Annotated in this window: 52 protein-coding genes (2 of these 52 running past the window's edge); 36 read left to right on the top strand and 16 right to left on the bottom strand. The window is 63.8% G+C overall.

Going from position 1 to position 57,423, the window contains the following annotated elements:
• The 4 genes in view from BLS48_RS11680 to BLS48_RS11665 are tightly spaced (at most 7 nt apart) and all read right to left on the bottom strand, a layout consistent with a single transcriptional unit that may run on beyond the window.
• Positions 1-700: the 5' portion of a hypothetical protein gene (locus BLS48_RS11680; RefSeq protein ID WP_167365051.1), read on the bottom strand. It extends 140 nt beyond the left edge of the window; 700 of the gene's 840 nt are visible here — the first part of the coding sequence; its start codon is at positions 698-700; the stop codon falls past the left edge of the window.
• Positions 681-2,084, bottom strand: a complete 1,404-nt coding sequence (gene fliI / locus BLS48_RS11675) for a flagellar protein export ATPase FliI (RefSeq protein WP_091577766.1) — start codon at positions 2,082-2,084, stop codon at positions 681-683. Before fliI ends, BLS48_RS11680 begins: the two co-directional genes overlap by 20 nt.
• 3 nt (positions 2,085-2,087) lie before the next feature.
• Positions 2,088-2,810: a flagellar basal-body rod protein FlgF gene (flgF, locus tag BLS48_RS11670; protein ID WP_091577764.1), complete on the bottom strand. Its 723-nt coding sequence runs from the start codon at positions 2,808-2,810 to the stop codon at positions 2,088-2,090.
• A 7-nt stretch (positions 2,811-2,817) separates the two neighbouring features.
• Positions 2,818-3,939: a DUF1217 domain-containing protein gene (locus tag BLS48_RS11665; protein ID WP_091577763.1), complete on the bottom strand. Its 1,122-nt coding sequence runs from the start codon at positions 3,937-3,939 to the stop codon at positions 2,818-2,820.
• A gap of 148 nt (positions 3,940-4,087) precedes the next feature.
• On the opposite strand from BLS48_RS11665, the gene motA reads away from it, so the two are divergent.
• The 6 genes from motA to BLS48_RS11635 are packed head-to-tail and all read left to right on the top strand — an operon-like array spanning position 4,088 to position 8,922.
• Complete coding sequence (gene motA / locus BLS48_RS11660; protein WP_091577761.1) at positions 4,088-4,963, top strand: flagellar motor stator protein MotA; 876 nt, start codon at positions 4,088-4,090, stop codon at positions 4,961-4,963.
• Between the two features lie 32 nt (positions 4,964-4,995).
• The gene (locus BLS48_RS11655; protein WP_091577760.1) at positions 4,996-5,943 is read left to right on the top strand and encodes a FliM/FliN family flagellar motor switch protein; all 948 of its coding nucleotides are present in this window, start codon (positions 4,996-4,998) and stop codon (positions 5,941-5,943) included.
• 16 nt (positions 5,944-5,959) lie between these two features.
• The gene (fliN, locus tag BLS48_RS11650) at positions 5,960-6,346 is read left to right on the top strand and encodes a flagellar motor switch protein FliN (RefSeq protein WP_091577758.1); all 387 of its coding nucleotides are present in this window, start codon (positions 5,960-5,962) and stop codon (positions 6,344-6,346) included.
• Positions 6,347-6,385: 39 nt separating this feature from the next.
• Entirely contained in the window at positions 6,386-7,396 is a 1,011-nt protein-coding gene (locus tag BLS48_RS11645) for a flagellar motor switch protein FliG (RefSeq protein WP_091578051.1), read from the top strand.
• A 9-nt stretch (positions 7,397-7,405) separates the two neighbouring features.
• Positions 7,406-8,488 (top strand): flagellar biosynthesis protein FlhB, encoded by a 1,083-nt coding sequence (gene flhB / locus BLS48_RS11640; protein ID WP_091577757.1) that lies wholly within the window; start codon positions 7,406-7,408, stop codon positions 8,486-8,488.
• A complete protein-coding gene (locus BLS48_RS11635) occupies positions 8,485-8,922 on the top strand; it encodes a hypothetical protein (RefSeq protein WP_091577755.1) in 438 nt (145 codons plus the stop codon). Before flhB ends, BLS48_RS11635 begins: the two co-directional genes overlap by 4 nt.
• Positions 8,923-8,966: 44 nt before the next feature.
• Here BLS48_RS11635 and BLS48_RS11630 read toward each other — a convergent pair whose 3' ends face one another.
• Positions 8,967-9,737, bottom strand: coding sequence for a helix-turn-helix transcriptional regulator (locus BLS48_RS11630; RefSeq protein WP_091577754.1), 771 nt, complete (start codon positions 9,735-9,737; stop codon positions 8,967-8,969).
• The gene (locus tag BLS48_RS11625; RefSeq protein ID WP_091577752.1) at positions 9,734-10,444 is read right to left on the bottom strand and encodes a helix-turn-helix transcriptional regulator; all 711 of its coding nucleotides are present in this window, start codon (positions 10,442-10,444) and stop codon (positions 9,734-9,736) included. The genes BLS48_RS11630 and BLS48_RS11625 overlap by 4 nt, the downstream gene beginning before the upstream one ends.
• Before the next feature lie 524 nt (positions 10,445-10,968).
• Here BLS48_RS11625 and BLS48_RS11620 point away from each other — a divergent pair.
• The gene (locus BLS48_RS11620) at positions 10,969-12,162 is read left to right on the top strand and encodes a TMEM43 family protein (protein ID WP_091577751.1); all 1,194 of its coding nucleotides are present in this window, start codon (positions 10,969-10,971) and stop codon (positions 12,160-12,162) included.
• A gap of 36 nt (positions 12,163-12,198) precedes the next feature.
• Here BLS48_RS11620 and BLS48_RS11615 read toward each other — a convergent pair whose 3' ends face one another.
• Both BLS48_RS11615 and BLS48_RS11610 read right to left on the bottom strand, forming a co-directional pair.
• Complete coding sequence (locus BLS48_RS11615; RefSeq protein ID WP_091577749.1) at positions 12,199-13,230, bottom strand: histone deacetylase family protein; 1,032 nt, start codon at positions 13,228-13,230, stop codon at positions 12,199-12,201.
• Positions 13,231-13,253: 23 nt separating this feature from the next.
• A complete protein-coding gene (locus BLS48_RS11610) occupies positions 13,254-14,012 on the bottom strand; it encodes a TetR/AcrR family transcriptional regulator (protein WP_244529564.1) in 759 nt (252 codons plus the stop codon).
• 154 nt (positions 14,013-14,166) lie between these two features.
• Between BLS48_RS11610 and BLS48_RS11605 the strand changes: the two genes are divergently transcribed.
• The 8 genes from BLS48_RS11605 to BLS48_RS11570 all read left to right on the top strand — a co-directional run bounded on the left by BLS48_RS11605 (position 14,167) and on the right by BLS48_RS11570 (position 24,802).
• Complete coding sequence (locus BLS48_RS11605; RefSeq protein WP_091577746.1) at positions 14,167-15,840, top strand: amidohydrolase; 1,674 nt, start codon at positions 14,167-14,169, stop codon at positions 15,838-15,840.
• Between the two features lie 141 nt (positions 15,841-15,981).
• A complete protein-coding gene (locus BLS48_RS11600; RefSeq protein ID WP_091577744.1) occupies positions 15,982-17,082 on the top strand; it encodes an ABC transporter ATP-binding protein in 1,101 nt (366 codons plus the stop codon).
• A complete protein-coding gene (locus tag BLS48_RS11595; protein WP_091577742.1) occupies positions 17,082-18,011 on the top strand; it encodes an ABC transporter permease in 930 nt (309 codons plus the stop codon). Before BLS48_RS11600 ends, BLS48_RS11595 begins: the two co-directional genes overlap by 1 nt.
• Positions 18,004-18,816: an ABC transporter permease gene (locus BLS48_RS11590; RefSeq protein WP_091577741.1), complete on the top strand. Its 813-nt coding sequence runs from the start codon at positions 18,004-18,006 to the stop codon at positions 18,814-18,816. The genes BLS48_RS11595 and BLS48_RS11590 overlap by 8 nt, the downstream gene beginning before the upstream one ends.
• Positions 18,817-18,843: 27 nt before the next feature.
• Positions 18,844-19,872: an extracellular solute-binding protein gene (locus BLS48_RS11585; protein ID WP_167365050.1), complete on the top strand. Its 1,029-nt coding sequence runs from the start codon at positions 18,844-18,846 to the stop codon at positions 19,870-19,872.
• A 67-nt stretch (positions 19,873-19,939) separates the two neighbouring features.
• Positions 19,940-21,136, top strand: a complete 1,197-nt coding sequence (locus tag BLS48_RS11580; RefSeq protein ID WP_091577738.1) for a serine hydrolase domain-containing protein — start codon at positions 19,940-19,942, stop codon at positions 21,134-21,136.
• Positions 21,137-21,168: 32 nt separating this feature from the next.
• Entirely contained in the window at positions 21,169-22,350 is a 1,182-nt protein-coding gene (locus tag BLS48_RS11575) for a serine hydrolase domain-containing protein (protein ID WP_091578050.1), read from the top strand.
• Positions 22,351-22,477: 127 nt separating this feature from the next.
• Complete coding sequence (locus tag BLS48_RS11570) at positions 22,478-24,802, top strand: Tex family protein (protein ID WP_091578048.1); 2,325 nt, start codon at positions 22,478-22,480, stop codon at positions 24,800-24,802.
• Here the strand turns inward: BLS48_RS11570 and BLS48_RS11565 are convergent, their stop codons facing one another.
• Positions 24,803-25,714 (bottom strand): LysR family transcriptional regulator, encoded by a 912-nt coding sequence (locus BLS48_RS11565; RefSeq protein WP_091578046.1) that lies wholly within the window; start codon positions 25,712-25,714, stop codon positions 24,803-24,805.
• 156 nt (positions 25,715-25,870) lie between these two features.
• Here BLS48_RS11565 and BLS48_RS11560 point away from each other — a divergent pair, with 156 nt between their 5' ends.
• The 11 genes from BLS48_RS11560 (at position 25,871) to amaB (ending at position 41,299) form a co-directional block, all read left to right on the top strand.
• Complete coding sequence (locus BLS48_RS11560) at positions 25,871-27,067, top strand: acyl-CoA dehydrogenase (protein WP_091577736.1); 1,197 nt, start codon at positions 25,871-25,873, stop codon at positions 27,065-27,067.
• A 250-nt stretch (positions 27,068-27,317) separates the two neighbouring features.
• Complete coding sequence (locus BLS48_RS11555) at positions 27,318-30,677, top strand: transglutaminase family protein (protein ID WP_091577734.1); 3,360 nt, start codon at positions 27,318-27,320, stop codon at positions 30,675-30,677.
• Positions 30,678-30,683: 6 nt separating this feature from the next.
• Positions 30,684-33,095 carry a circularly permuted type 2 ATP-grasp protein gene (locus BLS48_RS11550; protein ID WP_091577733.1) on the top strand — a complete coding sequence of 804 codons (2,412 nt, stop codon included), beginning with the start codon at positions 30,684-30,686 and terminating at the stop codon, positions 33,093-33,095.
• Positions 33,096-33,098: 3 nt separating this feature from the next.
• A complete protein-coding gene (locus tag BLS48_RS11545) occupies positions 33,099-33,983 on the top strand; it encodes a transglutaminase family protein (protein ID WP_091577731.1) in 885 nt (294 codons plus the stop codon).
• A gap of 152 nt (positions 33,984-34,135) precedes the next feature.
• On the top strand, positions 34,136-35,071 hold the full coding sequence (locus tag BLS48_RS11540) for a glycosyltransferase family A protein (protein ID WP_091577729.1): 936 nt from the start codon (positions 34,136-34,138) through the stop codon (positions 35,069-35,071).
• Positions 35,071-35,949 carry a glycosyltransferase family 2 protein gene (locus tag BLS48_RS11535; protein ID WP_091577727.1) on the top strand — a complete coding sequence of 293 codons (879 nt, stop codon included), beginning with the start codon at positions 35,071-35,073 and terminating at the stop codon, positions 35,947-35,949. Before BLS48_RS11540 ends, BLS48_RS11535 begins: the two co-directional genes overlap by 1 nt.
• A 56-nt stretch (positions 35,950-36,005) precedes the next feature.
• The gene (locus BLS48_RS11530; protein WP_143019413.1) at positions 36,006-36,689 is read left to right on the top strand and encodes a glycosyltransferase family protein; all 684 of its coding nucleotides are present in this window, start codon (positions 36,006-36,008) and stop codon (positions 36,687-36,689) included.
• Positions 36,690-36,759: 70 nt separating this feature from the next.
• Positions 36,760-37,851 carry a DNA topoisomerase IB gene (locus BLS48_RS11525; RefSeq protein ID WP_091577724.1) on the top strand — a complete coding sequence of 364 codons (1,092 nt, stop codon included), beginning with the start codon at positions 36,760-36,762 and terminating at the stop codon, positions 37,849-37,851.
• Between the two features lie 106 nt (positions 37,852-37,957).
• Positions 37,958-38,332, top strand: a complete 375-nt coding sequence (locus BLS48_RS11520) for a YciI family protein (RefSeq protein ID WP_091577722.1) — start codon at positions 37,958-37,960, stop codon at positions 38,330-38,332.
• The gene (locus BLS48_RS11515; protein ID WP_091577721.1) at positions 38,329-39,603 is read left to right on the top strand and encodes an RNA polymerase sigma factor; all 1,275 of its coding nucleotides are present in this window, start codon (positions 38,329-38,331) and stop codon (positions 39,601-39,603) included. Before BLS48_RS11520 ends, BLS48_RS11515 begins: the two co-directional genes overlap by 4 nt.
• A gap of 181 nt (positions 39,604-39,784) precedes the next feature.
• Complete coding sequence (amaB, locus tag BLS48_RS11510; RefSeq protein ID WP_091577719.1) at positions 39,785-41,299, top strand: L-piperidine-6-carboxylate dehydrogenase; 1,515 nt, start codon at positions 39,785-39,787, stop codon at positions 41,297-41,299.
• An 89-nt stretch (positions 41,300-41,388) separates the two neighbouring features.
• On the opposite strand, the gene BLS48_RS35640 is transcribed toward amaB, so the two are convergent.
• Positions 41,389-41,550, bottom strand: a complete 162-nt coding sequence (locus BLS48_RS35640) for a hypothetical protein (RefSeq protein WP_167365049.1) — start codon at positions 41,548-41,550, stop codon at positions 41,389-41,391.
• Positions 41,551-41,622: 72 nt separating this feature from the next.
• Positions 41,623-42,525, bottom strand: coding sequence for a hypothetical protein (locus BLS48_RS11505; protein WP_167365048.1), 903 nt, complete (start codon positions 42,523-42,525; stop codon positions 41,623-41,625).
• Between the two features lie 286 nt (positions 42,526-42,811).
• On the opposite strand from BLS48_RS11505, the gene BLS48_RS35635 reads away from it, so the two are divergent.
• Positions 42,812-42,973, top strand: a complete 162-nt coding sequence (locus BLS48_RS35635; RefSeq protein WP_167365047.1) for a hypothetical protein — start codon at positions 42,812-42,814, stop codon at positions 42,971-42,973.
• A gap of 106 nt (positions 42,974-43,079) precedes the next feature.
• On the opposite strand, the gene BLS48_RS11500 is transcribed toward BLS48_RS35635, so the two are convergent.
• Positions 43,080-43,838 carry an SDR family NAD(P)-dependent oxidoreductase gene (locus tag BLS48_RS11500; protein ID WP_091577716.1) on the bottom strand — a complete coding sequence of 253 codons (759 nt, stop codon included), beginning with the start codon at positions 43,836-43,838 and terminating at the stop codon, positions 43,080-43,082.
• 156 nt (positions 43,839-43,994) lie between these two features.
• Here BLS48_RS11500 and BLS48_RS11495 point away from each other — a divergent pair, with 156 nt between their 5' ends.
• The 9 genes from BLS48_RS11495 (at position 43,995) to BLS48_RS11455 (ending at position 53,167) form a co-directional block, all read left to right on the top strand.
• Positions 43,995-45,404, top strand: coding sequence for an aldehyde dehydrogenase family protein (locus BLS48_RS11495; protein WP_091578044.1), 1,410 nt, complete (start codon positions 43,995-43,997; stop codon positions 45,402-45,404).
• Entirely contained in the window at positions 45,382-46,224 is an 843-nt protein-coding gene (locus tag BLS48_RS11490) for an N-formylglutamate amidohydrolase (RefSeq protein ID WP_167365046.1), read from the top strand. Before BLS48_RS11495 ends, BLS48_RS11490 begins: the two co-directional genes overlap by 23 nt.
• A 71-nt stretch (positions 46,225-46,295) precedes the next feature.
• The gene (locus BLS48_RS11485; RefSeq protein WP_091577713.1) at positions 46,296-46,880 is read left to right on the top strand and encodes a helix-turn-helix domain-containing protein; all 585 of its coding nucleotides are present in this window, start codon (positions 46,296-46,298) and stop codon (positions 46,878-46,880) included.
• 165 nt (positions 46,881-47,045) lie between these two features.
• Positions 47,046-47,771 carry an ABC transporter ATP-binding protein gene (locus tag BLS48_RS11480; protein ID WP_091577711.1) on the top strand — a complete coding sequence of 242 codons (726 nt, stop codon included), beginning with the start codon at positions 47,046-47,048 and terminating at the stop codon, positions 47,769-47,771.
• A gap of 43 nt (positions 47,772-47,814) precedes the next feature.
• Positions 47,815-48,969 carry an ABC transporter substrate-binding protein gene (locus BLS48_RS11475; RefSeq protein ID WP_167365045.1) on the top strand — a complete coding sequence of 385 codons (1,155 nt, stop codon included), beginning with the start codon at positions 47,815-47,817 and terminating at the stop codon, positions 48,967-48,969.
• A 52-nt stretch (positions 48,970-49,021) separates the two neighbouring features.
• Complete coding sequence (locus BLS48_RS11470; RefSeq protein WP_091577708.1) at positions 49,022-49,726, top strand: ABC transporter ATP-binding protein; 705 nt, start codon at positions 49,022-49,024, stop codon at positions 49,724-49,726.
• Between the two features lie 8 nt (positions 49,727-49,734).
• Positions 49,735-50,634 (top strand): branched-chain amino acid ABC transporter permease, encoded by a 900-nt coding sequence (locus tag BLS48_RS11465; protein WP_091577707.1) that lies wholly within the window; start codon positions 49,735-49,737, stop codon positions 50,632-50,634.
• A 2-nt stretch (positions 50,635-50,636) separates the two neighbouring features.
• Entirely contained in the window at positions 50,637-51,737 is a 1,101-nt protein-coding gene (locus tag BLS48_RS11460) for a branched-chain amino acid ABC transporter permease (RefSeq protein WP_244529563.1), read from the top strand.
• A 35-nt stretch (positions 51,738-51,772) separates the two neighbouring features.
• Positions 51,773-53,167: a glutamine synthetase family protein gene (locus BLS48_RS11455; protein WP_091578041.1), complete on the top strand. Its 1,395-nt coding sequence runs from the start codon at positions 51,773-51,775 to the stop codon at positions 53,165-53,167.
• A 69-nt stretch (positions 53,168-53,236) separates the two neighbouring features.
• Here BLS48_RS11455 and BLS48_RS11450 read toward each other — a convergent pair whose 3' ends face one another.
• The 4 genes from BLS48_RS11450 to BLS48_RS11435 form a co-directional block, all read right to left on the bottom strand.
• On the bottom strand, positions 53,237-53,584 hold the full coding sequence (locus BLS48_RS11450; RefSeq protein ID WP_091577705.1) for a hypothetical protein: 348 nt from the start codon (positions 53,582-53,584) through the stop codon (positions 53,237-53,239).
• Positions 53,585-53,707: 123 nt separating this feature from the next.
• The gene (locus BLS48_RS11445) at positions 53,708-54,508 is read right to left on the bottom strand and encodes an endonuclease/exonuclease/phosphatase family protein (RefSeq protein ID WP_091577704.1); all 801 of its coding nucleotides are present in this window, start codon (positions 54,506-54,508) and stop codon (positions 53,708-53,710) included.
• Between the two features lie 129 nt (positions 54,509-54,637).
• Positions 54,638-56,101 (bottom strand): phospholipase D-like domain-containing protein, encoded by a 1,464-nt coding sequence (locus BLS48_RS11440; RefSeq protein ID WP_091577702.1) that lies wholly within the window; start codon positions 56,099-56,101, stop codon positions 54,638-54,640.
• Between the two features lie 199 nt (positions 56,102-56,300).
• Positions 56,301-57,423, bottom strand: partial view of a GMC family oxidoreductase gene (locus BLS48_RS11435; RefSeq protein ID WP_167365044.1) — the 3' portion only. It continues 425 nt past the right edge of the window; 1,123 of the gene's 1,548 nt are visible here — the last part of the coding sequence; its start codon lies off the right edge, out of view — the gene reads right to left on this strand; its stop codon occupies positions 56,301-56,303.

The following is a 57,423-nucleotide window of genomic DNA, read 5'->3' as shown; positions in this document are numbered from 1 at the left end:
TCATGGCGCGGCCATTGGCGACATGAACCATGCGGAATTTCGTGGCGTCGGCCGGAAAGGGCTGCTCGGCGGGCGCGGGATTGGGGTCGTCCTGCACCGTTCCGGTGGCGAGCAGATCCAGATTGGCGGCCGGAACGTCCTTTGCCGTCAGCGGCGCGCTGCGTTCGGCGACCACGCCGCCGCCAGCCCGTCCCGAATTGGTGCCGGTGCCGCCGAACTTGATCGCCTGGACGCCAAACTGTTCCTGGTTGAAGAAGATATACCAGGGAAACAGGGCGCAGATCAGCCCGAGCGTGATGCCGAGCGCGGCGACGACGAAGTCGCTGCGCCGGCTGGACTCTTTCTTCAGCCTGGGAAACTGCGCCTTTGGTGGTTGCGGCCATTCGGTGAGCGGGAACAGGCCGTCGATCAGCGAGTCGCGGCTGGCCTGCGTCATCTCTGCAGCCTCTGCCTGTGGAACCCTGGGCAGCGCAGGCTCGGCCGCCCTGGCCAGGACAGGCTCAGCCTTGGCGGCCCTGGGCAGGGCTGGCTTGACAGCTCTGGCCAGAACAGCCTCGGCTTTGGCAGCTATGGCGCGGGCAGCCCTTGCCTTGACAACTCGCGCTTCGTCGGCCCTGGCTTCCTCCGCCGCCCTGGCCTCGTCGATCATTTCGCGCAGGATGCGCTCCGTGTACTGGCGTTCAGTCTCCTGCATCGGCATTCATCTTGCTCTTGAGGTGACGGGCGAGATCGGAGAACGGATCGGCGGATGGGCGGTCCTTCGGCGATTGCGCGAGCGCCTCGTAGATCAGCGGTACCTGACGCACCGCGATATCGAGCTCGGCGTCGACGCCGCCCTGATAGGCGCCCAGCAAGCGGATGTCGCGCGTGTCCTCGAACCGGGAGATCATCGACTTCAGCCGTGTCACCAGCGCGCGCTGTTCGGCGCTCCAGGCCTTGCCGGCCAGTCGCGATATGGACGACAGCGGATTGACCGGGGGATAGCGGCCCTGTTCGGCGATCGCGCGGTCGAGCACGACATGGCCGTCGAGGATGCCGCGCACGGAGTCGGCGACCGGGTCGTTGTGGTCGTCGCCGTCGACCAGCACGGAAATGATGGCGGTGATCGATCCCTTGCCTTCGGCGCCGGGCCCGGCGCGCTCGAGCAGCTTGGGCAGTTCGGTGAAGACCGACGCGGGATAGCCACGGGCGACCGGAGGCTCGCCGGTTCCCGTCGCCACTTCGCGCAAGGCGTGGGCGAAGCGGGTGATCGAGTCCAGCACCAGGAGCACACGTTGTCCCTGGTCGCGAAAATGCTCGGCGACGCGCATGGCGGTGTCCGGCGCGCGCCGGCGCATCATGGCGCTCTCGTCGCTGGTGGCGACGACGGCGACGGTCTTGGCCATGCTGTCACCGATAGTGTCCTCGAGGAATTCACGGACTTCGCGGCCGCGTTCGCCGATCAGCGCGACGACGACGGTGTCGAATGCGTCGGCGCCGGCGAGCATGGCAAGCAGCGTCGACTTGCCGACGCCGGAGCCGGCAAAGACGCCGAGGCGCTGGCCGAAGCAGAGAGGGGTGAAGATGTCGATGACCTTGACGCCGGTCATGAAGGCGGTGCCGACGCGCTGCCGCGCCATGGCGCCGGGCGTCGTCAGGGCGGCGCTTGACGCATCGTCTCCCCTGATCAGCGGCGGGCCGCCGTCGATCGCCCTGGTGAGCGCGTCGATGGTGCGGCCGCGCCACGAGGCATGCGGCGCCACCGCGAGCGGACCGCGGCGGAACACGGCATCACCGATACCGGCATCGGCGCTGCGTTCGAAAGGCGCGACAACGATTTCCTCACGGCTGATCTTGACGATTTCGCCGCGGCGCGTGCCGGCCTGGCCGCGCTGCTCGACGATGTCGCCCAGCCTGGCGAAGTCGGAAAGGCCACGAACCTTGTAGTGCGTGGGCGTGACTTCGGCGACGCGGCCGCCGCGCTTGAGCAGCGCCTCGGTGTCGACGAAACGCCGCCATACCCTTTCCAGGGCGGCAAGCCGGTCTTCCGGCGCCGGCTGGAGCTGTCGTTCGGGTGCGCGTATGGATGGCAGGTCGAGCGACATGGTTTACTTCGAGCCGAGCGTCTTGATCGCCTCGTCGGTGGAAGAGTCGGTCTGCCGCATCAGGGCGGCGGTGTTTTCGAAGGCGCGCTGAACCATGATCAGCCGGGTGATCTCCAACACCGGATTGACATTGGACTCTTCGAGAAATCCCTGGGCGATCCCGACATCGGAACGATCGGTGACCGGCTCTGGCGTGCGCGCCGGAACGATGCCGGAATTGCCGTAGCGGACGAAATTCTCGCCCGGATCGAAATTATAGAGGCCGATGGAGCCGACGAGCTGATCGTTTTGGCGCAACGAACCGTCGGCGCCGGCCTTGGGCGGCCCGTTGCGTGGGTCGAGCTGGATCGGCGCGCCGCCGGCATCGAGCACCGGATGGCCCTCGATCGACATCAGCTCGCCATTCTCGTTCATCGAAAAGCGCCCGTCGCGGGTCATGACGGTGCCGACCGGTGTGTCGATGGCGAACCAGGCATCGCCCTGGACGGCGAAATCGAACGGATTTCCGGTCTCGGTCAAGGCACCGTGGGCGCCAGAAAGATAGGTCTTGCCCGGGGACGCGAAGGATACCGATTTCGACCCGCTGCCGGAGACGACGTCCTCGAATTTCACACCGGTGGCGCGAAAGCCGATCGTCGAGGCGTTGGCGACGTTGTCGGCGATCGTATCGAGGCGGCGCTCGAGCGCGATCTGCGAGGAAAGGGCGACGTACAGGCTGTCCCGCATGATGGTCTCAGAACCTCAGCTTCTGCATGGCCATCATAAGGTCGGTGGAGATGCCCACCGTGAGCGGCTGGGCAAACAGCACGCTGACCGAGGTGACGACCGACGAGGTCGGGTTGTTGATCTCCCACATGCTGGTGAAGCGGGTCAGGAACTTGCCGAGTTTCTCCGGGTCGGAGAAATCCGAGATGTCGAGTTTCTGTTCGAACAGCTGCACCTGCTTGTCGATGTTGGCGGTAGCGAAGGAATCGGGGAGACCGAGCGCTGTGCGCACGACGCTTGCAAGGGCGGTGTCGGCAAGCACGTCGTACCAGCTGGTGATGGTTGGCGCCTTGCGATCGAAATAGAGCGCCAGCCGCACGCCCTGGTTGGTGTTGCCGGCATCCTCTTCGAGGGTCTGGCGCATGTACTTGTCGACGGTCGGCTGCTGCGCGGGATTGTAAGTGGTGGCGTTCTCGCCATAGGCCTGGAAATTGAAGGCGGAGGCGAATGCCGCGTAAGCCGGATTCGTCTGCTTGTTGGCGACGCTGTCTGGATCGCTCACGCCACCTTGCAGGACCTGCTTGATGAGGTCCTTGTCCTCCGTTGCCGAATCGAGGCCGAACGCGGCCAGCGCATAGGTGTAAAGCCGGCTGTTGCCCATCAGATCATCGATGGACTTCACCTTGGTGATGTTGGCGAGATAGTATGTCGTCTCGCCCTTCACATAGTCGGAATTCGGATCGACGCCGGCGATTTCCGCCTGCGCGGCATAGTTCTTCGTCACCAGCTGCTGCGCCTTGTTGTAGATGGTCGCATCGGCGCCTTTGGCGGCGAAGTTGAAGGCGCTGACAAACTCGGCATAGCGCTTGTCGGTGAGCTTGTTGGCGAAGCTGCTGGAATCGGAAACGCCTTCCTTGAGCGCCTTGACCATGAAGGCCTTGGCGTAGTCCATGTCCTCCAGCCCAAAGGCCTTCATCGCATATTTGAACAACCGGTCGTTGTTGACGAAATCGTCGATCGATTTCACCTTGGTGATGTTGTCCAGATAATATTTGGTATCGCGGTCGACCACGGGCTGCTGCTCGATCCTGTCGATCGACTTGCTGATGTCCTTGGTGATGAGCTGGTAGCTGGTAAAGGTATTGAGCAAGAACGCGCCTCCGGCCGAAGCTTATGCCAGCACAATAGCCCCACTTCCTTGCGCGAAACTGAATCGTCTCCGACACGCTTCGATTCAAGCCTCACACAAGGCACAGGGGCTATCCGTTGCTCCTGATGTGAAATGCGAAGGACCTGCCGTGGGCATTCTGATTGGACTGGTGGTTACGCTCGGCTGCGTCCTTGGCGGCTTCATGGCCATGGGTGGCCATCTGCATGTGCTGGTCCAGCCGTGGGAAGCCGTAGTCATCTGCGGCGCGGCATTGGGCACCTTCCTGGTCGCCAATCCGATGAAGACGGTCAAGGATACCGGCAGGGGCATCATAGAGGCGTTCAAGCAAGCGGTGCCGAAGGAACAGGACTATCTGGAAACGCTCGGCGTGCTGCACAGCCTGATGCGCGAACTGCGCTCGAAGTCGCGCAGCGAGGTCGAGGCGCATATCGACAATCCCGAGGAGTCGGCGATCTTCCAGGCCTTTCCGACCGTGCTCAAGAACCACGACCTGATGGCCTTCATCTGCGACTACTGCCGCATCATCATCATCGGCAATGCCCGCTCGCATGAGATAGAGGCGCTGATGGACGAGGAAATCCAGACCATCAAGTCCGACAAGATGAAGGCCTATCACGCTCTGGTGGCGGTCGGCGACGGCTTGCCGGCGCTCGGCATCGTCGCCGCCGTGCTTGGCGTGGTGAAGGCGATGGGGGCGCTCGACCAATCGCCGGAAATCCTCGGTGGCCTGATCGGCGCGGCCCTGGTCGGCACCTTCCTCGGCATCTTCCTGTCCTACGCGGTGGTCGGGCCTGTCGCCACCAAGATCAAGACGGTGCGCGAGAAGAAGAACCGCCTCTACATCATCGTCAAGCAGACGCTGCTGGCCTACATGAACGGCGCGCTGCCGCAGGTGGCGATCGAGTTCGGCCGCAAGACCATATCGTCCTATGAGCGGCCGACCATCGACGCCGTCGAGCAGAGCACGATGAACACCGGCTCCGCCGAGAAGAAGGCCGCCTGAACGATGTGCGACAGATTGGTCCAAGCCCTGCCATGACCAGTCCCGGAAGCCCAGCGGAAGCCCGCTCGCTGATCATCGAGCGTCTGATCGGCGACAGTGGCGAGGCCGCTCAGGTCATCGGTACCGGCCGGGCCATGGCCGAGCGCGCCGCGCCGCTGCTGCAGAAGAGCCTGACCAGTGAGCTTGGCGTCCCGGTCACCGTCGATCTCAGGGCCGTCGAGGTCAGCCGCGTCTCGGAGGCGCGCTCGCGTGCTGGCGACACGTTTGCCATGACAATCGTCGCATCGTCCACCTCCTCCGACGCCATGACCCTGGTGATCGATGCTCCCGCGATCGCGATCATGGTCTGCACGCTGTTCGGCGGCGACCCGGACCTGCCGGTGTCGCCGATCGAGCGCGATCTGTCGCAGATCGAGGTCGATGTCTCGACTATGGTGTTCCAGCAGGTCGCGCAGGCGCTCAACGGATCGGGACGGCGCTCGCTTGACCTGCCCCTGCCCGTGCCGCGGGCGATGTCGGGCACCGAGGCGAAACGGCACGTGTTGCGCGACGGCGCGGCAGTGCGCATCGTCCTTGGCATTTCGACACCGGCCGAAACCGGCACCGTCACGGTGACGATGCCGCAGCGTATCGTGTTGGCCAGCCGCGACGGCGCTGCCGGGGCCAGCGAGGGCGATCTTGGCGCCATCTGGCGCGCGCGCTTTTCGGAAGAGGTGATGCGCTCCACCGTCGCGCTCGAGGCGACCATGCCTCTGGCCCGGCTGACACTCGGCGACCTCGCCGATTTCGAAATTGGCCAGGTTATCGAATTCGAGGAAACCGCGCAGTCGCGGGCGCGCCTCGGCGCCCGCGGCCAGACGCTGTTCGTATGCGAGTTCGGCAAACTGGGGCAGAATTACACCGTTCGAATCCGGCATCCCTATGATGCCGGGCAGGACTTCATCGATGGGCTGATGCCGGCTGCCGCCGGGCGTGCCTGAGCATTGGAGACGACGCATGGCCATGACCAAGGTGGAAGCCGACCTCGACCAGCCGGACGAGCAGCTCGACCGTGCCATCGAAGAGTTGCGCGGTGTCCTGCATGAAGAGGAGAGGCGCCCCGATGCGGCGTTCAGGGCCGCCTCCGGCGCCAATTCGAACGTCATCATGAACATCCCCGTCGATGTCCAGATCATCCTCGGCAGCACCGAGATGCCGGTGTCCGATTTGATGGCGCTGCAGAAGGGGTCGACGGTGGCGCTCAATCGCCGTATCGGCGAACCTGTCGACGTCGTGGTCAACGGTCGCAAGATCGCCCGCGGCGAGATCACCGTGCTGGAAAGCGATCCGTCGCGCTTCGGCATCAGGCTGACCGAAATCATCGCCGGCTCGAAGGGCGCCTAGCATGGGTTGCGGGGCTTGCCGGTGGCGGAGGCGAGAGGCATGACGACGGCAGCGACGCTGACGCGCGCGCAGAAGGCGGCCGCCATACTGGTGGCGATGGGCAAACCGTCGGCCAGCCGCCTGTTGAAATTCTTCAAGCAGGAAGAATTGAAGGCGCTGATCGAGGGCGCCCGCCTGCTGCGGACGATCCCGCAAAGCGATCTCGAGCGCATCGTCGCCGAATTCGAGGCCGAATTCACCGAAGGGGCGGGATTGCTCGATTCGGCCGACAGGATGGACACCATCCTGAATGAATCGCTCTCGCCCGAAGAGATGAGCGCCATCATGGGCGACAAGCGGTTCGAGGTCGCGCCGGAAGGTCCGCCGCCGATCTGGCCCGAACTCGAGAAGCTCGAGCCGGCACGGCTCGGCGCCTTCCTGGCTGGCGAACATCCGCAGACCGCGGCCATGGTGCTGTCGAAGCTGGCGCCGCAGACGGCGGCGAGCGTTCTGTTGACAATGACGAAGCCGATGCGCGGCGAAATCATCAAGCGCATGGTGACGATGGCGAATGTTCCGGATGCCGCCAGCAGGATCGTCGAAGACCGCTTGCGCTCCAGCGTGCTGACGGAAACCTCGACCAAGGACACATCGGCCGGACAGGCCCGCGTCGCCAGCGTGCTCAACGAACTGGACAAGCCGCTGCTCGAGGAGGTCATGCAGGATCTCGAAGCCGCCGGCACGCCCGATCTCGACGGCGTCAGGGCGCGCCTCTTCGCCTTCGACGACCTGCCGCTGCTGACACAGAAAGCGCGGGTGCTATTGTTCGACGGGCTGTCTACCGAACTGGTCACGCTGGCCTTGCGCGGCGCTTCGGCCGCACTCGCCGAGGCGGTGCTGTCGGCGATCGGCGCGCGGTCGCGGCGCATGATCGAGTCCGAACTCGGGCAGGGCTCGGAAGGGATTCCGCTTGCCGACATCACGGCGGCCCGCAAGACGATCGTGACGACGACGATCCGGCTGTCGCGCGAAGGCGCGTTCGAGCTGCCCTCGACCCAGAACGCCGCCTAAGACCGCGGCATGGCTGACGCGGTCGACAAGGATTCGAAAACCGAAGAGGCGACGGAAAAGAAGATCCGCGACACCATCGAACAGGGCAAGCTGCCCCATTCGCGGGAAACGGCGCTCCTGGCATCCTTTGTCGCGATCCTGGTGTTCACCGTCTTCTACGCCAAGGACGCCATTATCGATCTCGGCATGTTCCTGTCGATGTTCCTGGAGAAGCCGGAAGCCTGGCCGATGGACACCGAGACCGACGTCATCGCGCTCTACAAGATCGTCCTCCTCGAAGTGGGCCGCGCTGTCGTCAGCCTGCTGGTGCTGCTGACCGTTGCAGGTCTCGGCGCTTCGGTGTTCCAGAACATGCCGCAATTCGTCGGCGAGCGGGTGCGGCCGCAACTCTCGCGTATTTCGATCGCCAAGGGCTGGAGCAGGCTGTTCGGCATTCAGGGCTGGGTCGAGTTCCTGAAGGCGCTTGGCAAGGTCGGCTTCGCCATTGCCGTGCTCGCCTTCACGCTGTCGGAAGACCATCGCAAGCTGCTCGCCGGGATGATCACCAATCCCGTCGCCTTCGGCCTTGTCATCCGCGGCATCGCCGTCGACATCCTGGTGGCGATCGTCTTCGTCATGGGGCTGATCGCGGCGGTCGATATCGTCTGGTCGCGCTTCCACTGGAAGCAGGACCTGCGCATGAGCAAGCAGGAGGTCAAGGACGAGTTCAAGCAGTCGGAGGGCGACCCGATCGTCAAGTCGCGGCTGCGTTCGCTGGCGCGCGACCGCGCGCGCAAGCGGATGATGACGGCGGTGCCGCGCGCGACGCTGATCATCGCCAACCCGACGCACTTCTCGATCGCGCTGAAATATGTGCGCGACGAGGACGCGGCACCGCTGGTGCTGGCCAAGGGGCAGGATCTGGTGGCGCTCAAGATTCGCGAGATCGCCCGCGAACACAACATCCCGATCTTCGAGGACGTGGCGCTCGCCCGCTCCATGTACAAGCAAGTTTCGGTCGATAATGTGATCCCGTCGCAATTCTACCAGGCCGTCGCCGAACTGGTGCGGATCGTCTACTCCAAAAAGGCTGAGCGCAGACAGACTTCATGAATCGCCAACCGCACGCAAATTCCCGCGAGATCATCGTCGCCGACGCCATCGAACAGGTGGTGGGTGAACTCAGGCTGATCGATGTCGCCGACTACATCGCCTTCATCCGGCTCGAGCATTTCGCTTGCCTGTCGGATCTGGTCGATTCAGCGGCGGAGCTGTTTTTCATGCCGGGCACGCTGAGGCTCGGTCATGGCGGCGAGGCGCATGTCGACTGGAGCGGCAGTCCGCGCATCGTGCTCGATCTGGAGCTGAGGCCGCCCGGTGTCACGGTCTATTTCCAGCTGACGCTGAGCGAGCGCGGCACCTCCGTGGCCGTCAACTATGTTTCGTTCGAGAAGCCGGGCGAGAACCCCGAGCACAACACGGCCCTGCTGGAGGCGGTGATCGAACAGGCGCGTATTCGCAAGGTCGAACCCCTGGCTTTTCGCTGAGAAGCGATCGATTCCCGGCGACCGCCGATCGTCCTCGAACTGCCCTATTCGATCAAGCCCAGCCGCAGCGCCTTGGCCACGGCCTGGTTGCGGTTGACGGCGTTGAGCTTCTGGGTCGACTGGGTCAGGTACTGGTTGGCGGTGTGCACCGACAGCTTCAGGAGGCGCGCGATCTCCTCGCTGGTGTTGCCGTTGGCGGTCAGCTTCAGGCATTCGAGCTCGCGCTTGGAGATCGAGCGCGTCCGACTTGCGTCGCTTGGACGGATGCGGGCGACAGCGGCGAACAATGAAAAGCAGCGGGCATGGATTTCGTAGAGCGCGTCCTGCGCCAAGATGATCTCCGAACCGAGGAAAACGACAAGTCCGCATTGCCCGCGGTCGGCGTGGACGGGGAATGCGATGCCGCTGGTGCCTGGCGCCAGCGGCGCCATCTGCTCGGTCCAGGCAAGATTGCGGAACGTTTCCGCCGCGGCGGCCACGCCGTCGTCGGTCCACCAGCGCGGCTCCGTCGAGATGCGGGTGTGGCGCACGATCTCCTCGCCATTGGCGCCTGAAATGAATTTCGTCGCCACCCCAACGCCGGGATAGTCGGAATCGAGGCAAGGGACGAGCCGTGCCCGCTCCGGTGACGGGCTGACGAAGAACAGGCCGAAGGCCGCCGCGTTGATGTCGACGGCGATCCAGCGGCAGCGGCGCACGGCATCGGGAATGGTGACGGCGTGGTGGGTTTCGGAACCGAGCGAAAAGGCGCCGAACGGGTTGCGCTGCTCGTTGAAAAGGGCTTCGGCAGCCTCCTTGATGTCGGCGTGTTTCAAATGATGCCGCTCCTGATCGCCGTGGCGATGGCCATCGCGCGGTTGCTGGCCGCGAATTTCTGGATGGCGTGGGTGATGTAACTGTTGACGGTGTTGGAAGAGACGCCAAGGATGACGGCGACCTCGTCGGTGGTCTTGCCCTCGGAGACCCAGAACAGGCATTCGCGCTCGCGATCCGACAGCGGATCCTGCATGGCGGCGGCGGCGATCAGTTGCGGGATGTTCGAGAGCGCGTAGCAGCACTTCAACTGGGCCTTCATCAGCGCCGGCGGGTCGATGCTGCCGGCGGTCGCCGCCGAGAACAAGGCGAACAGGCGTTGACGGCCGACATTGAGGCGCAGCGAATAGATTTCGGCATGGCCAAGGACGTCGAGAAGGCGGGCCTCCTCGCCGGTGACCAGCCCGCCGGCGTCTGGTGCCTGGGCCGCCACCAGCGGCTTCGGACGGATGCCTGGCGCGACGGTGAGCGCCCCTTGTGCAAGGCCGGCGATCAGCCGTTTGCCGATCAGTTCGATGGCGTCGAAAATCCAGTTGGACGAGACGATGCGCGCGTCGTTGCGGTCCTGGTCGTGGACGATGGCGACCAGCATGTAGCTGTCGGCGCCGATCTCGGCGGTCAGTTGCATGAAAAAGCTGGTCAGATCACCGCGCGACGCCAGGCGCGAGCCCAATGTGTCGGATTGAAGTTGCGCGGCGGGACTGCTCATTCTTGTTGCTTTTGGCCGGAATCGTTTCTGCTGTCCGGATGCTGGAAGCCAGCCGCCGAACCCGAATACGCATCACTTTGACGAAGACACACACGTGGCGCAGAGTTGCGCCAACCAGATCCGAATCCATTCAGGGAACGCGAAGACGTCCGCGTCTGGCGCCGGAAAACTCCGGAACGTGAGACTTTGGGTGGTCGCCGCGCCCCCCGAGGACCGGCTGATTCGGGTCTAATCTATCCGCAGATGAATCCGACATCAAATGCGATTTGACAAAATTGAATCGCGTCGACTCGCATGCGACTCAGAGCCCCATTTTCCGGGCCTTCGATAGAAGACCGGGACACGAAAAGCCGGCGCTGGCTGCAAGACAGCCATATCGGCGGCCGATCGATTCCGGTAGGCTCGGAAGCGATTGAAGAGGTGGGCGCCTCTTGCCGCCGTGCCCGCGGGCGACAGGACCGGCGCGATCGTGGCGCGACGGTGGCGCGCAGAGCAGGGGCAATCTTTTGGTTTCGGGGGAAACGATGAGCGATTCATTTCGGGAAGTTACATCCGTCTCGTGGATCGGGCGGATCAAGCGCGCGGTCGGTGGGGTCATCTTCGGCCTGCTGCTGACCGTGCTGATGGTGATCGGGCTGTTCTGGAACGAGGGCCGCGCGGTGCAGACGGCGCGCTCGCTGGCCGAAGGCGCTGGCGCCGTGGTCTCGGCCAGCGCCGACAGCGTCGACGCCGCCAATGATGGCAAGCTGGTGCATGTCAGCGGGCCGGTGACGGCGGACAGCGGCCTGTCCGATCCGGATTTCGGCATCGCGGCACAAGGCCTGCGCCTGTCGCGCAGCGTCGAGATGTATCAGTGGAAGGAGGAATCCAAATCGGAGACCACCACGAAGCTGGGCGGCGGCGAAGAGACGGTGACGACCTACAGCTATTCGAAGGTGTGGGACGACAGCCAGATCAATTCGTCGGATTTCAAGAGGCCGGACGGCCACGAGAATCCGCCGATGGCGATCCACGGCCGCACCTTCCAGATTCCACAGGGCAAGCTCGTCGCCTTTGATCTCGACACGCCGGTGCTCGATCGCATCGAGGGCGACAAGGAGTATTCGTTGTCGCCTGACAAGTCGGCCGCGATAAAGGCCGCCTATACCGGCACCAAGCCGCTCAGCGTCGTCGACGGCAAGATCTATCTCGGGGCCGACACGACAAGGCCGGCGCTGGGCGACTATCGCATCGGCTATGAACTGGCGCCGCTCGGCGTGGTCAGCATCGTCGCGCGCCAGGCCGGCAGCCGGTTCGAGCCTTACCAGACGGAGGCCGGCGATACGTTGCTGATGGTCGACACCGGCGCCGTGCCGGCCGACAAGATGTTCGCCGAGGCGGTCAGTGCAAACACGCTGATCACGTGGCTGCTGCGCGCCGCCGGCCTGCTGCTGCTGACCATCGGCTTTGCCCTATTCCTCAGCCCGATCGGCGTGATCCTCGACGTCATCCCGTTCCTTGGCAGCATGGCGCGGATGGGAACCGGCATCATCGCCTTCTTCCTGTCGATCCTGGTTGGCACGACGACGATTGCGATTGCCTGGTTCTGGTATCGGCCGTTCCTGGCGGCGGGTATCCTGGCAGCCGGCGTGGTTGCTGCGGCGGCGGTCTACTATCTCGGCCGCTCACGCATGCCACCCGCGCCGATGGCCACACCGAGCACTGGTGCTGCCGCCTAGTTGGAAACGAGGGGGCGCTTGCGCCCCCGTTGCTTCCTACTTGTCCTCGAAACCGGTCAGCACGCCGACTGCGTTGATGCCGATCTCCTCGACGGCATAGCCGCCTTCCATGACGAACAGCGTCGGCAGGCCAAGTTTGGCGATGCGGCGGCCGATCTTGGGATAGTCCAATGTCTTCAGCTTGAACTGGCTGATCGGATCCTTTTCGAAGGTGTCGACACCCAGCGAAACGACGACGATGTCCGGCGCATAGGCAGCAAGCTTGACGCAGGCGTCCTCCAGCGAGGCGTTCCAGGCGTCCCAATCGGTGCCGAACGGCATCGGATAATTGATGTTGAAGCCTTCGCCCGCACCGGCGCCGCGTTCGTCGGCATGGCCGAGGAAGAACGGATACTCTGTCATCGGGTCGCCATGCAGGTTGATGACCTGCACGTCGGCGCGGTCATAGAAGATTTCCTGCGTGCCGTTGCCATGGTGGTAGTCGACATCGAGGATGGAGACACGGGTTGCGCCCTGGTCGCGGAACCATTGCGCGGCGACGGCGGCGTTGTTGATGTAGCAATAGCCACCCATGAAGCCCGCACCGGCGTGATGGCCGGGTGGACGGCAGAGCGCGAAGGCGGAGGTTTCGCCACCCTTGACCAGGCCAGCGGCGGTGAGCGCCACGTCATAGGACGACTTGATCGCGGTCCAGGTGCCTTGGACGAACGTGGCGCCGCCATCGAAGGAATAATAGCCGAGCAGGGCATCGATGCGCTTTGGCGGCACGTCGCCGCGCAGGCCGCGCGTCGGCCAGGTGAAGGGCATCGCCGAGCCCTTGAAGCCGGCTTCCGTCCATTGCGGCCAGACCGTCGGCAGGAAGTCGATGTAGTCGGCCCTGTGGACACGCCTGGCGGCGGCGAGATCATGCTCGAGCGGCAGGATGATCGGACCGAGTTTCTCGCTTTCGACCCGCGCCTTGATGAATTCGGCCCGCGAGGGTTTTTCGAACCCCGGCACGATGGCTGACGTGACCAGTTCCATCTGCCCGGCATGGCCGGCATGAAGCGGCGAATAGACAGTCTTCATAAAATTCCTCTCGAAGTGCGAAATTAGTCAAGATTGAGATAGGGGCTCACCAGGGCGAGCCACATGGTTTCCACGTCGTCCTCGATGAGGTCGAACGTCTTGCGATCTTTTTTCAGCCCCACAAGCCGGCAGACGTGTCCGACCTCCATCATCACCACGCCGAGCCGGCTGGCGATCTTGTCTTCAAGAGCCGGGTTCACATGCCGCAGCCATGCGGCGTAGAGGGCGATGATCTGGTCGTCATATTCGTTCTGGATCGGCCTAAGGTCGGCGTTGCCTGAAATAGCCTCGATCACCGGCATCAGGGTGGCGTTCTCGAGATAGAGCCTGGACGTGTCGATGAAGAGCTTGCGCACTTCCCGCCGGAACTCTTCGCGGTTGGTGGGCGGGGCGACCTTGATGCGCTTCGCGATCACCTCGGGAAAGGATGACAGCCAGCGCCGGGCGAGGTCCAGAAGAATGGCTTCCTTGTTGGGAAAGTATTGGTAGACCGAACCGACCGACAAGCCTGCGCGCTGCGCAATGGCGAGCGTCGTCGGCGTCCTGGTTCCTTGCTCCCGCGTCAAGATCAGCGCCGCGTCGAGAATCCTGTCGACCACCTTGCTCGATCGTTGTTGCCGCGGCTGCTTGCGTGGTTCGAGCGCTATCCTGGTTTTGCGGTCGAGACTGCGCTTCACTGCTTGATGTCCTCGTTCCCCGCCCGGTCTCAACACAGGTGGAGGGGGCTGCCCACAATACATTCTAAATTCCGCATGTTGACAAACGCGAATAATCAGTCGCATTCTTTATCCACGCTGTCCCTAGGGATAACAAGGGGAATTTCGAAGGCAGCGGACTGGCATCGTTTTTTGTTCCATGGCGCCGCTCCGGTGGAGTGGCAGGTCGTCGAGCGCAGGATTGCCGGTCTCAGTCAGTCGTCAAAAGCGCGGAGTCGCGATGTCTGTCACGGGTGCGGGTCGTAATGCGGATCTGATCGTCATCAATGGTCGTGTGCTGACCATGGACGATGGCAATCCCGTAGCCGAGGCCGTTGCCGTCAAGGACGGCGCCATCGTCGCCATCGGCAGCAGCGCCTCCATCGAAGCGCTCAAGGGGCCGGGCACCAAGGTCATCGACGCCGAGGGCGGTTCGGTGATCCCGGGCTTCATCGAAGCCCACATGCATCTTTTCGGCGGTGCCGCGGAACTCGACAATCTGCATCTGGCAGGGGTGCATGGCTTCGATGCCTTGCGCGATGCGATCCGTGCCTTCGCGGCGGAGCGGCCGAACGTCAAGCTGCTGCTGGGCGCCGGCGTCGACTATGCGATCCTGCCCGAGCCGGTCACGCGCCACCATCTCGACCAAATCATCCCCGATCGCCCGTTCGCCATGTCGGCCTCCGACCACCATACGATGTGGGCGAACACCAAGGCGCTGGAGCAGGCGGGCCTCCTGCACGGCAGGGAATTGGGACCGGGCAACGAGATCGTGATGGGTGCCGATGGCCTCGCGGCGGGCGAATTGCGCGAGGGCGAGGCTTTCGGCCCGATCCTGGAGCACTTCGGGCAGAACCGCACACGGCTCGGTCTTACGGGTGGCGAGCCGGAACCCTATCCGTCCGCCGAGGAGCTTGCCGCCGACCGGGATCTGATGCATCGCGGCCTCGAATGGTGCGCCAGGCATGGCATCACATCGATCCAGAACATGGATGGCAACCTCTACCAGCTTGAACTGCTTGCCGGCCTGGAGGCGGAAGGGCGGCTCATATGCCGTACAAAAATCCCGTTCCATTTCAAGAACTTCATGAAGTTGGACATACTTGAAAAAGCGTCGAGTATGGCCACGACCTACAACTCCGAATGGCTGTCCTCGGGCATGGTCAAGGTGTTTTATGACGGCGTGCTCGATTCCTGGACCGCCGTGATGGTCGACGACTATGCCGACCGTCCCGGCTGGCGCGGCGAGCCATTGTTCACGCCCGAGCATTTCGCCGAGGTGGCGGTGGAGGCCGACCGCAGAGGCCTGCAGATCGCCGTTCATTCGATCGGTGACGGCGCAGTCCGCGCAGTGCTCGACGGTTATCAGGCGGCGCAAAAGGCCAATGGCAAGCGTGACAGCCGTCACCGCGTCGAGCATATCGAGGTCACCACCCCGACGGATGTGCCGCGGTTCGCGGAGCTTGGCGTCATCGCTTCGATGCAACCGCCGCATCCACCCGGCGCCATGAACTTTCCGCTGGAGCCGACGATTTCGCGCATCGGCCGCGACAGGTGGCCGCTGAGCTATGCCTGGCGCACGCTCAAGGATGCTGGGGCCCGCGTCGTGTTCGCTTCCGACTGGCCGGTCTCGCCGGTTGATCCGATCCTGGGCATCCAAGCGGCGGTGATGCGCAAACCTTGGGCAGAGGGCCTGCCGGACCAGAGTTTCTCGCTGCATGAAGCGCTTGCCGGTTATACGGTCGAGGGCGCCTACAGCGAGTTCATGGAACACCGCAAAGGCGTACTGAAGCCGGGTTATCTGGCTGATCTCGTCGTTTTGTCGGCCGATATCGAGAGGACTGCTCCGGAAGCGTTGCATACCGTGCGGCCGGTGACGACCATCTGTGGCGGCAAAATCACCTACCAAGCCTGAATGTGGCATGGGGCTTGCCCTCCAAGACTGCTAACTGAACTGTGAGTCAATGCCGGGCTTGCCAACATACCGGCCTTGTGGTCACATCCAACAGGGGAAGAGCTCCGCCAGCAAGAGCGGGGTCAACAGTGAGGCGTAATCGTGCCGGACAAACCGGGTCGGAATGCGATTGAAGTAGTAAACGTCAGCAAAATTTTCGGATCAGGTGAGGGGCAGGTTGCCGCCCTCGACACGGTCTCGGTATCTATCCGCGAGAACGAGTTCTTCACGCTGCTCGGGCCCTCCGGTTGCGGAAAGACAACGCTCCTGAGGCTGATAGCCGGCTTCGATTTTCCGAGCGCCGGCGAAATCCTGCTCTACGGTGAGGACATCGCACCGCTGCCGCCGTTCAAGCGTCCGGTCAACACCGTCTTCCAGTCCTATGCGCTGTTCCCGCACATGACGGTGGCCGATAACATCGGCTTCGGCCTGGAAATGCTGGGCAAGCCGAAGGACGAGATCCAGGCGCGCGTCGCCCAGATGCTGAAACTGGTCAAGATGGAGGCGCTGAGCAACCGCCGCACCAGCCAGATCTCCGGCGGCCAGCAGCAGCGAGTGGCGTTGGCCCGGGCGCTCGCACCACAGCCGAAGGTCCTGCTGCTCGACGAGCCGCTCTCCGCACTCGACTACAAGCTGCGCAAGGAAATGCAGATCGAGTTGAAGCGGCTGCAGCACGAAACCGGCATCACCTTCATCTTCGTTACCCACGACCAGGAAGAAGCCCTGACCATGTCGGACCGCATCGCGGTCATGTCGGCCGGCAAGATCCTCCAGGTAGGCTCGCCACGCGACATCTACGACCGCCCGGCCGAGCGGTTCGTCGCCGACTTCATCGGCGAGACCAATTTCCTCAAGGGGACCGTGGTGTCGAAGAAATCCGGTGTCGCCACCGTCAAGCTCGCTTCCGACGCGATCGTGGCGGCAGGGTTCCCGGAAGACTTCGATCCCTCCGATGCGGTGACGGTCGTGGTTCGGCCGGAGCATGCGGATCTGATCGCCGACGCGTCCAAAGGCACGGTCGCCGGAACTTTGGCGAACGTCGTCTATTTCGGCACCGATACCCACTATCACGTGAAGCTTGATAGCGGTGACAACTTCATCGTGCGCCAGCAGAACAGCCGGTCCGGTGCGGTGACATTCGAACCCGGCGCCAAGGTCGGTATCGTGTTCGAGGACGACGGCGCCCGGATTTTGAGGGACTGATGGCAAACGTTGTTTCCCGGGCCGCGTTGTTCGAAGCCAAAGCGGAGCGGGCCGCGAGCCGCCGCAATCGCCTGCTGGCTACGCCGGCGCTGGTCATCATCGGTATTTTCGGCGTGTTGCCGCTGCTGATTATCCTAGTCTATTCGTTTCTCGAGGCCGCGCCCTATGGTGGCGTCCAGTGGAAGTTTTCGACGGACGCCTATCTTAACTTCCTGTTCCAGCAGGACATTTTCGACGACACGCTGCAGTTTACGCCGGATTTCCTGATCATCTATCTGCGCTCGTTTCTGTTCGCAGTGGTGACGACGGTCATCTGCCTGCTGCTTGGTTTTCCAACCGCCTATTTCATGGCGACGCGGACACCGGCACAGCGCAACTGGTGGGTGCTGCTGATCACCATTCCGTTCTGGTCGAACCTTCTGGTGCGTACGCTGGCCATCATGTTCATCATTCGCGACGAAGGCCTCATCAACAATCTTTTGATGGGGCTTGGCGTGATCGAGAAGCCGATCACAATGCTCTACACCAATTTCGCCATCCAACTCGGCCTGCTGTATTCATTCCTGCCATTCATGATCCTGCCGCTCTATGCCAGCCTGGAGAAGCTTGATTTCCGGCTGGTCGAGGCCGCCAACGACCTCTATGCGACACGCCGGCAAGCTCTTTGGCGGGTGATCATTCCGCTGTCGCTGCCGGGCATCATCGCGGGCTGTCTGCTGGTCTTTATTCCCGCCCTCGGCGCCTATGTGACGCCGCTTATCCTTGGCGGCGGCATCCACCTGATGATCGGCGATCTCATCGCCCAGCAGTTCGGTTCCGGGCGCAACTGGCCGCTCGGCTGTGCGCAAGCGCTGATCCTGATGGCTGCTGTGCTGGTCGCGCTCTATTTCTACGTTCGCAACACGTCGGGGAAAGTCCAGCATGGCTGATCCCCGCAACGTCGATATCAAGGACCAGCCGGGCTTCCGCACCATCGCCATCATATGCGTTGGCGTGCTCTATGTGCCGATCCTGATCCTGATGCTCTTTTCGTTCAACACCGGTTCGCTCGTCACCCATTGGGAGGGTGTCGGCCTGACCTGGTATGGCAGCGCATTGCTCAATGAGGAATTCCACAACGCCGCCAAGAACACACTGATTATCTCGACGACCGCGACCGTGGTTTCAACCATATGCGCGACGCTGGCGGCGATCGGCATGACCCGGGTGAAACCATGGCGCGGCCTTCCGGCCGCCTTCATGGTCATCAACCTGCCGCTGATGGTCCCCGAGATCATCACGGCGGTGGCGACCTTGTCCTTCTTTGCCTTGATCGCCGGCGCCTTCGGGCTGAATTTCGGCATTGGCAATCTGATCCTTGCCCACACCGTGTTTTGCATTCCTTTCGCCTATATGCCGATCCGGGCGCGCCTGGAGGACATGGATCTGACGCTCGAATCCGCCGCGGCCGATCTTTATGCCACACCCTGGCATGCCTTCCGGCGCATAACATTGCCGTTGCTTGTCCCCGGCATTCTGTCTGGCGCCGCACTCGCCTTCATCGTGTCTTTCGACGATTTCACCATCACGCAGCTCGTCGCGGGGCCCGGGCAGACGACGCTGCCTCTCTATATCTGGAACCAGATCAGGCGGCCGATGACGCCGGAGATCAATGCCATCTCCACCATCCTTCTTCTGGTTTCGATCCTCTTCGTCTCGGTATCGTTCCTCATCGCGCGCCGACGCGCCAAGTGAATTAATGGGAAGGCAAAGGAGAAAAAAATGTCTAGGAAACTGATGGCCGCCGTTTCGACGGCAGCGCTTTTATGGGCAGTGCCTGCGCTCGCCGATGGCGAGCTGCACATCTACAATTGGGGTGACTATACCAATCCCAAGCTGATCGAAAAATTCGAAAAGCAGTACAACGTCAAGGTCACGCTGGACGACTACGACTCCAACGAAACCATGCTGTCGAAAGTGCGCGCCGGCAATTCCGGCTATGACATCGTGGTGCCATCGGACTACACCGTGAAGATCATGATCGACGAGGGTCTGCTCGAAAAGACCGAGCCCGCCGCGATGCCGAACGGCAAGAACATCGACCCGCGTTTCCTCGACATCTATTGGGACAGCGGCCGCCACTACACCGCGCCATGGCAGTTCGGCACTACGACGTTCGAAGTCAACACCGACAAGTACAAGGGCAACATCGACACGCTGGCGATCCTGTTCAACCCGCCGGACGAGTTGAAGGGCCAGATCAACATGCTCGACGATGTCAACACCGTCATGCATGCGGCGGAGCGCTATGCCGGCGTGCCGCGCTGTGGCGCCAACAAGGCCGACCTGAAGAAAGTCAACGACATCCTGACGGCCGCCAAGCCGTCATGGAAGACCTTCAGTTACGACACGATCACCAAGATCACCTCCGGAGACGTCATCGTAACGCAAGCGTGGAACGGCGCGACCTATCGAGCGCGCCAGAAAATCCCGGCAATCAAATATGCTTATCCGAAGGAAGGCATCGAAGGCTGGATGGACAATGTGGCGGTGCTGAAGGGCGCCAAGAACCTCGACAATGCCAAGCTGTTCCAGGATTTCATCATGGCTCCCGAAAACGCTGCGCTGATCTCGGAATTCGCAGGCTACGACAATGGTATTGCCGGCAGCCACAAGTTCCTGCCGGCTGATTTCGCCGCGTCGCCTGAAATCAACCCCCCGGCCGGTGCCCCGGCGGCGGAGTTCGTTCCGCCCTGTCCGCCGGATGTGGTGGAAATTTACAACAAGATCTGGACCAATTTGCGCAAATAGGTTCGGTCTAAAGTCCAGCGGAAGGGAGGCTTCGGCCTCCCTTCTTTGCGCTTACGGGGAGGGTTCCATGAGATCTTACCGCAATTCCGATCCGCGGCCGCCGATCATGCAGGGCTCGCCGCCCGTCATGGTGCCGCCGAAGCTCGATTGGGACCGGCCGCCCTGGAACCGCTGGGCGTTCCAGCATATCCGCGAAATCCTGCCGACCGCCGAAGTCTGGCGTGGCAATGGCCATCGCCACCGTTTGGAACGCGCCGAGGTCGATCTCGACCGGCTGGCGGTCGAGGACACCGAGGGCGCGCCAACAACGCTCGCCGGGCTGCTCGACGAGACCTACACCGACGGCTTCCTGGTGCTCAAGGACGGCAAGGTCGCCTATGAGCGTTATTTCAACGGCATGGGCGAGCGCACGCTGCACCTGTCGCAGTCGATGGCGAAGTCCGTCACCGGCTCGGTGTTCGGCATATTGGTCGGCCGCGGCCTGATCGATCCGGCCAAGCCGGTGACGACATATCTGCCGGAACTGGCGGAAACAGGCTGGGCCGGCGCCAGCGTCCAGCACGTGCTCGACATGACGAGCGGGGTGCGTTTCTCCGAGGAGTATACCGACCGCTATTCCGACATCGGTCAGGTCGATGTCGCCACCGGGTGGAAGCCGGTGCCGCCGGGCAGCGATCCGGCCTTCCGCTGGCCCTCACACATGTTCGAGCTGATCCTGGGCTTGAAGGAAACGATCCGCCCGCATGGGGCCGCGTTCGAGTACCGCTCGATCGAGACCGATGTGCTCGCCTTCATCATGGAACGGGTGACAGACAAGCGTCTGCCGCAGCTGGTTTCGGAAGAACTCTGGCAGAAGCTCGGCACCGATGAAAGCGCCTGCTTCACCGTCGACAGCGCCGGCTATGCGGTGGCCGATGGCGGCTTCAACGCGACGCTGCGCGACTATGGCCGCTTTGGCCAGCTGATCCTCGACAATGGCGGCGGCATCGTGCCGGCCGACTGGATCGAGGCGACGCGCAATGGCAAGCACGGGCCGGACTTCAGCCCCAGCCTGCCGGAAGGCAGCTATCGCAACCAGTTCTGGATCGAGGATCCGCGCTCGCGCGCGCTGATGTGCCGGGGCGTGTTCGGACAGATGATCCATATCGACTGGAACACCGGAATGGTCGTGGTGAAGCTTTCGACCTATCCGGATTTCAGCAATATCGCCTATTCCGTGGCGACGCTGAAGGCCGTGCACGCCATCGCCGCCGCTCTGAGCTGAATCCCAAAAGAAACGACATGGAAAGAAATGCCATGACCGGCAAGACCGCGTTCGAAATCCGCTATGGCTTCCGCCGCAACGAGGTGCTGCTCGCCAACTGGCGCGAAAACCCGTTCAACCGCTGGTCGTTCCAGAATCTGGGGGAGCTGGTGCCGACCGCGCGCGTGGCGGCAGCGCCGGGCGTTGTCGAGGCACCGGTGCGGGACATGGGTGGCCTGCTTGGCGACAAGGTCACGGTGGCAGGCGCTCCCGAGACGGTGGCCGAGTTCCTCGTACGATCGAGCACCGATGCGCTGACGGTGATGAAGGGCGGCAAGATCGTCGGCGACTGGTTCGCGCCGCACATGGATTTCGGCGCACGCCACATCATCTTTTCGATCAGCAAATCGCTGACCGCCATTGTCGCCGGCATACTGGAGAGCGAGGGGGTGTTCGACCCGGAAGCCCCGGTGACGGTCTACATCCCTGAAGCCGCCGGCTCCGCCTATGGCGATGCGAGCGTGCGGCATGTGCTCGACATGAGCGTCAGCCTCGATTTCGAGGAAGCCTATCTGGACCCGGAAAGCGCCTTTGCCCGCTATCGTCGCGCTACGCTGTGGAACCCAGGCGGTGGCACGGAAAGCCTGCGCGAATTCATCCTGACGCTGCAGCGGCTGGCCGAGCCGCATGGCCAAACCTTCCGCTACCGCTCGCCCAATTCCGACCTGCTCGGCATCCTGCTCGAGCGGGCGTCCGGCCAGCGCTTCAGCGACCTGATGCGCGAGAAGCTGTGGCTGCCGCTCGGCGCCATCAGCGAAGCCTCGATCGGCGTCGACATGGAAGGCACGGCGCGCACCGCCGGCGGCATTTCGGTGACGCCGCGCGATCTGGCCCGTGTCGGCGAAATGATGCGGCAAGGCGGCATGGCCAATGGCCAGCGCATCGTGCCGGAGGCCTGGGTGCGCGACACGACCAGCACCGGCGGCAATTCGGAAGCCTGGCAGCGCGGCACGATGGCGCTGCTGTTTCCCAAGGGCCGATATCGCAACAAATGGTACCAGATCGGTGCCGAGAACGGCGCCTATTGCGGCATCGGTATCCATGGCCAATGGCTCTATGTCGATCCGAAGGCCGAAGTGGTGATCGCCAAGATGTCGTCGCAGCCGGAGCCAGTCGACGATCCGCTCGATGTCGAGATCGTCGCGTTCTTCGAGGCGCTGGGCCGCATGATCTGATCCTCCCCAAGCCGCCAAATCAGCCCGCGCTTTCCTGTGGACCGCCGGGCTGATGGAAACGCGGCGGTTGGCGGACTGAAAGTCTGCGCCTATGGTCGCCGCTCTTTTCGACGAGAGCAGGAACGACATGGCATCCGACATCAAGCGCATCGCAGCCGTCATCGCGGCCGAGATCGCAGCCCGGCCCGAACAGGCGGCCGCGGCGATCGACCTGCTCGACGAGGGCGCGACGGTGCCGTTCGTGGCGCGTTACCGCAAGGAGGTGACCGGCGGGCTGGACGATACGCAGCTGCGGCTGCTTTCCGAGCGTCTTGTCTATCTGCGCGAACTCGACGCGCGCCGCGACACCATCCTCGGTTCCATCCGCGAGCAGGGCAAGCTGACCGAGGAGCTTGAAGGCAAGATCACCGCCGCCACCACCAAGGCGGAACTGGAAGACATCTATCTGCCCTACAAGCCGAAGCGGCGCACCAAGGCCGAGATCGCCAGGGAGCGTGGGCTGGGACCACTGGCGGAGGCCATCCTCGCGAACCGCGCGTTGGTGCCTGCCGAGCTGGCGCTCGCCTATGTCACCGAAGAGGTCGCCGATGCCAAGGCGGCGCTCGAGGGTGCGCGTGATATCCTGTCGGAGCAATTCGCCGAGAATGCTGACCTAGTCGGTAAATTGCGGACCTACATGAAGGAACGCGCCTTCATGCGCGCCAGGGTGGTCGACGGCAAGCAGGAGGCCGGCGCGAAGTTTTCCGACTATTTCGATCATGTCGAGCGCTGGGCAAATGTGCCGAGCCACCGGGCGCTGGCGATGCTGCGCGGTCGCAACGAGGAAGTGCTGTCGCTCGACATCGAGGTCGATGCCGATGACACCTCGCCGGTGAAGCCGGTCGAGCGGATGATCGCCAATGCCTACGCCATCGGTGGCAGCCTGCCGGGCGATCGCTGGTTGATGGAGGTCGCCGGTTGGACCTGGCGCATCAAACTGTCGCTGCACCTGACGCTCGACCTGATGCGCGACCTGCGCGAGCGGGCCGAGGAAGAAGCGATCCACGTCTTTGCCCGCAACCTCAAGGATCTGCTGCTCGCCGCGCCCGCTGGTTCGCGTGCCACGATGGGCCTGGATCCCGGCATCCGCACAGGCGTCAAGGTCGCTGTGGTGGACGGTACCGGCAAGGTGCTGACAACGACGACGGTCTATCCGTTTCCGCCGAAGAACGATGTGCGCGGCACGCAGGCGGAACTCGCCAAGCTCATTCACCTGCACAAGGTCGAGTTGATTTCGATCGGCAACGGCACCGGCAGCCGCGAGACGGAAAAGCTGGTGGCGGACATGCTGTCCGACATGCCGTCGGATTCAGGGCCGAAGCCGCTCAAGGTGATCGTCAGCGAAGCCGGCGCCTCGGTCTATTCGGCATCGGCAACGGCGGCGGCGGAATTCCCCGGCCTCGACGTGTCGCTGCGTGGCGCGGTGTCGATCGCGCGGCGGCTGCAGGATCCGCTGGCCGAGCTGGTCAAGATCGAGCCCAAGTCGATCGGCGTCGGCCAGTACCAGCATGATGTCGACCAGTACCGGCTTGGCCGTTCGCTGGAAGCGGTGGTCGAGGACGCGGTCAACGCCGTCGGCGTCGATCTCAACACCGCCTCGGCGCCGCTGTTGGCGCGGGTTTCGGGCCTCGGCACATCACTTGCGGAAGCCATCGTCGCGCATCGCGATGCGACCGGTCCCTTCGCCAGCCGGAAGGACCTGCTCAAGGTGCCGCGCCTTGGACCGCGCGCGTTCGAACAATCCGCCGGCTTCCTGCGCATTGCCAATGGTGCGGAGCCGCTCGACGCCTCGTCGGTGCATCCGGAGGCCTATGGCGTGGCCAAGAAGATCGTTGCCGCCTGCGGGCGCGATGTCCGCTCATTGATGGGCGATAGTGCAGCGCTGAAGGCGCTCGACCCGCGCGTCTTCGTCGACGAGCGTTTCGGCCTGCCGACTGTGCGCGACATCCTGGCGGAGCTGGAAAAGCCTGGCCGCGATCCGCGACCCGGCTTCAAGACCGCGACATTCGCCGACGGCATCGACGACATCAAGGATTTGAAGCCCGGCATGCTGCTGGAAGGCACCGTCACCAATGTCGCCGCCTTCGGCGCCTTCGTCGATATTGGCGTGCACCAGGACGGACTGGTGCACGTCTCGCAACTGGCCGACCGTTTCATCAAGGACGCGCATGAGGTGGTCAAGGCTGGCGACGTGGTCAAGGTGCGCGTCGTCGACGTCGACATCAAGCGCAAGCGTATCGCGCTCTCTATGCGCAAGGATGGTGGCGAGGGTGGCGCACCGAAAGGCGGGCCGCGCGACAATGGCGGCGGCAGGCCAGCGCCACGTTCGCCGGCGCCACAGCGCCAGCCGGAACGCCCGGCCCAGCAAGGTGCGTTCGGTGCGGCGCTGGCCGATGCGCTGAAGCGGAAGTAGCTACCACGCCAGAACGGTTGGCTCCTTCTCAACCTGGCTCACCAGCCAGTCGCGAAAACTGGCGACCGGCGGATGGCCGCGCTTGTCGTGCGGGACGACGAGATAATAGGCGCTGCGGCTCTGCATCGGCTTTCCGGGCGCCGGCACAAGCTGACCGCGCTGCAGCTCGCCCGCAATCAGCACCTGGGGTAAGAGTGCTACCCCAAGTCCGGCCATGCAGGCTTGGGCGACGGTGCCGAATTGCTCGAACTGCATGCCGGGTCCGGTCGGCGCGTTAAGGCCCTGCTCTTCGAACCATTCGCTCCAGGCGCCAGGACGCGTCGCCATGTGCAGCAGCGGCAGGCGGCTGATATCGACCGGCGTGGCGATGTCGCGGCTGGCCCGGAATTCGGGCGAAACCACCGGTATCACTGTCTCGCGCATCAGCAGCGTGGAGTCGGCGTCCGGCCAGTCGGGCTGGCCGTGATGAATGGCGGCGTCGAGCCGCTCGCGCGCGAAGTCGAAACGGCCGATGCGGGTGACGAAATTGATGGTGATATCAGGGTTGTTTTCGACGAAATCGGGGATCATCGGCATCAGCCAGCGTGTGCCGAAGGTCGGCAGGATGGCCAGGTTCAGGATGCCACTATGCCGATTGCTCATCAATCCAAGCGCTGCGTCGCGTAGTTGGCCAAGCGCCGAACGCACCGCCTCGGCATAGATTTCACCCGATGCCGACAGCCTGACATTGCGGCTGTCGCGCTCGAACAGCCGGCGGCCGAATTGATCCTCCAGTAATTTTATCTGCCGGCTGACCGCGCCTTGGGTCAGATCCAGTTCCTGGGCGGCAGCGGTGAAACTGCCAAGACGGGCCACCGCCTCGAAGGCTGCAAGGGCGCTGATGTTGGGCAAAAGGCGACGTTGGACACTCATCATTCATTACTAACGCTCATTGATCGGTGAAGCAATTTCGTTTGATTTTTTCCGGCCGCGGGCCGATAAGCCGGACCAAGATTTTGCTTCACGCATGTCGTTGTTCCCAAAGCCACTGAGCACTTTGGTCGGCATGCACGAGTCTGGGAGAACGCCATGGCCGCCGACAAGAATGCATTCGTCTGGGAAGACCCGTTCCTGATCGAAGACCAGCTTTCGGAAGACGAGCGCATGGTGCGCGACGGTGCGGCGGCCTTTGCCGCCGACAAGCTCGCGCCCAGGATCGAGGACGCCTATCTCAATGAAAAGACCGATGCCGGCATCTTTCGCGAGATGGGCGAGGCCGGCTTGCTCGGCATCACCATCCCGGAAGAGTATGGCGGTCTCGGCGCCAACTATGTGACTTACGGGCTGGTGGCGCGCGAGGTCGAGCGCGTCGATTCTGGCTACCGTTCGATGATGAGCGTGCAGTCGTCGCTGGTGATGTATCCGATCCACGCCTATGGCTCCGAAGAGCAGCGCAAGAAGTACCTGCCCAAGCTCGCCAGCGGCGAGTGGATCGGCTGCTTCGGCCTGACTGAGCCGGATGCCGGCTCGGACCCAGGCGGAATGAAGACGCGCGCCGAGAAGACAGCGAATGGCTACAAGCTCAGCGGCTCGAAGATGTGGATTTCCAACGCGCCGATCGCCAACGTGTTCGTCGTCTGGGCGAAGTTGAAGGGCGAGAACGGCAAGGACGAAATCCGCGGATTCGTGCTGGAAAAGGGCATGAAGGGACTGTCGGCGCCGAAGATCGGCGGCAAGCTGTCGCTGCGGGCGTCGATCACCGGCGAAGTGGTGATGGAAGGCGTCGAGGTCGGCGAGGACGCTCTGCTGCCCAACGCCAAGGGCCTTGGCGGCCCGTTCGGCTGCCTCAACCGGGCGCGCTACGGCATTTCCTGGGGCGCCATGGGCGCGGCGGAAGATTGCTGGCATCGCGCCCGCCAGTATGGCCTCGACCGCAAGCAGTTCGGCAAGCCGCTGGCCGGCACGCAGCTTTACCAGAAGAAGCTCGCCGACATGCAGACCGAGATTGCCCTGGCGCTGCAGGCGTCGTTGCGGGTCGGGCGGCTGATGGACGAAGGCAAGATGGCGCCGGAAATGATCTCGATCGTCAAGCGCAACAATTGCGGCAAGGCGCTCGACATCGCCCGCCAGGCCCGCGACATGCATGGCGGCAACGGCATCCAGATCGGCTACCACGTCATGCGCCACGCGCAGAACCTGGAGACGGTCAACACCTATGAGGGCACGCATGACGTGCATGCGCTGATCCTCGGCAGGGCGCAGACTGGCATCCAGGCGTTCTTCTAAGCTGTGTCGATATTCAGGTGATGCCGGCCTGCAAATGGCGGTTTCCTGCGCTTCCGGTGCTCACATACGAAAAGTACGCTCCGCTCCGGTTCTCGGTATCAACCATTTTCGACTCGGCCTGACCTGAATCTCAACACACCTTAAGCCGGCTTCGGCCGCTTAAATTAGGTGCACCGCAACATCTCTGCTTGGAGAATGGCCGGCAGATGTGTCAGGGTTCGGCGATCGAAACGCCGATCTCCGGGGCCCCATGGCAATTCTGGCAGCCGTCTACCATCTGACCCACTACAAATATGACCGGCCGGTGGTTCTCGGCCCTCAGGTCATCAGGCTGCAGCCGGCGCCGCACTCCCGCACCAAGGTGTTGAGCCATTCGCTCAAGGTCGAGCCGGCCAACCACTTCGTCAACCTGCAGCAGGATCCCTACGGCAACTTCCTCGCCCGCTTCGTCTTTCCCGAGCCGGTAACGGAGCTGAAGATCGAGGTCGATCTCGTTGCCGACATGACGGTCTACAATCCGTTCGATTTCTTCGTCGAGCCGTCGGCCGAGACGTTCCCGTTCGAATATCCGGAAGAGATCAGGGATGATCTCGCCATCTACCGGACGCCTGAGCCGGCAGGGCCGCTGCTTTCGGCCTTCCTGGGAACCATCGACACCAGCGCGAAAAACACCGTCAATTTCCTCGTCGACCTCAATGCCCGGCTGCAGCGCGAGATCGCCTATATCGTGCGCATGGAAACCGGCGTGTTCTCGCCGGAGGAAACGCTGGCCGCCGGCAAGGGCTCGTGCCGGGATACGAGCTGGCTCTTGGTGCAGATCCTGCGCAATCTCGGCATCGCCGCGCGTTTCGTCTCCGGCTACCTGATCCAGCTCAAGCCTGATCTCGTTGCGCTGGATGGGCCGGCCGGCACATCGGTCGATTTCACCGATCTTCATGCCTGGTGCGAGGTCTACCTGCCCGGCGCCGGCTGGATCGGTTTCGACCCGACCTCGGGCCTGCTCACCGGCGAAAGCCATGTGCCGCTTGCCGCGACCCCGCATTTCCGCAATGCCGCGCCGATTTCCGGCATGGCGAGCTTTGCCAATGTCGAGTTCGGCTTCGACATGCGGGTCGACCGCATCGCCGAGCATCCGCGCATCACCAAGCCATTCTCGGACGAAAGCTGGCAGGCGCTCGATGCGCTCGGCAACAAGGTCGATGCCGCGCTGGCGGCCGGGGACGTGAGGCTGACGATGGGCGGCGAGCCGACCTTCGTGTCTATCGATGATTTCGAGTCTGCCGAATGGAACACCGCCGCCGTCGGGCCGACCAAACGCGAGAAGGCCGACGCGCTGATCCGCAAACTGCGCGAGCGCTTCGCGCCCGGCGGCTTCCTCCACTACGGCCAGGGCAAATGGTATCCCGGCGAGAGCCTGCCGCGCTGGACCTTCTCGCTTTACTGGCGCGCCGACGGCGAGCCGGTATGGAGCGATCCGTCGCTGATCGCGCGCGAAAAGAGCGAGGCCGATATCGGGCCGAAGCAGGCCGAGAGCCTACTGACGGCGATCGCCGGCGAGCTCGGCATCGAAAAAGCCATGGTCAGCGAAGCCTATGAGGACCCGGCCGAGTGGCTGCTCAAGGAAGGCAAGCTGCCTGACAATGTCGACCCGTCCAACTCCAAGCTGGAAGACCCGGAGGAACGCAGCCGCATGGCGCGCGTGTTCGAGCGCGGGCTGACCAAGCCGTCGGGCTATGTGCTGCCGGTGCAGCGCTGGAACAGCCAGGCGTCGGGGCCGCGCTGGCGCTCGGAAAAGTGGAAGACGCGGCGCGGCCGGCTGTTCCTGGTGCCGGGCGATTCACCGGTCGGCTACCGCTTGCCGCTCGGCACGCTGCCCTATGTGCCGCCGGCACAGTTCCCCTATATCGTGCCGGTCGATCCCTCGCTGCCGCGCGGGCCGCTGCCGGCACGCGAGGCTATCTTGCCCACCGCTGCTCCGGCAGAGCTGGAAGGCGCCGATGAAATGGCGCACCGCCAGCAGGCGGCGTCGTTCACGCCGGCGACCGGCCAGCAGGACCGGGTCGAGCAGGAGATCACCGAGATCGGCGGCGCGGTGCGCACCGCGCTTTCGGTTGAACCGCGCGATGGGCGACTTTGCGTGTTCATGCCACCGGTCGAGGCGCTGGAGGACTATCTGGAGCTGGTCGCGACCGCCGAGAACGCGGCGAAGGCGATCGGCCTGCCCGTGCATATCGAGGGTTATGGCCCGCCGCATGACCCACGCCTCAACGTCATCCGCGTGGCGCCCGATCCTGGCGTCATCGAGGTCAACATCCATCCCGCCGCCAACTGGCAGGATTGCGTGGCGACGACGACGGCGATCTACGAGGAGGCGCGGTTGACGCGGCTTGGCGCCGACAAGTTCATGATCGACGGCCGCCACACCGGCACCGGCGGCGGCAACCATGTCGTGGTCGGCGGTGCGACGCCCAATGACAGCCCGTTCCTGCGCCGGCCCGATTTGTTGAAGAGCCTGGTGCTGCAATGGCAGCGGCATCCGTCGCTGTCCTACCTGTTCTCGGGCCTGTTCATCGGCCCGACCAGCCAGGCACCGCGCTTCGACGAAGCCCGTCACGATTCGCTCTACGAGCTCGAGATCGCCATGGCGCAGGTGCCGCATCCGGACAAGGGCGCGGCACCCCTGCCGTGGCTGGTCGACCGGCTGTTTCGCAACCTGTTGACCGACGTCACCGGCAATACGCACCGCTCGGAAATCTGCATCGACAAATTGTTCTCGCCGGATGGTCCGACCGGCCGGCTCGGCCTGGTCGAATTTCGTGGCTTCGAGATGCCGCCCAATGCGCGCATGTCGCTGGCGCAGCAGCTTCTGGTCCGTGCCATCATTGCCCGCGCGTGGAAGAACCCGCTCGAAGGCCGCTTCGTGCGCTGGGGCACGTCGCTGCACGATCGTTTCATGCTGCCGCATTATGTCTGGGCCGATTTTCTCGACGTGCTCGACGATCTCAAGCTCAACGGCTTCGAGTTCCGTCCCGAATGGTTCGACGCCCAGCTCGAGTTCCGCTTCCCGTATTGCGGCGAGGTCCAGCATGCCGGCATCAAGCTGGAGTTGCGGCAAGCGCTGGAGCCGTGGCATGTCATGGGCGAGCAAGGCGCCATCGGCGGCACCGTGCGCTTCGTCGATTCCTCGGTCGAGCGGCTGCAGGTCAAGACCGAAGGCCTCAACCCGGAGCGCCATGCCATCGTCTGCAACGGCCGCATCTTGCCGATGAAGGTCACCGACAACCGCGAGGTGGCGGTGGCCGGCGTGCGCTTCAAGGCCTGGCAGCCGGCCTCGGGGCTGCATCCGGCGCTGCCGGTCAACACACCGCTGGTCTTCGACATCTATGACCGCTGGTCGGGCCGTGCTGTCGGTGGCTGCGTCTACCATGTCGCGCACCCCGGCGGGCGTAACTACGACACCTTCCCGGTCAACGGCAACGAGGCGGAGGCACGGCGGCTCGCCCGCTTCGAAGCGCGCGGCCACACGCCGTCCGGCTATGTGCTGCGCGAGGAACAACCGGCGGAAGATTTCCCGATGACCCTTGACCTTCGGCGGCCGGCAAGACTCTGATCAGCGATGGCAAAGGGGAATCACAAGAGGATACGCGGCAAGCCGCAGATCCACAGCCTGCTGGAACACTACCAGCCGATCGACGGCGTCGTCGACGAAATGGTCGATGCTTCAGGCACCCCTCGTCCGGTCTGGAAGGATTTCATCGAGGCGCTCGACGAACTGGGGCCTGAAACGCTCGGCCAGCGCTTCGCCCGCGCCGACCAGTATCTGCGCGACGCCGGTGTCTACTACCGTGTCTACGACAAGGCCGGCGCCAATGAGCGCGAATGGCCGTTGGCGCATGTGCCGCTGCTGATCGAGGACAAGGAATGGGCTGACATCAGTGCCGGCCTCGTGCAGCGCGCCGAGCTGTTCGAGGAAACCATCGCCGATATTTACGGGCCGAACCGGCTTGTCGAAAATGGCATCCTGCCGGCTGGGCTGATCGCCGCCAGTCCGGAATATCTGCGTCCCGTGGTCGGCACCGTGCCGGCCAGCGGCCATTTCCTGCATTTCTGCGCCTTCGAGCTCGGCCGCGGGCCCGACGGCCAGTGGTGGGTGCTTGGCGACCGCACCCAGGCGCCGTCCGGCGCCGGCTTCGCGCTCGAGAACCGCGTCGCCACCACGCGCGCGCTGTCCGACATCTATGGCGAGATGCATGTGCATCGTCTTGCCGGCTTCTTCCGCCGCTTTCGCGACGCGCTGATCGGCATGGCCGAGGAGACCGGCGGCCGGGTCGCCATCCTGACGCCGGGGCCGCTCAACGAGACCTACTACGAACACGCCTATATCGCCCGCTATCTCGGCATCATGCTGCTCGAAGGCGAGGACCTGACTGTTTCCGGCGGCAGGCTGATGGTGCGCACGGTTTCCGGCCTGATGCCGATCAGCGTGTTGTGGCGGCGGCTCGACGCTGCCTTCGCCGATCCGCTCGAACTGCGCCCGGATTCGCAGATCGGCACGCCGGGGCTGGTCGAGGCGATCCGCCAGGGCGCGGTTGCCACCGTCAACGCGCTGGGCTCGGGTCTGATGGAAACGCGGGCGCTGCTCGCCTTCCTACCCAAGATTTCACGCGCCTTGCGGGGCGAGGAGCTTCTCTTGCCAAGCGTCGCCACGTGGTGGTGTGGCCAGGAGACGGAGCGCGCGCATGTGCTGGCCAATATCGACCGCATGGTGATTGGCCCGGCGCTGTCGACCCGGCTTGCCTTCGAGGATGACGATTCGACGAAGCTCGGCTCGGCGCTGTCCGCCGGCGAGCGGGCGGAGTTGGTGGCGCGCATCGAACGCGGCGGCGGTGACTTCGTCGGCCAGGAAGCGGTGACGCTTTCAACGACACCTGTTTTTGTTGGCGGCTGGCTGGAGCCGCGGCCGGCGAGCCTGCGCGTCTATCTGGCACGAACCCCTGAGGGCTGGACGGTGATGCCGGGCGGCTTTGCCCGCGTCGGCCTGTCGCTCGATCCGACGGCGATCGCCATGCAGCGCGGCGGCCAGGCGGCGGATGTCTGGGTGGTCAGCGACAGGCCGGTGGAGCGCGAGACGCTGCTGCCGCAAGAGAGCGACAGCTTCACCCGCACCAGGCCGGGCAGTCTGCCCAGCCGGGCGGCGGAAAACCTGACCTGGCTCGGCCGCTACATCGAGCGCTCCGAAGACACGGTGCGCATCCTGCGCGCCTACCATGTGCGGCTGGCCGAAACGTCCGATCCCGACATGCCGCTGCTCGCCGACATCAGGGATTATCTCGAGCCGTTCGGCATCGATGTCGAGACGGCGATCCCACCAGGGCTGATCGGCACGCTCGATAGCGCCGTCTACAGCGCCGGGCAGATACGCGACCGCTTCTCGCCCGATGGCTGGCTGGCGCTCAAGGACCTGTCGAAGACCATCCATCAGTTCGCGACGACGGTGGCGCCGGGTGACGATGCGACAAGGGCGATGACGGTGATCCTGCGCAAGCTCGCCGGTTTCTCCGGCCTGCTGCACGAGAACATGTACCGCTTCGCCGGCTGGCGTTTCCTCGAGATCGGCCGGCGGCTGGAGCGCGGCATCCAGATCGCCCGCACGCTGTCCCGGCTGACCAGCGCCAAGGCGCCGGATGGCGCGCTCGACATGATGCTGGAGATCGGCGACAGCGTGATGACCCACCGCCGGCAGTATCCGGTGCAGACCGGCCGGCGCACGGTGATCGATCTTCTGGCGCTCGACCCGCTCAACCCGCGCTCCATCCTGTTCCAACTCGAAAGGCTGAAGGCCGAGATCGGCCTTTTGCCGTCGGTTGGAGGCGAGGGACACATGTCGCCGGCGGCCAAGGAGATCCTGCAGCTCAACACGCAGATCGCCATCAAGGAGCCTTCGGACATGACGGCAAAAGCGCTGGACGATCTCGCCTATGAAATCGGCGGCCTCTACAACAGCCTCGCCAAGGCCTACTTCGGGTAGCGCATGCTCTACGACATCAGGCTTCATCTCCACTATGACTATGCGGCGGCGGCGGGCGGCGGCCGCCATCAGATTCGCGTGTTGCCGTCGACGATTTCCGGCGTACAGCGCGTCATCGCCGCATCCTTGTCGTTTGCGCCGGCACCCAATGAACGTTCCGACTTTTCCGACTTCTTCGGCAACAACGTCACCTCGATCGCCTTTCGCGGCGCGCATGACGCGCTCGACATCAGGATGAGCGCGCGCGTATCGGTGTCGCGGCCCGAGCCCGGGCTCGACGTATCGCCCGATATCGGCCGGCTCAGGCAGGAGCTCGCCGCTGTGCGGTCGCTGGCGCCGTCCTCGCCTCACCATTTTCTGGCCGGCAGCGCTCATTCCGGCATCGATGGTGCCATCACCGGCTACGCGCAAGACAACGTTGCCGGCTCGGCTGCCGGCACGGCAATGAAGCTCTGCAATCGCATCCATCGCGATTTCACCTATGATGGCGAGGCGACGACGGTGCGAACCCGGGCCAGCGATGCCTTCCGGCTGAAACGCGGCGTCTGCCAGGACTTTTCGCACATCATGATCGCCGGCCTGCGCGGGCTCGGCATTCCAGCCGGCTATGTCAGCGGCTTCCTGCGCACCATCCCGCCGAAGGGCAAGCCCCGGCTGGAAGGCGCCGATGCCATGCATGCCTGGGTCAAGGTCTGGTGCGGGCGCGATGCCGGCTGGCAGGAGTTCGACCCGACCAACGGCATGAGGGCGAGCAACGACCATATTACCGTCGGTTATGGGCGCGACTATTCGGACGTGGCGCCGATCGTCGGCGTTCTCAAAACCACCGGCGGACAAGTCGGCGAGCAGGCTGTCGACGTCATTCCGGTCGTGCTCGAAAAGGCGTAAAGCCGAACCCGAACATGCGTAACTGGCCCATCGGTGCAATTCTAGGTGGATAAGACTGCTTCTCAAACATCGATGTGGCCGCTAGTCTACATCCGTTTCGGGGTGGACAATAATTGTGTGTTCTTAAATCGCATCGGTGCGGGGTTTTGTAATTGAGAGCGGTCAGCGTCGTCATTCCTGCCTACAACGCGGCGGCCACCATCGCGACAACGCTGGCGTCGCTTCGCAGCGAGGCCGCGGTCATCGGCGAGATCCTGCTGGTCGACGATGCATCGACGGACAGCACGGTGGCTGTCGCGCAGCAGGCCGCGGCGCAACTGTCCCTGCCGTTGCGCGTGCTGCCGGCCGATTGCCGCGATGCCGGCGGCGCCCGCAATGTGGCGCTGGCGGAGGCGCTCCATCCCTGGGTATACCTGATCGACGCCGATGACCTGCATCTTCAGGGCGGATTGCGCGCGCTGCTGCGGCAGGCGGAGAATCAACCGAAAGCCGATATGATCGTTGGCGCCTACCGACGCCGGGTGAACGGCCAGAATCGGCAGATCAAGGTGCCGAACGGCTATCAGGCTGCGTGCCACGCGAACGCTTCGGCCTATGTCAAAGGCGATATACGGTCGGTCGCCGTTGGCAGCGTGCTGGCTTCGCGGCGCCTGATCGGCGAGACGCGGTTCCCGGTCGGACTGGCCTATGACGAGGACACGTTGTTCTGGGCACGGCTGATGAGCAAGGCATCCCTGGCCATGATTCCAGACCCGGTGATGGTCTACGAGGTTTCGGCGGCGCGTTCCGACGACCGCTTTGCCATGAATCCGGTGCGGCGCTTCCTGGATTGGCGCCGAGAATTGCGCACACTCACCGATTGCAATATCCCGGTATCGGCGCTCAAGACAAGGGAAGGGCTTGTCGCCCTCAAGATCGCCCGCGTCCACTATGCGCGCGGCGACCTGGACACCGCCGCGCGCTTCCTGGCGGTCGCCGCGGCCGCGCCGAAGCGACGGTCGGACGCCTGGCGCTGTTTACGCTACAAGGTCAAGATTTCCTCGCGGCGCAGGTTTTCGGCGCCGGGAATCCAATTGCAAAGTGCTTGATGACAGCCGAACCCGACTTGGCGGTTATCGTGATTGGCTGCCGAGCGCCGGCAAGTATCGTCGATTCGGTCAGATCTCTCATCGATCAGGGCGTGCCCCTGGAGATTGTCGTGGTCAACTCTGGCGGGGGGGATGCGAAATCGCTTCTGTCCGACGCCGGTGTCGAACTGCCGGTGATCGAAATCGCCCGGCAGGTATTCGTCGGGGCTGCGCGCAATATCGGGATCGCGGCCACGAGGGCGCCCTTTGTTGCTTTCCTTGCGGACGATTGCCTTGCTTGCCCGGGTTGGGCGGAGGCACGAATACGCCGGCATGTGGCTGGGGCTCCCACGGTTTCGAGCGCGATTTCGAACAGTCATCCCCGCAATCCGTTCGCCTGCGCCGCATATCTGGCCCTGTTCGCGCGCCGGCTTCCCGGCCTTCCCGCAGAACTGGCGCTGCGCTACGGCGTCTCCTTCGACCGCCGGCTGTTCGAGGAATACGGCCTGTTCGACGAATCGATGCGGGTTGCCGAGGACACCGAATTTCTCAAAAGGTTGCCACCGGAGCTCGAGCCGGTCTGGGAACCGGAGGTTAGAACGATCCATCGCAACGAGACGCGATTGCGCGGTTTGCTCATCGACCAGTACAGGCGCGGCTATCGCAGTGGCGCCTATTACACGGGGACAACTCGGGCCAAGCCTTTTCGACTCGCCCGCAACAATTTCAAAGATCGCCGGCAGATCCGAAAACTGGCAGGGATCGGGCTGTCTGGACCGGAGTTGACCTTCGTCGCGCGTTCGATGCCGATTGTCGTGTTGGCCCTGTTCGCAAAATCTCTCGGCATCTATTTCGGTGCTCGCGGTCGCTTGAAGAATGACCGGGCGGCCCAAGGATGATTACCAGCCACATCAAGGACAGGCGGTGGCGACGCGGCAGATTTTTCTGGACGCGCATGAGAACGATTGCAGTGTTCAGCTACCGCTATGACGCGCACCTGGTGCCTGACCTGGTTGCCAATCTGGATCCGATCGTCGATGGCTGGATTGCCTTTGACGATCGCCAGGCGCAGGGCATTTTCAGCAGCGAGACCCAGCGAAGGACACTTTTGCTCGAATCGGCGCGTGACGCGGGGGCCGACTGGATTCTGGCTGTGGATCCCGATGAGCGGCTGGAACGTGCGACCGCGGATCGAATTGGGCAATTAACAAGCCGTCATCAACGCATTGCATGGGGATTCCGCTTCCGCGAAATGTATTCATCAACGGATTACAGAATTGACGGCATCTGGGGTGCGAAAATGCAGCATCGCCTTTTTCGCGCATACGATCCCGTGCGGTATCGGTCGCAGGAACTGCATGGCCTTTGGTATCCTGGCGATCTTGGCTTCAGGGAGAAAGATACAGACCTCAACCTGTATCATCTGAAAATGATTGAGCCTAAGCGTCGTTCAGGCCGACAAGCCCTCTACCGGCATCTCGATCCCAAACATGAGATGCAGGACATCGGCTACGATTATCTAACCGACGAGACCGATGCTCGTTTCGAGAGAATCCCGCCGGGCCGTGGATACCATCCGCCGCATGTCGATGATGGCAGGATGTGGATGGCCGATCTGACGGCCGAGGCAGAAGGATAGCTTTTCAGCCCGCCTGCGGAACCAGCAGCCAATCCGTTGCTTATCCTCGGATAAATCCGGTGGAGCACACATGCTGGACAAGTCAGAGACGCACGTTGGTCGATCGACCGGAGAGGAAAACAGCATAAGGGGGCGGGCGCAAATTTCGGCCAAGGAGGCCGCGCTCACCTACATCACCGATGCCGAGCCCGGTATTCGCCGGGTGAAGACGGGCAAGGGATTTTCCTACAAGGGACCAGATGGGCGGGCAGTCTCGGACGCCAGCAGGGCGCGCATCGAGGCGATCGCCATTCCGCCGGCCTGGACGGATGTCTGGATTTCGCCCGATGCCGATGGCCATATCCAGGCGACCGGCAGGGACCAGCGTGGACGCAAGCAGTACCGCTATCATCCACAATGGGCCGACGTGCGTGATGGCGCCAAATATTCGAGCCTTTCCGGATTCGCCGAAAGCCTGCCCGAACTGCGGCGTCGGATCGACGCCGATCTGCGCCGTCGCGGCTTGCCGCTCGAGCGCGTCGTCGCGGCGGTCGTCTGGCTGCTCGACAATACGATGATCCGGGTCGGCAATGCCGCCTACGCCCGCGACAACAAGAGTTTCGGGCTGACGACATTGCGCGACCGCCATGTCGATATCGTCGGCTCAAGCCTGCGTTTCGCCTTCAAGGGCAAGTCCGGCAAGGAATGGAAATTGAAGCTGGTCGACCGCCGCATCGCCGGGATCGTTCGCGGGGCGCAGGAGCTGCCAGGTCAGAAACTGTTCCAGTATCTCGATGAAGACGGCAACAGGCGGCCGGTCCATTCCGAGGACGTCAATTGCTTTATCCGGGAGGCCGTGGGCACCGACTTCAGCTCCAAGCATTTCCGGACATGGGGCGGCACCATCCGAGCCGCGTCCCTGTTTGCACGGACGGAATTGCCGGAAAGCCGCTCGCAGCAAAAGCGGGTGATGAACAGCGTCATTGACAATGTCGCCGAGCGGCTGGGCAACACGCGCGCCGTATGCCGCAAATGCTATATCCACCCGCAGATCTTCGAGGCCTGGGCGCAAGGCCGGCTACTCGACGAAATGATGGAGGCCAACAAGCGCAAGCGCTCGATTGACGGTCTCGATGACGAGGAAGCGCTGGTGCTGAGGTGGCTGAAGACGCGCGAGCGCTGACACACGGTATGGCGGTCACCAATTCCGCAATTCCCTGATTTTTTTATCGACGCAATGTCGGGATCAGTCCTAGTGTTTCGTCCTTTGACAGAGAAAAGGACCAGCAATGCTCTACGCAATCCTCTGCTATGCTTCCGAAGATGTCGTCAGCTCGTGGAGCAAGGCGCAGGACGACGACGTCATGGCCAAGCTCCTCGATGTCCAGGACAAGTATGCCAAGGCCGGCCGGCTTGGCCCGGTGGCGCGGCTGCTGCCGACCACGGCGGCAACGACGCTGAGAAAGGTCAAGGGCGAAGCGGTCGTCATCGATGGTCCATTCGCCGAGACCAAGGAGCAGTTCCTCGGCTTCTATACGCTCGAATGTGCCGATCTCGACGAGGCCGTGGAGTTCGCCCGCGAACTTTCCGAGGTCAATCCGAGCGGCGGCTCCTATGAGATCCGGCCGGTATCGGTGTTCAATCCCCGCAAGGTTCCCGCATGACCGAGCTTGCCTGGATCAGCTCGGCGATCAGCGCTGCCCGCCCGCAAGCGATGGGCGCGCTGCTGCGTTATTTCCGCGATCTCGATACCGCGGAGGAGGCTTTCCAGGACGCGTGTCTCAGGGCGCTGAAGAACTGGCCGCAAAACGGGCCGCCGCGCGATCCGGCGGCCTGGCTGATCTTCGTTGGCCGCAACAGCGGCATCGATGCGGTGCGCAAGCGTGCCAAGCAGGCACCGATGCCGGAGGAGGACCAGATCTCGGATCTGGAAGACGCCGAAAGCGACATAGCCGAGCGGCTGGACGGGGCGCATTACCGCGACGACATCTTGCGGCTGCTGTTCATCTGCTGTCATCCCGATCTGCCGGCGACACAGCAGATCGCGGTTGCGCTGCGCGTTGTCTCCGGCCTTACCGTCAAACAGATCGCGCGCGCCTTCCTGGTCGGCGAAAGCGCCATGGAGCAACGCATCACCCGCGCCAAGGCGCGCATCGCCGATGCCGGCGTGCCGTTCGAGACGCCGGACGCTGTCGAGCGCTCCGAGCGGCTCGCCGCCGTCGCGGCAATGGTCTACCTGATCTTCAACGAGGGCTATTCGACCAACAGCGGCGAGGCACCGGCCCGCGCGCCGCTGTGCGAGGAGGCGATCCGGCTGGCCCGGCTGTTGCTGCGGCTGTTCCAGACCGAGCCGGAGATCATGGGTCTGACGGCGCTGCTGCTTCTGCAGCATGCGCGCGCACCGGCCCGTTTCGACGAGAATGGCGAGATCGTCCTGCTCGAGGACCAGGATCGCAGCCTGTGGAGCCGCAAGATGATCGACGAGGGGCTGGCGCTGGTCGACAAGGCGCTGCGCCATCGTAAGCCTGGCCCCTACCAGGTGCAAGCGGCGATCGGCGCGCTGCATGCGCGGGCCGAGAAGGCCGAGGACACTGACTGGGTGGAGATCGACCTGCTCTACGGCCTGCTCGAACAGATGCAACCGTCGCCGGTGGTCACGCTCAACCGTGCGGTCGCGGTCTCCAAGGTGCGCGGCCCGGAAGCGGCGCTCGCCATGATCGAGCCGCTCGAACAGAGGCTCTCAGGCTATTTCCACTTCTTCGGCCTCAAGGGTGGCCTGCTGATGCAACTCGACCGGGGCGAAGAGGCGCGTGTTGCCTTCGACCGCGCCATTTCGCTTGCCAACACGGCGGCGGAGGCCGCCCATATCCGCATGCATATCGACCGCTTGATGAAAGATGGTGCCGTGCTGGGGACTGCCCGCTCGGCAAAATGACGCGGCTGCCTCTGGTTCAACGGTCTGCGCCCGGCTTGGACCATGCCGGGGTGGCGATTTTGCCCTGAAACGAGTAATGCCACGCCATGACAGCGCTGATGTGCCCGTCGGCACACAGAGCGCATGGCGCAAGGCTTTGACCGGAGCCATAGGATGGCGAACGGATCTGAAAGGGACAAAAATGACGATTGCGAAGGAAACGGCCGAATTGCTGGCGAAACTGGGCGTCGCCAGGGAGGCGCTTGTCGGGGGCGACCTGATCGTGCGCAGCCCGGTGACGGGCGAGCAGATCGCGGCGCTGAAGACCATCTCGCCGGCTGACGCGGCCAAGACCATCGATGCCGCGCACAAGGCGTTCCAGTCCTGGCGGCTGGTGCCGGGCCCGCGGCGGGGCGAGCTGGTACGGCTGCTCGGCGAGGAGCTGCGCGCGCACAAGGCCGAGCTTGGCCGGCTGGTGTCGATCGAGGTCGGCAAGATCCCGTCCGAGGGCCTCGGCGAAGTGCAGGAGATGATCGACATCTGCGATTTCGCCGTCGGTCTTTCCCGGCAATTGTACGGCCTGACCATCGCCACCGAGCGTCCGGGCCACCGCATGATGGAGACCTGGCATCCGCTGGGCGTCGTCGGTGTCATTTCCGCCTTCAACTTCCCGGTCGCGGTGTGGTCGTGGAACGCGGCGCTGGCGCTGGTCTGCGGCGATGCGGTGGTGTGGAAGCCGTCGGAGAAGACGCCGCTGACCGCACTTGCCTGCGAGGCGATTTTCAAGCGCGCCGTCAAGCGTTTCGGCACGGACGCGCCGCAGGGGCTGGCGCCGGTGCTGATCGGCGACCGCGCCGTTGGCGAAATCCTGGTCGATCACCCCAAGGTGCCGCTGGTTTCGGCCACCGGCTCGACCCGCATGGGCCGCGATGTCGGCCCGCGCCTGGCCAAGCGCTTTGCCCGCGCCGTGCTGGAACTCGGCGGCAACAATGCCGGCATCGTCTGTCCGACCGCCGATCTCGACATGGCGCTACGCGCCATCGCCTTTGGAGCGATGGGCACGGCCGGCCAGCGCTGCACCACGCTGCGGCGCCTGTTCGTGCATGACAGCGTCTATGATACCCTGGTTCCACGTCTGAAGAAGGCCTACGAAAGCGTCTCGGTTGGCAATCCGCTGGAGACGTCCTCGCTGGTCGGGCCGCTGATCGACAAGGCCGCCTTCGACGCCATGCAGAAGGCGCTGAAGGAAGCCACCGCCCATGGCGGCAAGGTGACCGGCGGTACGCGGGTCGAGAATGGCCATCCGGATGCCTATTATGTGCATCCGGCGCTGGTCGAAATGCCGAAGCAGGTGGCTCCGGTGACGGAAGAGACCTTCGCACCGATCCTCTATGTGATGAAATATTCGGATTTCGACGCCGTGCTCGATGAGCACAATGCGGTCGGCGCCGGCCTGTCGTCGTCGATCTTCACCCGCGACCTGCAGGAATCCGAGCGCTTCCTCGGTGTCGACGGTTCGGATTGCGGCATCGCCAACGTCAACATCGGCACGTCGGGAGCCGAGATCGGTGGTGCCTTCGGCGGTGAGAAGGAAACCGGCGGCGGCCGCGAGAGCGGCTCCGATGCGTGGAAGGCCTATATGCGCCGCGCCACCAACACGGTGAACTATTCCAAGGCGCTGCCGCTTGCCCAGGGCGTCTCGTTCGATATCGATTGAGAACGCCGACGCCTGCTCGTCGCTAATGCGAGTCCTGATCGCCGGGCGATCGTCGCTGCGCATCCCCCGCATGGGGGATGCCGCACAAATCAACTGCCTGCCGGCGAGCCAAAGGCCGAGGCGAAGGCGGCGTCGATGATGGCCACTCCGACGGCCTGGACGGCCATGGACTCCCGGTGGAAATCGCTCGACACCCACATCACCGAATGGGCGCGCTGGCCGAGCCAGCCGACGCCGAGGTCTTTCGGCATAGGTTCGCGACAGCTCGAGCCATTTGGCGAATCGCCGATTGACGCCGCCGCCAGCGCAGTCCGAGGGAATGTTCAGCCGATCCTGGATGCCGGAAAACAGGCGTCGAAAGCGGCATCGACAATGGCCAGCTTGGCGGCCTGGACGGTCATGTATTCCTGGAAGAAGGTGTTCGAGACCCACATCACCGAATGGCCGCGCTGGCCGAGCCAGCCGATGCTGCCGAGATTCTCGGCATCGCGCAGCTTGCGGGCAAGGTGGGTCCGCGAGAGCTTGAGCCATCTGGCGAAATCGCCGATCGAAACCACGCTGGTCGGAATCCGATCCAAGCCGGCATCATCGGGATCGATGCCCGACATCAGCCAGTCCATGACGATGCCGCCATTGTTGAGCCAGATGAACAGCGAAAAGGTCTGGTTGGGTTCGCGCACCGGCTTGGAGGCAAGCAGGCCGTCCGCCACCAGAGGCTGCAGCCTGGCAACCATGTCGGGCCGCTCCAGGAACCTGGCCAGCCGGTCGCCACCGTCGAGATGATCGAGCGTCCGCAGATGCGCAAGAACCCAGCCCGTGAATGTCCGAACGGTCGCCGCCGTCGGCTGCAAGGGGTGCGTGCGTCCGTCCCCGCCCGAGACATACTCGGCGATGTTGTAGTGCAGCATCTCCTTGATGAAAGCGTCCGCCGTGTTGCGGCTGGCCACCGCGTGCCGGTGCACGACCTCGATGAAACGCGATACCGTCAGGTCCTTGCGGCGGTCGTTCGGGTCCCGCCTGAAATGCATGGCTAGGCCGACATGACCCATCAGCCAGCGCTGCTGCGTGGCAAAAATAGAAGCAAGCCGCGGGCTATCTTCATAGATTCGGATCAGCGCCAGCGACTGTTCCTGAACGTACCGGTGCAAGGCCGGATGGCCGGCAATGTCTTCCAGATTCAGCGCTATGCTCCTCGTGTCTCTCTTCAACTCCGACAGCGGAGCCATGTTCCCCATTTTTCAGTCTACAACACTTGTGTCCAGACGTACCAAATGCGGAGAGCCGGCAATTATCGATCACGACCGGTTGATGTCGGTGCGCTCGACCGCGCCGCCAGCGACATCGTTGGCAGCTACGCGATCGGGCAAGGCACGATCCTGGCAAGGGTGCGGCTTTGATTGGTGCTCTCGACCGCGCCTCGGGCGAGGCTATAGGAGCCTATGCAATCGGGCAGGGCAGCACTACCGATGCGGCCATTTCGAACCACTACATCGCTTCGTCAGTTCGGATTTCATGACGGATGCACAAAGCCAACCGCAAGGCATGCCCGATCCGCCGCTCATCGATGCGATTGGCGGGTTGGGGCTGATCGATGGCGACACAATTGGTGGCGCGCTCTCCACGCTGGCGACGCCGGTGAGTGGGCCCGGCAACCCACGCCATCGCGCAAGGTAGCTTGATCATCCCGGCCATCGCGGCGGGTAGACGGATTCAGCCCAGCCTTGCCGGCCGGCCACTCGTCTCGGTTGCCGCTATCGCGACCCGGTAGCGGGCATGCCGGCTACATGCGCATCAGCAAGCCGCCATCGACAGCAAGCTCGATGCCGGTGATGTAGCTCGCCGCGTCGGAAAGCAGGAACAGTGCCGCGTTGGCCATGTCTTGCGGCGTACCGATGCGGCCGAGCGGCGCGTAGCTCGCCACGGCCGAGCGCTTTTCCTCGGTGTCCCAGCGCGCCTGCAGCGGGGTCAGCGCCATGCCGGGGCAGATGGCGTTGGAGCGGATGCGCTCGCCGGCCAGCTGCATGGCGAGCGATTTCGAGAGCGCGCAGACGCCGGCCTTCGATGCCTGATAGGCGTCCTGCGGGTTGGCATCGCCGCGATACCACTGGATGGTCGAGAAGTGCACCATGGCACCGCCGCGGCCGCCCGAGCGCATATGGGGGACGACCGACCGCGCGGTGTGCACGAAGGACTTCAGATTGATCTTGAACACCTCGTCCCAGACGTCGAGATCCATCTCGAGAGCCGACTTGTCGCGACCGAACCACAGCACGCCAGCGACATTGGCGAGATAGTCGATGCCACCGCGCTCGCGGCCAGCCGTGCCGACGACCTGTTCGACGAAGGCGGCGTCGGTGAGATCGCCCTGCGCGAAGGCGAGCCTGTCGTCATAGGAGGCGAGGGACGAAGGACGTGGCTTCACATCGATGGCTGTGACGGAGGCGCCGGCATCGAGCAGCGCCAGCGTGATGGCTTCGCCCATGCCGCCGCCTGCCCCGGCGACGACCGCATGCCTGCCGGTGAAATCATAAACGATCATCTGCAACCCCTCATGTGCTCCGCCAATGCGCGATGTCGGGACAATAGGGGCGGACAAAAATTCCATCAAGCGGTATTAGAAAAAATTTGCCAAAATGGAAAATAGCGATATCGTGCCGGAACCGACCCTCTCTCAGTTCGAATGGATTTCACGACCATGGACCTGCATTCCGGCGCGCGGACCTTCTCCGTGATCTCTCCCGTCGACGGCTCGACCTACACGACGCGTGCCTATGCCGATGGCGCCGCAATCGAGGCGGCGCTCATCCGGGCCCGTGCCGCCTTGCCGTCCTGGCGGCGGATGAAGCTGGCCGACAGGCTGGCGATCCTGCTGCGCTTCGGCGAGGAGATGAAGGCGCGGGCAACGTCGCTGGCCGAGATGGTGGCATGGCAGATCGGCCGGCCCTTGTGGCAGGCCGACGAGACGCCGCGCCTGGCGCTGGTCGGGCAGCTGCTTGCCGACATCGCGCCGGAGACGCTGGCCGACGTGCCATACCCCTCGGACGAAACCATCCGCCGCTTTGCACGGCCGACCGCAGGCGGCCTGCATCTGTCCATCTGCGCCTGGAACTACCCGACCGCCATGCTCGGCTATCTCGTCACCGCGCCGCTCGCGGCCGGCAATGTCGTGATCTTCAAGCATTCGCCGCAGACGCCACTGATTGCCGAATTGGCGCAGGAAGCCTTCCGCGCCGCCGGCGGTCCCGAGGGCGTGTTCCAGAGCCTGCATCTCGATCATGCCGATGCCGAGCGCCTGATCGCGTCAGGCGCCTTCAATGCGGTGAACTTCATCGGTTCGGTCAATGGCGGCCGGCGCGTTCATGCCGCCGCCGCCGGCACCTTCACCCAGGTGCATCTCGAACTCGGCGGCAAGGATCCGACCTATGTCCGGGCCGACGCCGACCTCGAGGCGACGATCCCGCAGATCGCCGAAGGCACCTATTCCAATGCCGGCCAGTCCTGCTGCTCGGTCGAGCGCATCTATGTCGACAAGGCGATCCATGACCGCTTTGTCGAAGCCCTGGTTGCCGAGACGGCGAAATGGACCATCGGCCATCCCTTTGACGAGAAGCCGATGACCGGCCCGGTGGTGCGCGCGAGCGCCGCCGACGCGATCCGCGATCTCACCGAACAGGCGGTGCGGGCAGGGGCTCGGCGCCTGATGCCAAAGGACGGCACCCTCAAGGCCTCTGGCCTCGGGGCCGCCTATGTCGCGCCGGAAGTGCTCATCGGTGTCGACCACAGCATGCAGATCATGCGCGACGAGCTGTTCGGGCCGGTGGCCTGCGTCCAGTCCGTCAGCGGCGACGAGCAGGCAATCGGCCTGATGAACGACAGCGATTTCGGGCTCAGCGCCTCGATCTGGACGCGGGATATCGAGCGCGGCGTGGCGCTGCTCGACGAAGTCGAGGCTGGCACCGTCTATCTCAACCGCTGCGACCACGCCGACCTGCACCTGCCCTGGGGCGGCATCAAGAATTCCGGCCTCGGCCGCACCAATGGCCGCGCCGGCCTGGCAGAAGCGACCGCGGCGAAGGCCTATCATGTCCGTTCCGTTATCGGTTGATCCGATGAGTGGCTCGATGAACGTGGCGAGCCTTGCAGGGCTTGATGATGCGACCATCACCGCGCTGGCCGCGGCCGGCGTCGAGCGGCTGCGCACGGAAGCGGCCAGCCCCTATCTGCTGATCGCTGAACATGCGGGCAATCTTGTGCCCGCGCCATGGCAGGATCTTGGCCTGGCAGTGCCCTATCTCGGCACGCATTTCGCCGTCGATATAGGCGTCGATGCCTTGACGCGCCGGCTCTCGCAAACGTTGCGGGCGCCGGCCGTGATCGCACATTATTCGCGCCTGTTCCTCGACTACAACCGCCCGGCCAGCGAGTGGGACTTCATGCGCCCGGATCTTGGCGGCATCCCAGTGCCCGGTAATCTGGCGCCCGATGCAGCGGACCGCCGGCTGCGCACCTTTGTTGCCTGGGAGCCGGTCGAACAGGCGATCATCGAGGCGGCGGCGGGCAGGCAGGCGCTGATCTCGGTGCATTCCTTCACCCCGGTGATGGGCGGCGTGCGGCGCAATGTCGATATTGGCGTGCTGTGGCGAGAGCCGTCGCCGTTCGTCACCTCGGTGCTGAAAACCCTTGGCGCGCAGGGCACGGAGGTCGGATTGAGGATCGGCGACAACGAGCCGTACGACTGGCGTCAGGCCGTTGGCTATACGCTGAACCGGCACGGGCTCGAGCAAGGCAGGCCCTGCCTCTATCTCGAAGTCCGCAACAACCTGCTTTCCGATCCGGAAACATTCGAACTCGTCAGCCGCACCCTGGAGGGTGTCTTTGCCACCGTCGCGATGTCGCTATGGCCAAAACCAGCCGTAGCCGTCTAAAGGCTGGACGCCCCCATGCCACGCCGCTAGAGCTTGTCGAATTGGAAACACGACAGCCAAGGGCGTGGGCGATGCAGGGCAATGTGGGCAGCAAGATCCGGGATGCGCGCAAGGAGCGCAACATCACGCTGCGCGACCTCAGCGAACGCTCCGGCCTTTCGGTGTCGCAACTGTCGAAGCTGGAGAACGGCAAGGCCCGCCTGACGGTCGACGTCGCGCTGATGATCGCCGGCGTGCTGCATGTGCCGGTGGCATCGTTTCTGTTCAGCCCGAAGCCGGGCATGCAGGCGCGGCGCTCGATCACGCGCGCCGGCAGCGGCATCCTGCATCAGGGCAATGCAATGGAATTCGAGGTCCTGTGCAGCGATTTTCGCGACAAGACCAACATTTTCTGGCGCGTCACGCTGCGGGCGAAGAGCTTCGAGGAAAATGGCGGCTGGCGCAGCCATTCCGGCGAAGAGTTCATCCACGTGCTCAGCGGCAACCTGGAACTGCACACCATCCACTATGATCCGACGGTGCTGCAGCCGGGCGACAGCATCCTGTTCGACGGCGAAATGCAGCATGCCTATGTCGCGCTGGGCGGCGAGCCGGTCGTCATGCTGATGTCGAACACCGTGCCGCGCGACGGGCTTCCGGCCGGCGCTGGGGTCTGATCCTGGTCGGTCGGACCGGGTGGAATTCCCGTTGGAAAACGCGGCGCTTCAAGAATATTTTCTAAAATGGAAAAAAATACTTGTTATGGAAAAGTCGGAGGTCTAGCATCCTGTTGACCGACCGACAGGAGAAATAGCCATCGGCCGGGATGGGAGATGTGACCGATGCTGTCGGTTGAGTCAGTCAGCAAGACCTTTGGCGGCGTACAGGCGTTGCGCGGTGCCTCGCTGTCCTGCGAGGCCGGCGAAATCCTCGGCCTTATCGGCCCCAACGGCGCCGGCAAATCCACCCTGGTCAACGCCATCTCCGGCGTGCTCAAGCCCGACACCGGCAGTGTCAGGCTGGCAGGCAGGGAAATCACCGGCCATGGTCCCGAATATTGCGCACGGGCGGGGGTCGCGCGCACGTTCCAGACCATCCGGCTGTTCAAGGAATTGACCGTCCGGCAGAATGTCGAGGTCGCCCATATCACTTGCCAGTCTGTTCGGCCGGATGCCGCGGCGCGTATCGGCGTCGACCAGCTGCTCGCCCAATATCAACTGGACGGCTTCGCCGACGTTCCGGCCGGTACGCTGTCCTATGGCAGCCAGCGCCGGCTCGAAATCGCCCGTGCGCTGGCGCTCGGTCCTTCGCTGCTGCTGCTCGACGAGCCGGCCGCCGGCCTCAACGAAGGCGAGTCCGAGACACTCGCGCTGGCGATCGAGGGCATCCGCCGCGATGTCGGCTGCGCCACCATCGTCATCGATCACGATCTGCGCTTCATCAATCGGCTTTGCGACCGGCTCTGCGTCATGGACCAGGGCCAGGTGATCGCCTCCGGGCAGACCGAAGCAGTGTGGCGCGATCCGCGCGTCATCGAGGTTTATGTCGGGCAGTCCGAGACATCGTGACGGCGCCCTGGAACGGCAACAACAAGGGAGAAGGAGGGGTTCAATGGACAAGATGATTCTGGGAGCCGCGGTCGTCGCGGCGGGACTTTCGCAGGTGGCGCATGCCGGCGCCACCGACCTGAAGATCGGGCTCGCGGTGGCGATGACCGGCACGTACGCACCCTACAGCGAGGCCGAAGGCGCGCGCTGCATGGCCGACAGACTGAACAAGGCCGCAGGGGCCGGTGATCCCAAGATCGAGCTGATGATCGAGGACAATCGTTCCGATCCGCAGCTTTCGGTTTCGCTCGGCCAGAAATTCCTCGATGCCGGCGCGCAGATCATCACCGGCGTGCCGTTCCCGGACGCGCTGATCCCGACCGCGCAGATCGCGGCGCCTTACGGCGCCACGGTGTTCTCGGCGCCGAACACGCAGCTCGAGATGCAGCAGGCCGGCCTCGACAATTTCATCGCCGGCGCGGTGCCTGACCCGATCAACGCGGCGGCGACCGCCAATGCGCTCTACGGCAAGGGCGCGCGCAGCGTGGCGCTGATGGTCTCGCCCGATGCCGGTTCCTATTCGGAAAAGCTGCCGGAATGGTTCGGCGAGGTGTTCGAGCATCTTGGCGGCAAGGTTGTCTCCAAGCTCAACTATTCCTGGGGCACCACCGACTGGTCGCCGCAGATCGCCAGCATCAAGGCCTTGCCTCAGAAGCCGGACGCCATCCACATCTGCGGCGTGCTGCCGGATGTCGGCATTTTTATCCGCCAGCTGCGCGCCAATGGCTATGATGGCTGGGTCGCCGGCTGCGACGCCTTCGACGACAAGTCGCTGGAAGGCACTGTCGGCGATCCGGCGTCGTTGGAAAAGGTGATGTTCGCCACCCATGGCGCGACCGGCGTCGACAGCCCGATCGACAAGTTCCTGGCCCAGTGCAAGGCCGATGGCTACAAGATCAACGGCATCTTCGACGCGCTCGGCGCCGACATGGTGCAGATCAGCTACGAGGCGGCGAAAAAGTCAGGCACCGTCGAGCCCGCCGCCTTGCGCGAGGCGATCCGCGCGCCGGGCGGCTATCCCGGCACCACGGCGCCGGTCATTTCTTTCGCGGAGAAGAAGGGCTACCCGGTCAAGGCGGTGCCTGTGATGGGCTTCTCGAACGGCAAGCGGGTGCTGATCTCCGATACGCCGCCGACCTTCGTTCCGGCGCTGAACTGAGGCAGGCAGCTCAAGTGATGATGGATCGAGCCTTCGCAGCGCAGGCCCAGTCGTGCTGACGGTCGACAACTTGATCGTCCGCTACGGCGCGGTGAGCGCGGTGCGTGACCTCAGCCTGAAGGTTGGGCGGGGCGAGCTTGTCGCCCTGCTCGGTCCCAACGGTGCCGGCAAGAGCTCGACCATCAACGCGCTGACTGGTCTGGTCACGCCGGCCTCTGGCCGCATCGTTCTCGACGGCCAGGACATCTCGCGGGTCCGCACCGAGGACCGCATTCGAGCCGGGCTGACTTCGACGCCGGAGGGCCGGCACATCTTCGCCAATCTGACGGTCGGCGAGAACCTGCGGCTCGGTGCGGCGACACGGCGTGACCCGAAAGGGGTACGCCAGGATATCGAGCGCTTCCTGGCGCTGTTTCCTGTGCTTTCCGAACGCTACGGGCAAGCGGCGGGTACGCTTTCGGGCGGCGAGCAGCAGATGCTGGCCATCGCTCGCTCGCTGATGTCGCGGCCAAAGCTGCTTCTGCTCGACGAACCGTCGCTGGGACTGGCGCCGAAGATCGTGGTGCAGATCTTCGATTTCATCGGCGAGCTCAAGGCGGAAGGGCTGACGCTGCTGGTGGTCGAGCAGAACGCCAAGCAGGCGCTTCGTTTCGCGGACCGCGTCTATGTCGTCAGCGCCGGTACGCTTCGCCACAGCGGGCCGCCGGCAGGTCTCGCCGACGAACACGGCCTCTTCAATCTCTATATTGGCGGGTAGGCGGCGACATGGACTATGCCTTGCAGCAGCTTCTCAACGCGTTGGCCTTCGGCGCGGAATATTCGCTGGTCGCGCTCGGCCTCGCCGTGGTGTTCTCGATCATGGGCCTGGTCAATTTCGCGCATGGCGAAATCATCGGCGTCTCGGCCTACAGCGTGTTCCTGGCGGCAGCCCTCGGGCTGACGTCGCCGATCGTCGCCGTGCTCCTCGCGGTCGCCGCCGCCGCGCTGGCGGCGATCGCCTTCGAGCGGGTGGCGTTCCGGCCGGTGCGCTACGCGCCGACGACGACAGGGTTGCTGACCGCCTTCGGCGTCAGCATCGTCGTGCAGAACCTGTTCATGCTGCTGATCTCGCCAAAGCCGCAGTCAGTCTCGATCCTCAACGGGTTGAACCAGATGTGGTTCTTCGGCCCGTTCGCGGTGTCGTCGCTGCAGGTGATGGAGCTGGTCGTCTCCGGCCTGACCATTCTGGCGCTGGTGCTCTTCCTCAACCGCTCGACGCTTGGTCTGGCCATCCGCGCGGCATCGCGCGATTTCGCCACGGTGCGGCTGATGGGGATCAGGGCTAACCGGGTGATCGCAACGGCCTTCGCGATTTCGGGCGCGCTGGCGGGCATCGCCGCCGTGTTCATCATCGCGCGGCGTGGCAGCGTCTCGCCCGATCTCGGCTTCAGCCTGGTGCTGAAGGCATTCGTCGCCTGTGTGATCGGCGGCTTCGGCTCGCTGCCGGGAGCGGCGGCTGGCGGCATGCTGCTCGGCTTCATCGAGGTTGGCCTGCTAGTCGCGCTGCCGCAGGAATATGGGGGCTTCAAGGATGCGCTCACCTACGTGATCATCGTCGCGCTGCTTGTCTACCGGCCGGAAGGCCTGCTCGGCCAGCGGGTCGAACTCGGCGACAAGGAGATTTGAGGGTGGCGAGATTTGAGGTGTCGCAGGCAATCGAAAATACAGCGCCTCCTGCCGCCGCTGTCGCGCAACCCGGCGGTGCGCTGACGCGGTCGCTGATCGGCGGGCTGGTGACGTCGCTGCCGGTGCTGATGGTCGGGTTGCTGATCCTGAATTTCGCGCCGACCTATTACACCTACCTGGCGCTCGGTGCTTTCGTGAACCTGATCGTCGTCGTCGGCCTGCAAGTGTTCATGGGCAACAGCAACATCGCCAATCTCGGCCATAGCGCCTTTGTCGGCCTCGGCGCCTATGGCGTCGCCATCCTTTCCACACCGCTGGCGATGAAGAAGCTGTCGATCCCCAATGCACCTTTCGGCTTCGCGACGCTGCAGCTCGATCCGGTATCGTCGGCGCTCATCGCGCTTGTCGTGGTCGGCATCCTTGCCGCCGTCAGCGGCAAGGTCATCAGCCGCCTGTCGGGCGTCGCTGCGACCATCGTCAGCCTGGCGCTGCTGATCATCGTCCATTCGGTGTTTCTCAACTGGACCGACCTGTTCAAGGGCAACCAGGCCTTCTTCGGCATTCCAAAGGTGGTTGGCCTGCCGTGGATGATGGTGTTCTCGGTGGTGGTGATCGTGCTGGCGCGACTGTTCAAGGACAGCCGCTGGGGCCTGCAGCTGAGGGCCAGCGCCCAGAGCCCGCAGGCCGCCGCCGCACTTGGCATCGACGCCCGGCGCCTGCGGCTGATGTCATGGGTGCTGTCGGCGCTGATCTGCGGCCTGGCTGGTGTGCTCTACGCCTATTTCGCCGGCACGATCAGCCCCAAGCTGTTCTACTTCCAGATGATTTTCAACACGCTGGCGATGCTGATCCTGGGCGGCATGGCGACGGTGACAGGTGCTGTGACCGGCGTCATCGTGCTTTCGGTCGGGCTCGAATTCATCCGCAGCATCGAATCGGGCGTGACGATCGCCGGCATCCAGCTGCCGCAACTGCTCGGACTGTCGGGTGTGGCGCTCGGCGTCGTCATCGTGCTTTGCATGGCCTTCCGGCCAAGCGGCATCAGCGGCCGATACGAGCTCGACGAACTCTTGTCGCGACTTTTCAGGCGCAGCGCGAAATAGCGCAGCCCTTAGGTTTTCCTGGTGGAGGTTTGAACGTGGAATTTGAGGACAGGGCCGCGGAATACGCGCCGAAGCTCGAGGCGTTGCAGCGCGAGCTGGCATCGGGCGGGGTCGAGTTTATCGAGGTGCATACGGTCGACACATCAGGAGCGTTCCGCTCCAAGATCGCGCCGCTGAAACTTTCGACCTACGGCGAATCGATCAACGCCATCCTCTATTGCGTCACCCATGGCGACGGCCAGCCGATGGGCGATGTCGCCTTCGCATCGCCGAGTGCCAATGAGGAAAACGGCTTTCCCAACATCAAGGGGATCATTGATCCGGCGACCGTCGTCCGGCACGGCTGGAAGCCGAAATTCGCCTCCGCAATCACGCGCTCCTACATGCTCGACGGCGCGGTCTGCCCTTTCGATCCGCGCGGCGTGCTGGCTCGCGTCGAGGAACGCGCCAGGGCGCTCGGCTACGAGCCGATGTTCGCGCTCGAATACGAGTTCGGCATCTTCCACGCCGACCACGACCTGATGCGCGCCGGGCGCTACCGCGAGCTGAAGCCGTGGGGGCATTCGCTGATCAACTATGATCTGGTGCGCAGCGGCGAGTACCAGGATTTCGCCGCCGAGTTCATCACCCGCATGAAAAGCATCGGCATCGGCGTCGCCTCGCTGGTTACCGAATATGGCTATGGCATGTATGAATACGCGCTGACGCCGAAGAGTGCGCTGCAGGCGGCCGACGACGCCATGCGCGCCAAGCTGCACCTGCGCGAGCTTTGCGCCGAGCGCGGCCTGGTCGCCACCTTCATGACGCGCTTCCAGCCGCCGGGCAAGGAAAGCGCCTGCGGCGCGCATCACCACGTCAGCCTGTGGCGCGACGGCAAGCCGGCCTTCGCCGCCGGCCCGAACCGGCTGACGCCGGTCGCCGAGAAATTCCTCGCCGGCGTACTGAACCGGATGCAGGAAACGCATCTCCTGTTCCGGCCGACGGTCAACTCCTACCGCCGTTTCGACCGTGGCGCCTGGTCGCCGGAAGACGTCGCCTGGGGTTTCGAGAACCGCACCGCGCCGATCCGCGCCATCACCACGCCGAACGACGGCGCCTGCCGGCTGGAGCATCGCGCGCCGGGAGCCGACATCAATCCGTACCTGTCCATAGCGGCGATCCTGGCGGCGGGCTGCGAGGGTATCGAGAAGGACCTGCCGCTCGAAGCGCCAGTGACATCGAACCTCGCCAATCTCGACAAGCCGAAACTGCCGCGCACGCTGAACGCCTCGATCGACGCCTTCGCCGCATCAGATTTCTGCGCCGATGCCTTCGGCCAGACCTTCCGCGACAATTACGCCGAGAGCCGGCGTGCCGAGCAGGCGGCGTTCGACGCCTGGCAGGCGTCGCACATCACCGACTTCGAGTGGCAGCGCTATTTCGTCAGCTGATTGCGGCTTGAGACACAAGACGAAACCGGCCTGCTTTTCGCCGGCCGGTTTCGCTGGAGCCAGATCAGATCAGCCGCAGACGCGGACCTCTTCGATCACCCTGTGATGGTGGCGCCAATGCTTTATCAGCTCGATATGGCAGCGGTGATGCCGGTGATGGCGACGGTACTGGCCGTCATTGTAGCCGCCATATTGCACCTCGCTGTTCTGATCGTTGCCATACTGGCTGTCCTGGTTGTCATAGATCCGCCGGTCGTGATGGCGGCGGATGACGATCTGGCCGTTGTCGGACTGGTCGTCGGGTAAATACTGGTTGTTGTCGTCGGACTGGATAATCACGCTTGCGGCTTGCGTTGGCGCAATGACGGCGGCTGTTGCGGCCAATGCCACCATGGAAGCCAGGAATAACTTTTTCATGTCTCGTCCTCTCGCGGTTTCAGCTACATCAACTCGCGGAAGGACTTAGCGTTCCAATAGCGATCCATAAGCTTTTCAGGGCGGTGGGCGTCAAGCTCGTCATCAACGGCTGGGGCCATGGCCCTACAAGCGAACAAAGGCTGTCAGCGGCAGGTGATCCGAGGCAACCCGCGAAAGCGGCGTGTCGTGCGCTTCCACGGCCGAGATCATCCCGTGCCGGTTGGCCATGATGCGGTCGAGCGCCAGCAATGGCAGGTTCGACGGGAAAGTGGGTACCGCCGGCGGCAGCGGTCCGAAGGTCACATGCAGCGTCTTCAGTGACGAGCGATTGCCAAGCCGCCATTCGTTCAGATCGCCGAGCAGCAGCGTTGGCGTCTCGTCGGGGCTGTTCATGATATCCAGCACGACCTGGGCCTGCTGCGATCGCGACCGGCGCAGCAATCCGAGATGGGCCGCGATGACCCGCAAGGTCCGGTTTCCGTCAAGATCGATTTCCGCCACCACGGCGCCGCGCGGTTCCAGTCCCGGAAGCCTGATCTGATGCACGTCGCGAACGACGCCCTTCTTGAACAGCAGGACATTGCCGTGCCAGCCGTGCCCTTTGCCATTGGCCGCGATCGGCACCGGCACCAGACCGGTTTCCAGTTCGAGACGGGACAGGTCGAGAAGCCCGACGCGGTCGCCAAAGCGGTTGTCCGCTTCCTGCAGTGCAATGACATCCGGGTCGATTTCGCGGATGACGCGGCTGGTCCGCTCGGGATCGAACTTCCTGTCGATGCCGACGCATTTGTGGACATTGTAGGAGGCAACCAGCGTTCCGGTCGTGCCCGTTCTCTTGGGCGCGCTGGCATTTGCCTTCTGCATCCGCCTGTCGCGGATGGAAAGAAGCATGTTTGCCGGCAGGCTGCGTCCAGTTCTCTGCATGTCAGTGCTGCTCGTCCTTGCTGGCTTCAATTCAGAACCTGGATACAGTTCAGAACCTGGATACAGTCAAAATAGAATCCGTCGGCGTATGTTCAATGACAGGCGGGCTCCCGAAACAAGCCAATCTGCCTAGAGATAGGGTGAGCCGAGCCACAATACCCGGTCAAACAGTCGAATGAGAAACGGCCGGGCCCGCAGGGAGTCGAGCGTGACCGGCACGGCGGAGGCGATTGCCGAGCCGATCCGGGTCTCGATCTCGCCGGCAAAGCCGGTATCGAGGATCTCGAGGTCGATCTCGAAATTCAGCCGCAGTGACCGGGCGTCAAGATTGGAAGAGCCGACATAGGCCCACACGCCGTCGATCGAAAGCAGCTTCGAATGGTCGAAGGGCCCCTCCTTGCGCCAGACGCGGCAGTAATGCTTGAGGACCTGATCGAACTGCGCGGTCATCGCGCGATCGACCAGGAAGAGGTTGTTCACCGCCGGCACCACGATGTCGATCTCGACGCCTCGCCTCGCCGCGGTCGTCAAGGCGCTGATCAGCTCGCGGTCCGGCAGGAAATAGGGCGACATCAGGCGGATCGACTTGCGGGCGATGGAGAATGCGCCGATCAGCAGCTTGTGGTTGGTCTCGATGCTGGCGTCCGGACCGGACGCCACCGCCCGCACCAGCATCGGCAGGCCGGGGGCCGGCGACAGCGGGGCAATCCGCCAGGCATCGCCCTTCAGCGCCTCGTTGGCGGCGAAGCGCCAGTCCTCGGCGGCGACCGAGAAGAGATCGGCGACAACCGGGCCGGTGACCCGAAAATGGGTGTCCCTGGCGCTACTGGAGCCGGCGAACTCGGCAGAGAAGCCCTTGCGGATGTTCATGCCGCCGGTAAAGGCAACCGTGCCGTCGACGACGAGGATTTTCCGGTGAGTCCTCAGATTGGCGTAGGGCAGGCGCAGGCCCATGACGATGTTGCCGTTGAAGACATCGGCGGTGATGTTGGAATCGCGCAGATGCCCCAGGATGCTTGGCACGGAGTAGCGGGCGCCGACGGCATCGATCAGCACCCGGACGGTGACGCCGCGCTGGACGGCGCCGGCGAGTGCTTCGACGAAGAGCAGACCGACGGCGTCATTGTCGAAAATATAGGTCTCGAGCAGGATGCTGCGTTCGGCTCCATCGATCGCCGCTCGCATGGCGGCATAGGCCTCGTCGCCCGTCTCCAGCACCGTGATTACATTTCCCGGCTTGAGCGCGCGCCGCGCCACCCTGTCGCCCAGAGTTCTCAAGCCGGTGAATCGTGGCCCGTATCGCTCGATGATCAGGGCCTCTTCAGCGGCGATGTCGCGGTCTTGCTTGGCGGATGCCGCATCGTCGGCCAGCGGGCGCTGCGCGCTGATCGAGGCGCGACGAATGCGGTTTATGCCGGCCACGGCATAGATCAGCACGCCAAGGATCGGCGACAGCACCATCACGCCGACCCAGCCGGTGGCCGCGCGGACATCCTCCTTCGTCATCACGGCGTGGATAATGCCGACGGTCGCCATCACCACAGAGATGATCGCGAGGATTTGCGGCCAGTGAGTCGCCAGGGTCTGCAACATTGCCGGGACTATCCAGCGAGCGATCGCAGAACGCAATGCGGTCGATCATGCCCAGCACGCTTGCCGCCGGCCTTGTTGGCGTCTTGGGTCTGAATCGATGGCGGAGGATTTGATGAGATCCGTCAGGCGGCGATGAAATACCCGGTGCAGAGCCACATACCGAGCAACTTCTCGGAATGGGTCGGCGCGGAATCGGGGATCACGATGCCGACGCGGTAACCGGTGACGCCGCCGCCCAGGTTTCCGCGATCGCGACGATCGCGGCGTTGATCGGTCCGCTCGGGATCGTCGGCATCACCGAGGCGTCGACGACAAAGATGTTGTCGAAGTCGTTCAGCCGCAAGTCGGGGGCGACGACAGCGTCGGCATCCTTGCCCATCCGGCACGTGCCGGCGGGATGATGATGCGTGGAGGCTGCCTTGGCGATGAAAGCGTCGAGATCGTCGTCCGATTGCACGGATGATCCTGGCAGAACCTCCACATCGCGCCATTCGTCCAGTTCCGCATGATGGCCGACCATGCGCGCGGTCTTCAAGGCCATCCGGAAAACCGTGCGATCGTGTTCGGTTTCGAGATAGTGCGGGTCGATGACTGGCGCATCGTTGCGGCCCGGCCCGCCCGGTGCGATGCGCCCACGGCTCGTCGGATGGGTGACGCCGCACAGGATCGTGAAGGCGGAGCCATAGGGCGGTGCACTCAAGCCATTCGCGGCTGAGGGAGCGACGACGCAGCCGAGTACGATGTCGGGACTTCCCGCGGAATGTGTCGGGTCGCCGCTGTGCAGGTACATCAGCGATTCGGAGTGCTGGAGGCGGGACGGCGGCACCGGCTTTTTCGCGGCGTAGACATTGCCGAGCGCCAGCAGATGGTCCTGCAGGTTGCGGCCGACATCGCGCCGGTCGGCAAGGCAGCGGATTCCCGCCTGCTTCAGCGTGTCTGGATCGCCGATGCCCGACCGCATGAGGACAAGCGGTGAGGACACCGCGCCGGCGCAAAGAACGATCCTGTCGGCGGAGACCGTCATGGGATCTCCATTGCAGACGACAGCCACACCGGTGGCCCGATGGCCATCCAGCACCAGATGCTCGACCTCGTGGGCCGTGAGCAAGGAGAGGTTCGGTCGCGCCATGATTTCCGGCGGCAGGTAGGCGTCGGCGACGCTCTGGCGCTTGCCGTCGCGTATGTTGAGTGAATTGGGGCTGGTGCCGACCAGTTCGCCGCTGTTGTGGTCGGTCAGGGTGGGGACCCCCATGGCTCGCCCTGCGGCGATGTAGGCACGCACGACCGGACTGACCTCGGCGTCCGGCAGGTACACGTCCAGC

It is taken from the genome of Mesorhizobium qingshengii (assembly GCF_900103325.1).
In the GTDB taxonomy this organism is placed as follows: domain Bacteria; phylum Pseudomonadota; class Alphaproteobacteria; order Rhizobiales; family Rhizobiaceae; genus Mesorhizobium; species Mesorhizobium qingshengii.
The sequence above is the reverse complement of the archived record's forward strand: the minus strand, read 5'-3'. Positions and strand labels throughout refer to the sequence as shown.

Excerpts from the sequence above, each read along its gene's own strand:
- fliI (WP_091577766.1), bottom strand. The coding sequence starts at position 2,084 with ATGTCGCTCGACCTGCCATCCATACGCGCACCCGAACGACAGCTCCAG.
- flgF (WP_091577764.1), bottom strand. The coding sequence starts at position 2,810 with ATGCGGGACAGCCTGTACGTCGCCCTTTCCTCGCAGATCGCGCTCGAG.
- BLS48_RS11655 (WP_091577760.1), top strand. The coding sequence starts at position 4,996 with ATGACCAGTCCCGGAAGCCCAGCGGAAGCCCGCTCGCTGATCATCGAG.
- fliN (WP_091577758.1), top strand. The coding sequence starts at position 5,960 with ATGGCCATGACCAAGGTGGAAGCCGACCTCGACCAGCCGGACGAGCAG.
- BLS48_RS11645 (WP_091578051.1), top strand. The coding sequence starts at position 6,386 with ATGACGACGGCAGCGACGCTGACGCGCGCGCAGAAGGCGGCCGCCATA.
- flhB (WP_091577757.1), top strand. The coding sequence starts at position 7,406 with ATGGCTGACGCGGTCGACAAGGATTCGAAAACCGAAGAGGCGACGGAA.
- BLS48_RS11635 (WP_091577755.1), top strand. The coding sequence starts at position 8,485 with ATGAATCGCCAACCGCACGCAAATTCCCGCGAGATCATCGTCGCCGAC.
- BLS48_RS11625 (WP_091577752.1), bottom strand. The coding sequence starts at position 10,444 with ATGAGCAGTCCCGCCGCGCAACTTCAATCCGACACATTGGGCTCGCGC.
- BLS48_RS11620 (WP_091577751.1), top strand. The coding sequence starts at position 10,969 with ATGAGCGATTCATTTCGGGAAGTTACATCCGTCTCGTGGATCGGGCGG.
- BLS48_RS11615 (WP_091577749.1), bottom strand. The coding sequence starts at position 13,230 with ATGAAGACTGTCTATTCGCCGCTTCATGCCGGCCATGCCGGGCAGATG.
- BLS48_RS11610 (WP_244529564.1), bottom strand. The coding sequence starts at position 14,012 with ATGCGACTGATTATTCGCGTTTGTCAACATGCGGAATTTAGAATGTAT.
- BLS48_RS11605 (WP_091577746.1), top strand. The coding sequence starts at position 14,167 with ATGTCTGTCACGGGTGCGGGTCGTAATGCGGATCTGATCGTCATCAAT.
- BLS48_RS11595 (WP_091577742.1), top strand. The coding sequence starts at position 17,082 with ATGGCAAACGTTGTTTCCCGGGCCGCGTTGTTCGAAGCCAAAGCGGAG.
- BLS48_RS11590 (WP_091577741.1), top strand. The coding sequence starts at position 18,004 with ATGGCTGATCCCCGCAACGTCGATATCAAGGACCAGCCGGGCTTCCGC.
- BLS48_RS11585 (WP_167365050.1), top strand. The coding sequence starts at position 18,844 with ATGTCTAGGAAACTGATGGCCGCCGTTTCGACGGCAGCGCTTTTATGG.
- BLS48_RS11580 (WP_091577738.1), top strand. The coding sequence starts at position 19,940 with ATGAGATCTTACCGCAATTCCGATCCGCGGCCGCCGATCATGCAGGGC.
- BLS48_RS11575 (WP_091578050.1), top strand. The coding sequence starts at position 21,169 with ATGACCGGCAAGACCGCGTTCGAAATCCGCTATGGCTTCCGCCGCAAC.
- BLS48_RS11570 (WP_091578048.1), top strand. The coding sequence starts at position 22,478 with ATGGCATCCGACATCAAGCGCATCGCAGCCGTCATCGCGGCCGAGATC.
- BLS48_RS11565 (WP_091578046.1), bottom strand. The coding sequence starts at position 25,714 with ATGAGTGTCCAACGTCGCCTTTTGCCCAACATCAGCGCCCTTGCAGCC.
- BLS48_RS11560 (WP_091577736.1), top strand. The coding sequence starts at position 25,871 with ATGGCCGCCGACAAGAATGCATTCGTCTGGGAAGACCCGTTCCTGATC.
- BLS48_RS11555 (WP_091577734.1), top strand. The coding sequence starts at position 27,318 with ATGGCAATTCTGGCAGCCGTCTACCATCTGACCCACTACAAATATGAC.
- BLS48_RS11550 (WP_091577733.1), top strand. The coding sequence starts at position 30,684 with ATGGCAAAGGGGAATCACAAGAGGATACGCGGCAAGCCGCAGATCCAC.
- BLS48_RS11545 (WP_091577731.1), top strand. The coding sequence starts at position 33,099 with ATGCTCTACGACATCAGGCTTCATCTCCACTATGACTATGCGGCGGCG.
- BLS48_RS11535 (WP_091577727.1), top strand. The coding sequence starts at position 35,071 with ATGACAGCCGAACCCGACTTGGCGGTTATCGTGATTGGCTGCCGAGCG.
- BLS48_RS11530 (WP_143019413.1), top strand. The coding sequence starts at position 36,006 with ATGAGAACGATTGCAGTGTTCAGCTACCGCTATGACGCGCACCTGGTG.
- BLS48_RS11525 (WP_091577724.1), top strand. The coding sequence starts at position 36,760 with ATGCTGGACAAGTCAGAGACGCACGTTGGTCGATCGACCGGAGAGGAA.
- BLS48_RS11520 (WP_091577722.1), top strand. The coding sequence starts at position 37,958 with ATGCTCTACGCAATCCTCTGCTATGCTTCCGAAGATGTCGTCAGCTCG.
- BLS48_RS11515 (WP_091577721.1), top strand. The coding sequence starts at position 38,329 with ATGACCGAGCTTGCCTGGATCAGCTCGGCGATCAGCGCTGCCCGCCCG.
- amaB (WP_091577719.1), top strand. The coding sequence starts at position 39,785 with ATGACGATTGCGAAGGAAACGGCCGAATTGCTGGCGAAACTGGGCGTC.
- BLS48_RS35640 (WP_167365049.1), bottom strand. The coding sequence starts at position 41,550 with ATGCCGAAAGACCTCGGCGTCGGCTGGCTCGGCCAGCGCGCCCATTCG.
- BLS48_RS11505 (WP_167365048.1), bottom strand. The coding sequence starts at position 42,525 with ATGGCTCCGCTGTCGGAGTTGAAGAGAGACACGAGGAGCATAGCGCTG.
- BLS48_RS35635 (WP_167365047.1), top strand. The coding sequence starts at position 42,812 with ATGACGGATGCACAAAGCCAACCGCAAGGCATGCCCGATCCGCCGCTC.
- BLS48_RS11500 (WP_091577716.1), bottom strand. The coding sequence starts at position 43,838 with ATGATCGTTTATGATTTCACCGGCAGGCATGCGGTCGTCGCCGGGGCA.
- BLS48_RS11495 (WP_091578044.1), top strand. The coding sequence starts at position 43,995 with ATGGACCTGCATTCCGGCGCGCGGACCTTCTCCGTGATCTCTCCCGTC.
- BLS48_RS11490 (WP_167365046.1), top strand. The coding sequence starts at position 45,382 with ATGTCCGTTCCGTTATCGGTTGATCCGATGAGTGGCTCGATGAACGTG.
- BLS48_RS11485 (WP_091577713.1), top strand. The coding sequence starts at position 46,296 with ATGCAGGGCAATGTGGGCAGCAAGATCCGGGATGCGCGCAAGGAGCGC.
- BLS48_RS11480 (WP_091577711.1), top strand. The coding sequence starts at position 47,046 with ATGCTGTCGGTTGAGTCAGTCAGCAAGACCTTTGGCGGCGTACAGGCG.
- BLS48_RS11475 (WP_167365045.1), top strand. The coding sequence starts at position 47,815 with ATGGACAAGATGATTCTGGGAGCCGCGGTCGTCGCGGCGGGACTTTCG.
- BLS48_RS11465 (WP_091577707.1), top strand. The coding sequence starts at position 49,735 with ATGGACTATGCCTTGCAGCAGCTTCTCAACGCGTTGGCCTTCGGCGCG.
- BLS48_RS11450 (WP_091577705.1), bottom strand. The coding sequence starts at position 53,584 with ATGAAAAAGTTATTCCTGGCTTCCATGGTGGCATTGGCCGCAACAGCC.
- BLS48_RS11445 (WP_091577704.1), bottom strand. The coding sequence starts at position 54,508 with ATGCAGAGAACTGGACGCAGCCTGCCGGCAAACATGCTTCTTTCCATC.
- BLS48_RS11440 (WP_091577702.1), bottom strand. The coding sequence starts at position 56,101 with ATGTTGCAGACCCTGGCGACTCACTGGCCGCAAATCCTCGCGATCATC.